At 65.4% G+C, this 57,671-nt stretch carries 47 protein-coding genes (2 of these 47 only partly in view); 31 read left to right on the top strand and 16 right to left on the bottom strand.

Annotation, left to right across the window (positions count from 1 at the left end; genetic code table 11):
* A protein-coding gene (locus HK108_RS04245; RefSeq protein ID WP_181270590.1) for a L,D-transpeptidase family protein crosses the window boundary here: on the bottom strand, positions 1 to 477 show its 5' portion. The gene continues 366 nt to the left of window position 1, outside the view; only the first 477 of its 843 coding nucleotides appear in the window; the start codon lies at positions 475 to 477; the stop codon falls past the left edge of the window.
* Between the two features lie 60 nt (positions 478 to 537).
* Between HK108_RS04245 and HK108_RS18635 the strand changes: the two genes are divergently transcribed.
* From HK108_RS18635 to HK108_RS04225, 4 genes are all read left to right on the top strand, one after another.
* Entirely contained in the window at positions 538 to 1,833 is a 1,296-nt protein-coding gene (locus HK108_RS18635) for a DUF6636 domain-containing protein (RefSeq protein ID WP_219922136.1), read from the top strand.
* A gap of 193 nt (positions 1,834 to 2,026) precedes the next feature.
* Positions 2,027 to 3,790, top strand: coding sequence for a 2-isopropylmalate synthase (gene leuA / locus HK108_RS04235; RefSeq protein ID WP_181270589.1), 1,764 nt, complete (start codon positions 2,027 to 2,029; stop codon positions 3,788 to 3,790).
* A 78-nt stretch (positions 3,791 to 3,868) separates the two neighbouring features.
* Positions 3,869 to 4,597 (top strand): DNA repair protein RecO, encoded by a 729-nt coding sequence (recO, locus tag HK108_RS04230; protein ID WP_139469816.1) that lies wholly within the window; start codon positions 3,869 to 3,871, stop codon positions 4,595 to 4,597.
* Positions 4,594 to 5,370 carry an isoprenyl transferase gene (locus tag HK108_RS04225; RefSeq protein WP_181270588.1) on the top strand — a complete coding sequence of 259 codons (777 nt, stop codon included), beginning with the start codon at positions 4,594 to 4,596 and terminating at the stop codon, positions 5,368 to 5,370. The genes recO and HK108_RS04225 overlap by 4 nt, the downstream gene beginning before the upstream one ends.
* Positions 5,371 to 5,552: 182 nt before the next feature.
* Here the strand turns inward: HK108_RS04225 and HK108_RS04220 are convergent, their stop codons facing one another.
* Positions 5,553 to 7,355 (bottom strand): DEAD/DEAH box helicase, encoded by a 1,803-nt coding sequence (locus HK108_RS04220; protein ID WP_181270587.1) that lies wholly within the window; start codon positions 7,353 to 7,355, stop codon positions 5,553 to 5,555.
* 383 nt (positions 7,356 to 7,738) lie between these two features.
* On the opposite strand from HK108_RS04220, the gene HK108_RS04215 reads away from it, so the two are divergent.
* On the top strand, positions 7,739 to 9,121 hold the full coding sequence (locus tag HK108_RS04215) for a glycine--tRNA ligase (RefSeq protein WP_181270586.1): 1,383 nt from the start codon (positions 7,739 to 7,741) through the stop codon (positions 9,119 to 9,121).
* A 164-nt stretch (positions 9,122 to 9,285) separates the two neighbouring features.
* Positions 9,286 to 10,599, top strand: a complete 1,314-nt coding sequence (locus tag HK108_RS04210; protein WP_180345675.1) for a YibE/F family protein — start codon at positions 9,286 to 9,288, stop codon at positions 10,597 to 10,599.
* A 79-nt stretch (positions 10,600 to 10,678) separates the two neighbouring features.
* Here HK108_RS04210 and HK108_RS04205 read toward each other — a convergent pair whose 3' ends face one another.
* Positions 10,679 to 12,070 carry an aspartate aminotransferase family protein gene (locus tag HK108_RS04205; RefSeq protein ID WP_169252425.1) on the bottom strand — a complete coding sequence of 464 codons (1,392 nt, stop codon included), beginning with the start codon at positions 12,068 to 12,070 and terminating at the stop codon, positions 10,679 to 10,681.
* A complete protein-coding gene (locus tag HK108_RS04200; protein WP_101547408.1) occupies positions 12,067 to 12,552 on the bottom strand; it encodes an Lrp/AsnC family transcriptional regulator in 486 nt (161 codons plus the stop codon). The genes HK108_RS04205 and HK108_RS04200 overlap by 4 nt, the downstream gene beginning before the upstream one ends.
* A 141-nt stretch (positions 12,553 to 12,693) precedes the next feature.
* On the opposite strand from HK108_RS04200, the gene HK108_RS04195 reads away from it, so the two are divergent.
* The gene (locus HK108_RS04195; RefSeq protein WP_181270585.1) at positions 12,694 to 12,969 is read left to right on the top strand and encodes a hypothetical protein; all 276 of its coding nucleotides are present in this window, start codon (positions 12,694 to 12,696) and stop codon (positions 12,967 to 12,969) included.
* A gap of 32 nt (positions 12,970 to 13,001) precedes the next feature.
* Positions 13,002 to 14,330, top strand: coding sequence for a M24 family metallopeptidase (locus tag HK108_RS04190; RefSeq protein ID WP_181270584.1), 1,329 nt, complete (start codon positions 13,002 to 13,004; stop codon positions 14,328 to 14,330).
* An 85-nt stretch (positions 14,331 to 14,415) separates the two neighbouring features.
* Here the strand turns inward: HK108_RS04190 and HK108_RS04185 are convergent, their stop codons facing one another.
* Entirely contained in the window at positions 14,416 to 15,804 is a 1,389-nt protein-coding gene (locus HK108_RS04185; protein ID WP_181270583.1) for an L-lactate permease, read from the bottom strand.
* Positions 15,805 to 15,865: 61 nt separating this feature from the next.
* Between HK108_RS04185 and HK108_RS04180 the strand changes: the two genes are divergently transcribed.
* The 9 genes from HK108_RS04180 to HK108_RS04140 all read left to right on the top strand — a co-directional run bounded on the left by HK108_RS04180 (position 15,866) and on the right by HK108_RS04140 (position 27,012).
* Positions 15,866 to 16,414: a helix-turn-helix domain-containing protein gene (locus HK108_RS04180; RefSeq protein WP_172169819.1), complete on the top strand. Its 549-nt coding sequence runs from the start codon at positions 15,866 to 15,868 to the stop codon at positions 16,412 to 16,414.
* A gap of 234 nt (positions 16,415 to 16,648) precedes the next feature.
* The gene (locus HK108_RS04175) at positions 16,649 to 18,325 is read left to right on the top strand and encodes an ATP-binding cassette domain-containing protein (RefSeq protein WP_181270582.1); all 1,677 of its coding nucleotides are present in this window, start codon (positions 16,649 to 16,651) and stop codon (positions 18,323 to 18,325) included.
* A 91-nt stretch (positions 18,326 to 18,416) separates the two neighbouring features.
* Complete coding sequence (gene dusB, locus HK108_RS04170; RefSeq protein WP_181270581.1) at positions 18,417 to 19,604, top strand: tRNA dihydrouridine synthase DusB; 1,188 nt, start codon at positions 18,417 to 18,419, stop codon at positions 19,602 to 19,604.
* A 2-nt stretch (positions 19,605 to 19,606) separates the two neighbouring features.
* The gene (locus HK108_RS04165) at positions 19,607 to 20,914 is read left to right on the top strand and encodes a deoxyguanosinetriphosphate triphosphohydrolase (RefSeq protein ID WP_181270580.1); all 1,308 of its coding nucleotides are present in this window, start codon (positions 19,607 to 19,609) and stop codon (positions 20,912 to 20,914) included.
* A 3-nt stretch (positions 20,915 to 20,917) separates the two neighbouring features.
* Entirely contained in the window at positions 20,918 to 22,990 is a 2,073-nt protein-coding gene (dnaG, locus tag HK108_RS04160) for a DNA primase (protein ID WP_181270579.1), read from the top strand.
* A 78-nt stretch (positions 22,991 to 23,068) separates the two neighbouring features.
* On the top strand, positions 23,069 to 23,713 hold the full coding sequence (locus tag HK108_RS04155) for a TetR/AcrR family transcriptional regulator (RefSeq protein WP_139467391.1): 645 nt from the start codon (positions 23,069 to 23,071) through the stop codon (positions 23,711 to 23,713).
* Between the two features lie 11 nt (positions 23,714 to 23,724).
* A complete protein-coding gene (locus tag HK108_RS04150; protein WP_181270578.1) occupies positions 23,725 to 25,521 on the top strand; it encodes an MDR family MFS transporter in 1,797 nt (598 codons plus the stop codon).
* On the top strand, positions 25,463 to 26,428 hold the full coding sequence (locus tag HK108_RS04145) for a D-2-hydroxyacid dehydrogenase (protein WP_181270577.1): 966 nt from the start codon (positions 25,463 to 25,465) through the stop codon (positions 26,426 to 26,428). The genes HK108_RS04150 and HK108_RS04145 overlap by 59 nt, the downstream gene beginning before the upstream one ends.
* Positions 26,425 to 27,012 carry a hypothetical protein gene (locus tag HK108_RS04140; RefSeq protein WP_181270576.1) on the top strand — a complete coding sequence of 196 codons (588 nt, stop codon included), beginning with the start codon at positions 26,425 to 26,427 and terminating at the stop codon, positions 27,010 to 27,012. The genes HK108_RS04145 and HK108_RS04140 overlap by 4 nt, the downstream gene beginning before the upstream one ends.
* A gap of 259 nt (positions 27,013 to 27,271) precedes the next feature.
* On the opposite strand, the gene HK108_RS04135 is transcribed toward HK108_RS04140, so the two are convergent.
* Together HK108_RS04135 and HK108_RS04130 are read right to left on the bottom strand one after the other, a co-directional pair.
* Positions 27,272 to 28,699, bottom strand: coding sequence for a glyceraldehyde-3-phosphate dehydrogenase (locus tag HK108_RS04135; protein ID WP_181270575.1), 1,428 nt, complete (start codon positions 28,697 to 28,699; stop codon positions 27,272 to 27,274).
* Positions 28,700 to 28,754: 55 nt separating this feature from the next.
* On the bottom strand, positions 28,755 to 29,792 hold the full coding sequence (locus tag HK108_RS04130) for a YhjD/YihY/BrkB family envelope integrity protein (protein ID WP_139467386.1): 1,038 nt from the start codon (positions 29,790 to 29,792) through the stop codon (positions 28,755 to 28,757).
* Between the two features lie 288 nt (positions 29,793 to 30,080).
* On the opposite strand from HK108_RS04130, the gene HK108_RS04125 reads away from it, so the two are divergent.
* Complete coding sequence (locus HK108_RS04125; protein WP_181270653.1) at positions 30,081 to 30,716, top strand: DedA family protein; 636 nt, start codon at positions 30,081 to 30,083, stop codon at positions 30,714 to 30,716.
* Between the two features lie 14 nt (positions 30,717 to 30,730).
* Here the strand turns inward: HK108_RS04125 and HK108_RS04120 are convergent, their stop codons facing one another.
* On the bottom strand, positions 30,731 to 31,774 hold the full coding sequence (locus tag HK108_RS04120; RefSeq protein ID WP_181270574.1) for a glutathione S-transferase C-terminal domain-containing protein: 1,044 nt from the start codon (positions 31,772 to 31,774) through the stop codon (positions 30,731 to 30,733).
* 239 nt (positions 31,775 to 32,013) lie between these two features.
* Positions 32,014 to 33,822, bottom strand: a complete 1,809-nt coding sequence (locus tag HK108_RS04115; RefSeq protein WP_181270573.1) for an AMP-dependent synthetase/ligase — start codon at positions 33,820 to 33,822, stop codon at positions 32,014 to 32,016.
* A gap of 189 nt (positions 33,823 to 34,011) precedes the next feature.
* Between HK108_RS04115 and leuS the strand changes: the two genes are divergently transcribed.
* On the top strand, positions 34,012 to 36,927 hold the full coding sequence (gene leuS, locus HK108_RS04110; protein WP_181270572.1) for a leucine--tRNA ligase: 2,916 nt from the start codon (positions 34,012 to 34,014) through the stop codon (positions 36,925 to 36,927).
* A 99-nt stretch (positions 36,928 to 37,026) separates the two neighbouring features.
* Positions 37,027 to 37,860: an NAD(+) synthase gene (gene nadE / locus HK108_RS04105; RefSeq protein WP_181270571.1), complete on the top strand. Its 834-nt coding sequence runs from the start codon at positions 37,027 to 37,029 to the stop codon at positions 37,858 to 37,860.
* Between the two features lie 88 nt (positions 37,861 to 37,948).
* Here nadE and HK108_RS04100 read toward each other — a convergent pair whose 3' ends face one another.
* Positions 37,949 to 38,665, bottom strand: coding sequence for a hypothetical protein (locus tag HK108_RS04100; RefSeq protein ID WP_172169790.1), 717 nt, complete (start codon positions 38,663 to 38,665; stop codon positions 37,949 to 37,951).
* A gap of 95 nt (positions 38,666 to 38,760) precedes the next feature.
* Between HK108_RS04100 and HK108_RS04095 the strand changes: the two genes are divergently transcribed.
* The 5 genes from HK108_RS04095 to holA all read left to right on the top strand — a co-directional run bounded on the left by HK108_RS04095 (position 38,761) and on the right by holA (position 45,385).
* Entirely contained in the window at positions 38,761 to 40,068 is a 1,308-nt protein-coding gene (locus HK108_RS04095) for a UDP-glucose dehydrogenase family protein (protein ID WP_181270570.1), read from the top strand.
* Positions 40,065 to 40,940: a DegV family protein gene (locus tag HK108_RS04090; protein ID WP_139467379.1), complete on the top strand. Its 876-nt coding sequence runs from the start codon at positions 40,065 to 40,067 to the stop codon at positions 40,938 to 40,940. The genes HK108_RS04095 and HK108_RS04090 overlap by 4 nt, the downstream gene beginning before the upstream one ends.
* Before the next feature lie 127 nt (positions 40,941 to 41,067).
* Positions 41,068 to 42,018 (top strand): ComEA family DNA-binding protein, encoded by a 951-nt coding sequence (locus HK108_RS19065; RefSeq protein ID WP_181270569.1) that lies wholly within the window; start codon positions 41,068 to 41,070, stop codon positions 42,016 to 42,018.
* Positions 42,002 to 44,341 carry a ComEC/Rec2 family competence protein gene (locus HK108_RS04080; protein ID WP_229663940.1) on the top strand — a complete coding sequence of 780 codons (2,340 nt, stop codon included), beginning with the start codon at positions 42,002 to 42,004 and terminating at the stop codon, positions 44,339 to 44,341. Before HK108_RS19065 ends, HK108_RS04080 begins: the two co-directional genes overlap by 17 nt.
* Positions 44,342 to 44,401: 60 nt before the next feature.
* Positions 44,402 to 45,385, top strand: a complete 984-nt coding sequence (gene holA, locus HK108_RS04075; protein ID WP_181270568.1) for a DNA polymerase III subunit delta — start codon at positions 44,402 to 44,404, stop codon at positions 45,383 to 45,385.
* A gap of 130 nt (positions 45,386 to 45,515) precedes the next feature.
* Here the strand turns inward: holA and rpsT are convergent, their stop codons facing one another.
* The 3 genes from rpsT to HK108_RS04060 all read right to left on the bottom strand — a co-directional run bounded on the left by rpsT (position 45,516) and on the right by HK108_RS04060 (position 47,481).
* Positions 45,516 to 45,776 carry a 30S ribosomal protein S20 gene (gene rpsT, locus HK108_RS04070; protein ID WP_139467376.1) on the bottom strand — a complete coding sequence of 87 codons (261 nt, stop codon included), beginning with the start codon at positions 45,774 to 45,776 and terminating at the stop codon, positions 45,516 to 45,518.
* Positions 45,777 to 46,021: 245 nt separating this feature from the next.
* Entirely contained in the window at positions 46,022 to 46,636 is a 615-nt protein-coding gene (locus HK108_RS04065) for a type II toxin-antitoxin system PemK/MazF family toxin (RefSeq protein ID WP_181270567.1), read from the bottom strand.
* Between the two features lie 80 nt (positions 46,637 to 46,716).
* Complete coding sequence (locus HK108_RS04060) at positions 46,717 to 47,481, bottom strand: endonuclease/exonuclease/phosphatase family protein (protein WP_181270566.1); 765 nt, start codon at positions 47,479 to 47,481, stop codon at positions 46,717 to 46,719.
* Positions 47,482 to 47,643: 162 nt separating this feature from the next.
* On the opposite strand from HK108_RS04060, the gene lepA reads away from it, so the two are divergent.
* Together lepA and hemW are read left to right on the top strand one after the other, a co-directional pair.
* On the top strand, positions 47,644 to 49,512 hold the full coding sequence (gene lepA / locus HK108_RS04055) for a translation elongation factor 4 (RefSeq protein WP_101547210.1): 1,869 nt from the start codon (positions 47,644 to 47,646) through the stop codon (positions 49,510 to 49,512).
* Positions 49,513 to 50,742, top strand: a complete 1,230-nt coding sequence (hemW, locus tag HK108_RS04050; protein ID WP_181270565.1) for a radical SAM family heme chaperone HemW — start codon at positions 49,513 to 49,515, stop codon at positions 50,740 to 50,742.
* 87 nt (positions 50,743 to 50,829) lie between these two features.
* Here hemW and HK108_RS04045 read toward each other — a convergent pair whose 3' ends face one another.
* The 3 genes from HK108_RS04045 to HK108_RS04035 form a co-directional block, all read right to left on the bottom strand.
* Positions 50,830 to 51,687 carry a DUF4870 domain-containing protein gene (locus HK108_RS04045; protein ID WP_181270564.1) on the bottom strand — a complete coding sequence of 286 codons (858 nt, stop codon included), beginning with the start codon at positions 51,685 to 51,687 and terminating at the stop codon, positions 50,830 to 50,832.
* 85 nt (positions 51,688 to 51,772) lie between these two features.
* Positions 51,773 to 52,447 (bottom strand): DUF4870 domain-containing protein, encoded by a 675-nt coding sequence (locus HK108_RS04040; RefSeq protein WP_181270563.1) that lies wholly within the window; start codon positions 52,445 to 52,447, stop codon positions 51,773 to 51,775.
* Between the two features lie 151 nt (positions 52,448 to 52,598).
* Entirely contained in the window at positions 52,599 to 53,462 is an 864-nt protein-coding gene (locus HK108_RS04035; protein ID WP_139908139.1) for a DUF3097 family protein, read from the bottom strand.
* A 160-nt stretch (positions 53,463 to 53,622) separates the two neighbouring features.
* On the opposite strand from HK108_RS04035, the gene hrcA reads away from it, so the two are divergent.
* From hrcA to HK108_RS04015, 4 genes are all read left to right on the top strand, one after another.
* The gene (hrcA, locus tag HK108_RS04030) at positions 53,623 to 54,663 is read left to right on the top strand and encodes a heat-inducible transcriptional repressor HrcA (RefSeq protein WP_181270562.1); all 1,041 of its coding nucleotides are present in this window, start codon (positions 53,623 to 53,625) and stop codon (positions 54,661 to 54,663) included.
* 122 nt (positions 54,664 to 54,785) lie between these two features.
* Positions 54,786 to 55,901, top strand: coding sequence for a molecular chaperone DnaJ (gene dnaJ, locus HK108_RS04025; protein ID WP_181270561.1), 1,116 nt, complete (start codon positions 54,786 to 54,788; stop codon positions 55,899 to 55,901).
* The gene (locus tag HK108_RS04020) at positions 55,898 to 56,659 is read left to right on the top strand and encodes a 16S rRNA (uracil(1498)-N(3))-methyltransferase (protein ID WP_181270560.1); all 762 of its coding nucleotides are present in this window, start codon (positions 55,898 to 55,900) and stop codon (positions 56,657 to 56,659) included. The genes dnaJ and HK108_RS04020 overlap by 4 nt, the downstream gene beginning before the upstream one ends.
* Before the next feature lie 100 nt (positions 56,660 to 56,759).
* Positions 56,760 to 57,671, top strand: partial view of a PhoH family protein gene (locus HK108_RS04015; protein WP_181270559.1) — the 5' portion only. The gene runs 114 nt beyond the window's last position; only the first 912 of its 1,026 coding nucleotides appear in the window; its start codon is at positions 56,760 to 56,762; its stop codon lies beyond the right edge, outside the window.

Raw genomic sequence — 57,671 nt, 5'->3', positions numbered from 1 at the left:
CGGGGTGGTCTTATCGCCCTCGCGGCGATCCTTCAGCCATCCTTTGGAGCCGTTGTGGGTGTCGAAGGTCTTGAGCTTCTTCCATTTCCTGTCCGTGAACTCATAGAAGCTCAGGCTCGACTTCTCCGAAGCGGCTGTCGGCGAGGTCGCGACGAGGACCTGCGAGGTCTCTGCCGGGATCTGGTCGGTGAACTCCTTCGCCAGACCGGGGACAGGGACGGGGTGGACCGGTCCGGTCGCCTCGGTGGCGGGCTGATCGGATGCAGTCGAATCCGAGTCGGCGCCGGTGGGGGAGTCCTGGGCCGGGGCTGCGAAATCACCGAAGCTCGTCTGCTGTGCCGGAGCGGCGAAACCGGCGGACTCGACCGCCGAGGGATCGTCCGGGCCGTCGTCGGCATCGGCCCCGCAGGCGGTCACCAGCAGAGCGCAGGCGAGAAGCGCGGGTACTCCCGCGCGCCGGAGGACTCCATCGGACATGAGGTCATCATCTCACGAAGCATGAGAACTCGCCGGTAGCGACTATGCGAAAATGACACCATGAGCATTCCACCTGTGCCGAACCATCCTCCGCGCCCCGGGCGTCGGAAGCCGGCCGAGGAGTCTCCGGAGTCGATCACAACCCAGTTGTTCATCGGCGAGGATGAGTCCGCGGCCGCTGATGGCTCCACCCAAGCACTCACTCCCGCAGAACTGCAGAGGCTGCGGTCGATGGTCGAATCCGACGGCACCGATGCCACCGAGGTGCTCAGCCTCGAAGAGCTGCGCGGACTGGCCGCCGCCGATGGATATCAGACGGGAGGGCTGCCGGCCGCGCCGCGCAAGGTGAACTCCGACGATATCGCCGCTGCGGAGGCTCCCTCGGCTCCGAAGCAGTGGAACCCGCTGCCCGGCTCGCAGCCGGCGCCTGCGGACGCGCACCGGGCCGAGCCGCATTCGCAGCAGCCCGAATCACACCCGCATCAGGGAGATCCTCAGCCGCACCAGGGGCAGTGGGGCGGAGAGTTCGGTGCTTCCGGTCATGCCGCAGCATCTCAGCCGCAGGCTGCCGGGCCGGTGCAGTCGCCGGCGGGACCCGATCACGCTCAGCCCGGCACCGGTCGCCCCGCGGGGCCCGGATACGGGCAGGCGGGCCACGCTCCCGCCTACAGCGGTGCCTATGCCGCCGGCTATGCGCCGGGCGGACCTGCCGGTCCCGGAGGACCCGGAGGACCCGGCGGACCAGGAGGACCGGGAGGACCCGGCGGACCGGGGAATCCCGGCGGCCCGCACGACCCCTATGGTCGGCGAAATGATACGAAGAAGGTCCCCGCGTGGCTGTGGGTGCTCGCTGCCATCGCGCTCATCCTTGCCCTCGGCATCGTCGGCTATATCGTCTGGGACTCCACCCAGGGTGACGACACCACCACAGTCGGACCCACGGACGAACCGTCGATCGGTCAGACCGATGATCCCGAGCCGTCCGATTCGGGCAGCTCGAAGGCTCCCGTCGCCGAAGAGACCTTCACATCCCCGTCGGGGAATATCGCCTGCACCATCGACTCCGAACGAGTGCGCTGCGTGATCAAGGACTACGAGTACTCACCACCGGAGAAGCCCGACGACTGCAAGCTCGACGACTGGGGCTCCATCGTCGTGGCGAACAAGGAAGGCTCAGGCTTCTCCTGCGTCGAGGCTCCCGAGAGCAACGGCCCGGCACGTGTCCTCGGCTACGGGGATTCGATCTCCGCGGCGGGGATGACCTGCACCTCCAGCGAAGAGGGCATGACCTGCAAATCCGACGACACCGGAGTCGGATTCAACGTCCGCCGCGCCTCGGTCGACTTCCTCAAGTAGGAGCCGGGAGCCGCCTCGGCGATCTTAGGATGTGGACGGGATTCGGACGGATCGCGGAAGGGGGACTACGGTGATCGTGTGGCTCATAGGTTCCTCCTCCTTCCTTGCCGCGACGAGTCCTGAACGGACAGCACGCTCGTCGCGGAGTCCTCGTATGCTGGTCAAGCGCTGAGAAACTTAAGTTAGAGGAACAATGAAACTGCAGAAGCCTTCTCCCATGCCGTTCGGCAAGTATAAGTCGTTCCAGGACCGCATCGCGCTGGATATGCGCGATCGCACCTGGCCCGACCAGATCATCAGCAAGGCGCCTCGCTGGCTGAGCACCGACCTGCGCGACGGCAACCAAGCGCTCATCGATCCGATGACCCCGGACCGCAAACGCAAGATGTTCGATCTGCTTGTCAAGCTCGGCTTCAAGGAGATCGAGGTCGGATTCCCGGCCGCCAGCCAGGTCGACTTTGACTTCGTCCGCGAGATCATCGAACAGGACGCGATTCCCGATGACGTCCGGATCTCCGTGCTCACGCAGGCTCGTGAGGACCTCATCGAACGCACTGTCGAATCCCTCGTCGGCGCGAAGATGCCCACCGTGCACCTCTACAACGCAACCGCGCCGGTCTTCCGCAAGGTCGTCTTCGGCTTCGACGGAGACGGCTTCGACCAGACTCGCGATATCGCATTGCAGGGCACCCAGGCCGTGATGAAGCACGCCGAGACTCTGCTGTCCGACGCGGACTTCGGCTACCAGTATTCGCCGGAGATCTTCGTCGACACCGAACCCGAGTTCGCCCTCGACATCGTCGGCAGCGTCCTCGACATGTGGCAGCCGGCAGCCGGCCGCGAGACCGTCGTCAACCTGCCGGCCACGGTCGAACGCGGCACACCGAACACCTACGCGGACCAGATCGAATGGTTCTGCCGCAATATGCCCTACCGCGACGAAGTGGCCGTGTCCCTGCACCCGCACAACGACCGGGGCACCGGCGTGGCCGCTGCGGAGATGGGAATGATGGCCGGCGCCGACCGCATCGAAGGCTGCCTGTTCGGCAACGGTGAGCGCACCGGCAATCTCGATCTCGTCACCGTCGCTCTCAACCTGTACACGCAGGGCATCGACCCGGAGCTCGACTTCTCCGATATCGACGAGGTCATCCACACCGTCACCGAGTGCAACCAGATCGGTGTCCACGAACGTCACCCCTACGGCGGCGACCTCGTCTTCACCTCGTTCTCGGGCTCGCACCAGGACGCGATCAACAAGGCCTTCGCCGACCGTGAGAAGAAGGCGAACGCCCAGGGCACCCCCGTCGACCTCATGGAATGGGACATGCCCTACCTGCCGGTCGACCCGAAGGACCTCGGCCGCAGCTACGAGGCGATCATCCGCGTGAACTCGCAGTCCGGCAAGGGCGGAGTGACCTACCTGCTCAAGAGCGAGTACGGACTCGACCTGCCGCGTCGGATGCAGGTCGAATTCTCCCGCGCCGTGCAGCAGCACACCGAAGCCGGCGGCGAGGTCACCGCCGAGGAGATCCGCCGCATCTTCAACTACGAATACCTGCCCGCCGACGACCCAGAGAAAGCATGGGGCCGCTTCCAGATCGTCGGTCTGCGCACGGAATCGGGCAATGTCGACGGTGGCGGCTCATCGGCGGAGCGCATCGAGGTCGACCTCATCGTCGACGGTCAGGAACGCACCTACGAAGGGCGCGGCAACGGACCGATCGACGCGCTGGTGAAGATCCTCATCGACCAGTTCGACGTCGACGTGCGACTCCAGGACTACTCCGAGCACGCCATCGGCTCCGGCGCTGACACCAACGCCGCAGCCTATGTCGAACTCGCCGTCGAAGACCGCGTCGTCTGGGGCGCCGGTCTGCACCCGAACATCACGAAGGCCTCGCTCAAGGCCGTCGTCTCGGCCGTCAACCGTGCGGCTCGCGACCGCCAGAGCTGAGGCTGCGCGGTCGATCTCACAGCAGTCGCTTAAGCGCGGCGGGGTGATTCCCCGCCGCGCTTCAGCGATAATGGGCGGGTGCACAACTATCGTGATGAAGGCATCGTGCTCCAGGGGCACAAGCTCGGCGAAGCCGACCGCATCGTCACCGTGCTCACTCGCAGCCACGGCCTCGTCCGCGCCGTCGCGAAGGGGGTACGCCGGACGAAATCGCGGTTCGGCTCCCGCCTCGAACCCTTTATGCTCGTCGACCTGCAATGCCATGTCGGGCGCAGCCTCGACATCGTCACCCAGGTCGAACTCGTCGAACCCTTCGCCCGCGGAATCGCCACGGACTTCGATGTCTATTCGGCCGCCTCGGTGATGGCCGAAACGGCGCGCAGCATCACCGAAGCCGAACCCCAGTCCCGCACGCATTTCCTCCTCCTCGTCTCTGCCATCCGCTCGCTGTGCAACCGCGAACACCCGCCGAGGCTGTCCCTCGATGCGTACCTGCTGCGCGCGATGTCCGTGGCCGGGTGGGCACCGAGCCTGCTGGACTGCGCCCAGTGCGGGAACCCCGGACCCCACCGCGCGTTCTCCGCAGCCTTGGGCGGGGCCGTGTGCACGAACTGTCGCCCCTCCGGTGCGGCACTGCCCGACACCGATGCGCTCGAGCATATGGCCGCGCTCCTGTCCGGCGACTGGGAGCGTGCCGAGGCCTCCGACCTGCACGATCAGATCGACGGGTCGAAGCTGGTCTCGGACTGGGTGTCCTGGCACCTCGAGCGCAATATCCGATCACTGAGAATTCTGGAGAGCACATGAGCTACCCCGCACCACCGGCCCACCCCAGCGGAGCGAGACCTCCGCGCATCGACGCGAAGTTCGTGCCCCGGCACGTCGCGATCGTCATGGACGGCAACGGTCGGTGGGCGAATCAGCGGGGGCTGCCGCGCACGGAAGGGCACAGAGCCGGGGAAGCTTCGCTGCTCGACGTCATCCACGGCGCGATCGAGGTCGGCGTGGACTATCTGTCGGCGTATGCGTTCTCGACGGAGAACTGGAAGCGCTCACCCGAAGAGGTGCGCTTCCTCATGGGGTTCAACCGTGACGTCATCCGCCGCCGTCGCGATGAGCTCAACGCCATGGGCGTGCGGATCGTGTGGTCCGGCCGGCGCGGACGGCTGTGGCGTTCGGTCATCGACGAACTCGAGAGCGCCGCGGAGATGACGAAGAACAACACCGGTCTCGTGCTCCAGTTCTGCGTGAACTACGGTGGACGCTCCGAGATCGTCGACGCGATCAATGAGATCACCGCCGAGGTGGCCGCCGGGAAGCTCAAACCCGGCAAGGTCTCGGAGAAGACCGTCCGCTCCCGCCTCTACGCACCCATCGTGCCCGACGTCGACCTGTTCATGCGGTCGTCGGGGGAGCAGCGGACCTCGAACTTCCTGCTCTGGCAGTCAGCCTATGCCGAGATGGTCTTCCAGGATGTGCTGTGGCCCGACGTCGACAGGCGCACCCTGTGGGCGGCGATCGAAGAGTACGCCCGCCGCGACCGTCGCTTCGGCGGAGCCGTGGACACGCCCTCTGCCTGACGCGAAGGCTGAGGACTGAGTCACAGCTTCCACGGCTTCTGAGGCTCGGCCGGCCCGTTCCACTCTGCTGACGACGAGGGCCCCGCAGCATCTTGCTGCGGGGCCCTCGTCATGGTTTCGGCCGGATCGGCGCTTCACCGTTCTCACGACTCCGGGGGAGTCACGGTCATGACGCGATCGGTTCAGTAGTGGTCGCGGGAGCGGTCGCCGCGTCCGCCGAACTTCTTGCCGCCTCGGCGATCACCGCGGAAGTTGCGGCCGTCACCGGGCTGCTTGTCGAAGTTGCGCTTCTTGAACGGGCGTCCCGGGCGACCGGAATCCGGACGGATGTCGATGGGACGGCCCTGGATCTCGGTGTGGGAGAGCTTGCGCAGCACCGACGGGTCGAGGTCCTTGGGCAGGTCGACGAGTGTGTGGTTCGAACGGATGTCGATATGGCCGATCTGCTTCGAGGTGATTCCACCTTCGTTCGCGATCGCACCGACCACGGCGCCCGGCTGCAGGCGCTCGTTTCGTCCGAGGGCCAGACGGTAGGTCGTCATGTTCTCATCACGGGCACGTCCGCCACGGCCCGGACGGCCGCCGTCACGACCGCCGTCGCGGTCACGGTCTCGTCCCTGACGACGTGCCGGTTCGGGCATCGGCTCGGCCTTGAGCGTATTCGACTCGAGGACGAGGGACGCCAGCGCGGCGGCGATGTTCGAGGCCGGCACATCACGGGAGAGCGAGTACGCCTCGATGACGTCGGTGAGTTCGGACAGTTCGGTCTGCGCGAGCACATCGTCGATGCGCTTCGTGAACTTGTCGACGCGAGTGTTCGTCAGCTCTTCGACGCTGGGCAGGGTCAGCGGTTCGACCTTCTGCTTCGTGGCGCGCTCGATGGAGCCGAGCATGCGCTGCTCGCGCGGAGTGACGAAGAGGATCGCCTCACCGGAGCGTCCGGCACGACCGGTGCGTCCGATGCGGTGGACGTAGGATTCGGTGTCGTGCGGGATGTCGTAGTTGACGACGAGCGTGATGCGCTCGACGTCGAGACCGCGGGCGGCCACATCGGTGGCGACGAGGATGTCGATCTTCGCCTCACGCAGCATGTCGATCGTGCGCTCACGAGCCTGCTGCGGGATGTCGCCGTTGATCGCGGCGGTCTTGAACCCGCGGGCACGCAGCTTCTCGGCCAGCTCCTCGGTGGCCTGCTTCGTGCGCACGAACATGATGATGCCCTCGTACTCCTCGACCTCGAGGATCCGGGTCAGCGCATCGAGCTTGTGCGAGTGCTGAACCATGAAGTAGCGCTGGCGGATGTTCGCACCGGTCTGCGACTTCGCAGCGATCCGGACTTCCTTCGGGTCGTCCAGGTACTTGCCGGTGATCCGGTGGATCGAGGACGGCATGGTCGCAGAGAACAATGCCACCTGACGGTCGGGACCGACCTGGCTGAAGATCTCTTCGATGTCTTCGGCGAAGCCCATCTTGAGCATCTCGTCGGCCTCATCGAGGATGAGGTGCTTGAGGCTGCCGAGCTTGAGCGAACCCTTCTTGAGGTGGTCGATGACACGACCGGGGGTGCCGACGACGACCTGCGCACCACGGCGCAGACCCGCCAGCTGCGGGCCGTAGGCCTGACCGCCGTAGATCGGGAGCACGGAGAATTCGGACAGTTCCGTGGCGTAGGAGGTGAACGCCTCGGCGACCTGGATCGCGAGTTCGCGGGTGGGGGTGAGTACGAGAGCGAACGGGCCGTCGTCGGCGCGCCCCGCCTCGGCGAGGTCGGACAGGGCCGGCAGGGCGAAAGCCGCGGTCTTGCCGGTTCCGGTCTGGGCGAGACCGATGACGTCACGGCCCGACAGGAGGGTCGGGATCGTCTCGGCCTGGATGGGGGTGGGGATCTCGTAGCCCTGCGCCTCTACGGCCTTGAGCACGAGCGGGTGAAGTCCCAGTTCGGAGAATCTCGGAGTGGTTTCGTCGTTTGCGGACACATCGGTCATGAGTGATCTCTCTCACGTCGGCACACACTTGATCGCAGATGACTGTAGTGGCGATCTACCCTGCGGCCGCTTGTGCAATCATCGTGAGCAATCCGGGCCGAAACCGTAGAGATCCAAGAACTCGCTTGGACAGACGTGAAGACGTCGGTACGGAGAAAGGTTTGGGTGTACCCCAAGTCTACATGCCACACCCTCGCCGAGGCGGTCCCGGAGTGGGAATCCGAGTGTGAGATCAGTCGCCTCCGGTGGTCTCCTGCCGTCGCCGAGGTCGGGCGTCAGGGAGGGCCGGGTCGGCGTTGAGGAAGCGAAGGCGTGACCAGTTAGGCTGGTACCTGCGAGCCACGGCAGCCGGCCGTCGGCGAACTGAAACAAGGAGAGAACTAGTGGCACAGTCCAAGTTGGATGCCGTCATCGCCCTGGCCAAGCGCAGAGGATTCGTCTTCCAAGCAGGAGAGATCTACGGCGGTTCCCGCTCGGCATGGGACTACGGGCCCTTGGGCGTGGAGCTCAAGGACAATATCAAGGCCCAGTGGTGGCAGCAGTTCGTGCGCGGTCGCGAAGACGTCGTCGGCCTCGACTCCTCGATCATCCTGCCCAAGCGCGTCTGGGAAGCCTCCGGCCACGTCGCCACCTTCGTCGATCCTCTCGTCGAGTGCCTCAACTGCCACAAGCGCCACCGCGAGGACCACCTCGTCGAGGCGTATGAGGCGAAGAACAAGAAGGCTCCGGAGAACGGCATGGCCGATATCGTCTGCCCCGACTGCGGAACCCGCGGTCAGTGGACCGAGCCGCAGGAGTTCTCCGGTCTGGTCAAGACCTTCCTCGGACCCGTCGACTCCGAAGCCGGACTCCACTACCTGCGTCCGGAGACCGCGCAGGGCATCTTCGTGAACTTCAACAATGTGCTCACCGCTGCCCGGAAGAAGCCGCCGTTCGGCATCGGCCAGATCGGCAAGGCCTTCCGCAACGAGATCACCCCCGGCAACTTCATCTTCCGCACCCGTGAGTTCGAGCAGATGGAGATCGAGTACTTCGTCCACCCGGACGAGGCCGATGACTACTACAAGCAGTGGGTCGAAGACTGCTGGTCCTGGTTCCTCGATCTCGGCATCTCCGAAGACAACGTCCGCCGCCTCGACGTTCCCGCCGAGGACCGTGCGCACTATTCGGCGGGCACCATCGACATCGAATACCGCTTCGGCTTCCAGGGGTCTGAGTGGGGCGAGCTGATGGGTGTGGCCAACCGCACCGACTACGACCTCGGCACTCACACGGAGGTCTCGGGGGCGAAGCTGCAGTACTTCGACCAGGCCAGCGGAGACCGCTACACCCCATATGTCATCGAACCCTCCTTCGGCCTGACCCGGTCGATGATGGCCTTCCTCGTCGAGGCCTACAGAGAGGACGAGGCGCCGAACACGAAGGGCGGCGTCGACAAGCGCGTCGTGCTGGGTCTCGACCCGCGCCTGGCCCCGGTCAAGGCCGCGGTGCTGCCGCTGAGCCGCAACGAGAAGCTGACACCTGCGGCGAAGGATCTCGCTGCGACGCTGCGTCGACGCTGGAACATCGACTTCGACGATGCCGGCGCCATCGGCCGTCGCTACCGTCGCCAGGACGAGATCGGAACGCCGCTGTGCATCACCGTCGACTTCGACACCCTCGATGATCAGGCAGTGACGATCCGCCAGCGTGATGATATGAGCCAGGAGCGCGTGAGCATCGATCAGGTGGAGAAGTACCTGGCCGACCACCTCGCCGGAGCCTGACCCCAATTACTACCTGACGGCGGCCCAGCAACCTGGCGCCAGGTTGCTGGGCCGCCGTCAGGTAGTTCTGGGCTGGCTGCCTCGGTGAGCACCAGCCGCCATTCCGCCCTGGTCGACCGCCCCGCATCTGTCCGGTCAGCCGTCCCTGAAGGATCGCCATGCATATGACGTCCACACACGAACCGAAGGCCTCGCCGAAGGTTCGTCTGATCATGCTCGCCTGCCTCATCCCGCTCATTGTCGTCACGATCGCCGGACTCTTCGTACTGTGGCCGTCGGGACCCGACAAGGATCTGCCCGGTGGCGGGCCGACGACGAACACGGCCGAGGGGACCACCGACACGAAGGTCACCGTCACCGCCGTCGACGCTTCGGACTGCGACCCGGGGGAGACGGACCCGATGGTCCGCGCCGACTGCACGACATACACCGTGGAGGCGGACGGGCAGGAAGGCAGCCTCTACGTCACCCCCGACGCGGTCAAGGCCGGCGTCGATGTCGGAGACACGATCAAGGTCCTCGACTTCACGAAGTCACCGGACCGGGCGGAGATGGGCACCGACTACGTGTTCATCGATTTCGACCGGAACGTGCCGATGCTCGCCCTGGCGATCATCTACGGGATCGTCGTCCTCCTCGTCGCCGGTCTGCGGGGACTGCGCGCACTCATCGGACTCGGCTTCGCCGGTGCCGTGCTGTTCGTCTTCATGCTTCCGGCGATGCTCGACGGCAAACCGCCGGTGCTGGTGGCGATGGTCTCGGCGAGCCTGATCATGGTCATCGCGCTCTACCTGGCACACGGAATCTCGACGCGGACGTCGACGGCGCTGTTCGGAACGGTGCTCGGCATCGTCATCACGGGCATCCTCGGTGCGTGGATGACGTCCTGGGCGAATCTGGGCATCGCCTATTCGGAGGACGGGTATCTGCTGGTCGATACGACCGATCTGGGGATGACAGACATCATCGTGTGCGCGATCCTCATCACCGGACTCGGAGTGCTCAACGACGTCACGATCACACAGGCTTCGGCGGTGTGGGAGCTGGCAGCCGCGGCCCCGGAGATGAAGCCCGGTCAGCTGTTCTCCCGGGCGATGCGCATCGGGCGTGACCATATCGCCTCGACCGTCTATACGATCACGTTCGCGTATGTGGGCTCGGCGCTGATGACGCTCATCATCGTCTCCGCGCACGATCAGCCGCTGTTCGACACGTTCACACTCGGAGACATGTCGGTCGAGGTGGTGAGCATCCTCGTGTGCTCCATCGGTCTGGTCATCGCGATCCCGCTGACGACCGGACTCGGTGTCCTCGTGGTGAAATCGGGAGTGCGACCGCCGAGGCGGACCACCGGATCCGCTGCTGCGCCCGGCACGATCACGGCTGCGGACCCAGGCACGATCACGGCGGCGGACCCCGCCGAGGAGCGGCCGCCGATGACCCGTCGCGAGGCCCGTGAACGCGACCAGAACCGCTGAACTTAGCCCCGGAACTACCTGACGGCGGCCCAGCAACCTCGCGCGAGGTTGCTGGGCCGCCGTCAGGTAGCAACTGGGGTCAGAACATTGTCCAGGCTTCCTGCAGGACGCCGCGGATGATCTGCTCCATCTCGTCGAACTCGTTCTGACCGACGGTCAGCGGAGGCGAGAGTTGGATGACCGGGTCGCCGCGGTCGTCGGCGCGGCAGTACAGACCGCTGTCGTACATCTTCGCCGACACGAAGTTCTTGAGGATCCGCTCGGACTCCTCTTCGGTGAACGATTCCTTCGTGTCCTTGTCCTTGACGAGTTCGATTCCGTAGAAGAATCCCTCACCGCGGACGTCGCCGACGATCGGCAGGTCCTTGAGCTTCTCGAGCGTGAACTTGAACGCCGCAGCATTCTCGTGCACGTGGTCGTTGAGCTTCTCCTCTTCGAAGACGTCGAAGTTCGCCATCGCCGCGGCACAGGCGACGGGGTGACCGCCGAAGGTGTAGCCGTGGTAGAAGGTCTCGTCTCCGCCGGGGCCGAAGGGCTCGAAGAGCCGATCGGAGGCGATCATCGCACCCAGCGGTGCATAGCCGGAGGTGATGCCCTTGGCCGAGGTGATGATGTCGGGAACATAGCCGAAGTCGTTGCAGGCGAACATGTCGCCGATGCGGCCGTAGGCGCAGATCGTTTCGTCCGAGACCAGCAGCACATCGTACTCGTCGCAGATCTCGCGGACCCGCTCGAAGTATCCGGGAGGCGGCGGGAAGCAGCCGCCGGAGTTCTGCACGGGCTCGAGGAAGACGGCGGCCACGGAGTCGGCACCTTCGAACTCGATGGCCTCACCGATGCGATCGGCGGCCCAGCGGCCGAAGGCCTTCTCATCGTGGGCGAGGTGCTCAGGTGCCCGGTAGAAGTTCGTGTTCGGCACCTTGTGCGCACCGGGGACCAGCGGAGCGAACTGCTCCCGCAGACCCGGCAGCGAGGTCACCGACAGCGCACCGTGCGGCGTGCCGTGGTAGGCGGTCGCCCGCGAGATGATCTTGTGCTTGCCGGGTTTGCCGACGAGTTTGAAGTAGTTCTTCGCCAGCTTCATCGCCGACTCGACCGAGTCGCCGCCGCCGGATGTGAGGAAGACCCGGTTGAGATCGCCCGGCGCATAGCTGGCCAGACGTTCCGAGACCTCGATCGCCTGCGGGTGGGCGTACGACCACAGCGGCATGAACGGCAGCTTGAGCGTCTGGTCATACATCGCCTTCGCGATCTGCTCACGACCGTGCCCCACCTGAACGGTGAACAGGCCGGCGAGGCCGTCGAGGTACTTCTTGCCCTTGTCGTCGAAGATGTGGTGGCCCTCGCCGCGTACGATGACCGGCGCCTCACCACCGTTGAACAGTGCTTGGTGTGGTGACATGTGCATCCACACGTTGTTGCGGATGGCATCCTGATAAGGAGTGCCGGCCCTGGTGACATTGTCTGTCATCGCGTCCCCCAGTTGTATTTCTGCTTTTCGAGTGAGAGGTACATGAAGAGCTCCGTATCCACGACGGCATCGATCGAGCGGAGCTCCTCATTGACGAACTCGATCAGATGCCGATCCGATTCACACACGATCTCGACCAGGAGGTCGAACGAACCGGCGGTGACGACGAGGTAGTCGATCTCGTCGTAGTCGTGCAGCTTCTCGGCGACCGCGGAGATGTCCCCGCGGACCTTGAGCCCCACCATCGCCTGCCGCGCGAATCCCAGACTCAGCGGGTCGGTCACGGCGACGATCTCCATGACACCCGAATCGATGAGCCGCGACACCCGCTGGCGCACGGCGGCCTCGGACAGGCCGACGGACTTGCCGATGGCCGAATAGGATTTCCTTCCGTCGTGTTGCAGCTCGACGATGATCGCCTTAGATTTCTCGTCGAGATTCCCCAGTCGGGAACCGCTGCCGTTCGGCAGAAGCGGGTCCATTCTTCACCTCCGTGATGTGCGTCTCAGAACAATCTATCACCGAATCTGCTGAAATGCGCTGTTGTGTATGCGAATTCAGTCGAAACTGAAAATGTTTGGTTCTGGATTCGTCAATATCGCCGAGGTGGCCGACGGGTATCCATGCCGAGCACCGTTGCCGCGACGCCCGGATACGCCGCCGTCGTCCACCTGTACCCGCAGTTTGCCGACCGTGTGATACTGCAACTCGCCGACCACCCGAATCGGTCGTTCGCCGACCGCCCGAAATCGTCGTTCGCGGATCACTGGGGCGGCCGCTCGGCGGTCGCCCGGATCCCTGTTGTGAAGGACTGTGAACCGCCGTTGCGAAGGCCCGCCGATCCCCGCGGGTGCGCGGATCGGCAGACCGTCGACAACACGCGCATCGACAGTGATTGACAGTATGTGAGCGAGATCACCACACTGGGATTATGAATGAGGGTGAGCTGTTCTACGGCGGCGATGACAATCGCCCGGATGTGCACGGGATGCGTCCCGGAGCCGAGCAGGGGCAGGCCGGCAAAGAGGTCAAGGCGCGCCCGCAGCCGGTTCCCGGCGAAGTCGATACGATCGGCGCGAACGAACTGTCGTTCAGCGCCGAGGAGTACCTCGGGCGGATCGCCTCGGTGCGCAACCGCATGCTCGACCAGGGCCTGGCCGCGCTCATCGTCACCGACCCGGCCAACATCTACTACCTCACCGGCTACAACGCGTGGTCCTTCTACACCCCGCAGCTGCTCTTCGTGCCGTCGTCGGGACCGATGACGCTGTTCATGCGCGATATGGACGCACGGGGAGCCTCGCATACCTCCTGGCTGCCGCCCGAGGACATCGTCGGCTATCCCGAACGCTATGTGCAGCGTCCGCATATCCACCCCTTCGACTGGGTCGCCTTCGCCCTGCGCCAGCGGTGGGAGGTCGCCCGTGCCTCGACTTCTCCGGTCGGCGTCGAGATGGATTCGCATTTCTTCTCCCCGCGAGCCTTCCGGGCCCTGGTCAACGGCGTGCCCGAATGGCGCCTCGTCGACTCCTTCGAACTCGTCAACTGGATCCGCGCGGTCAAGTCTCCGGCGGAGATCGCGCTCATGCGCAAGGCCGCAAAGGTGACCACCGCCGCCATGGACGCGGCACTGGGCACGATCGGCGTCGGCGTCGGCCAGAACGAAGTGGCGGCCGCGATCTCTGAAGCCCAGACCCGAGGAGGCGACGGAGTCTGGGGCGACTATCCCTCGATCGTCCCGCTCATGCCCACCGGAGAAAGCGCGGACACCCCGCATCTGAGCTGGACCGATCGGAAGTTCGAACGCGACGAATCGGTGAGCATCGAACTCGCCGGAGTCCACCGCCGCTACCATGTTCCGCTGGCCCGCACCGCGGTGACCGGGCGACCGAAGCAGGAGCTCGTCCGTCTCGAAGGCGTGGTCGCCGAGGCGCTGTCCGCGGTCCTCGACGTCGCCGCCCCCGAGGTGCCCACCGCGGAACTCGCCCGCACCTGGAATCGCGTGCTCGCCCTGTCGGGACTGGAGAAACCCAGTCGTCTGGGGTACTCGATCGGGATCGGCTACCCGCCCGACTGGGGCGAGCGGACGATCTCGATCCGCACCGAGGACGACCAGATCCTCGAGGCGGGAATGACCTTCCACCTCATCGGCGGAATGTGGATGAACGGCTACGGAATCGAGCTCTCGGAACCGGTGCTCATCACCGACACCGGCTGCGAACCGTTCACCCATTTCCCGCGTGAGATCATCCGCGTCTGAGGCGTTCCGCGGCCGCCCCTCGGGCACAGCCCGCCCGCCTCAGCAGTCTCCGTCCGCATCCCCGAGCCGAACTCGCCGGCGACGATCAGACGAAGAACTGGATCCACAGGCCGAGGGCAAGGGCGTTGATCCCCGCCACCGCGAGTGCTCGGCCCTGCACCCAGGAGATGTCCTTCGCCGAGACGGCCACCGATGAATCGGCGATCTGCACAGCCATCGCCACCCGTGGGGGAGCGGCGAGAGCGGCCAGCGATCCTGCCGCGTTTCCGGCCGCGACGACCGGCAGGGCCGAAACATGCGATGATGCGGCGGCCGCGGTCAGAGTGCCGGTGAACATCGAGTTCGCTCCAGTGTTCGACCCGGTGAGCACCGCTCCGATGGAATTCAGCCAGGGAGTCAGCAGAATGAGCCCGGCCGGCAGCAGGGAACCGATCGCCTCGCTCATCCCCGTCGTCGTCATGATCCAACCCATGAGCATGAATGCGGCGGTGCCGACGCCGATGGGAACCCAGGAACGCACGGCCGCAACCGTGACATCGCGTCTGCCGGCGACGGTGATGGCAGCGATGAGACAGGCGGCGGCCAGCCAGAACGGGGGAGAGGCGATGATCTGCGTGAAGGTCGACGGCAGCGCGGCATGAAGAGCTCGCGCCAACAGCAGGCCCACCGTGAGCACCCCGTAGGGAAGAACGGCCACGCCGAGGCGGCGCGTCAGCCCGGTGGCTCTCTTGCGGATCATGAACAGCGCACCGACGAGGAGGATGACGATCAGCGATCCGATGATTCCCGACGGGGCCATGCCGATGACGGAGCTGGAGGCGAGGATCCCCGCCCACAGGAGTGCGCCGGCGCCGATGATCCCCAGCGCCGAGGCGGCGGACGGGCGCATGATCGCGACCACCGCGATCGCGACGATGATGACCGGTATCGCATTGATCCATGCCGTGGCCAGACCGAGTTCGTCGACGTCCAGGCCCGCCAGCGCCGCTGCGACGGTGGTGCCCGGTCCCAGGGCGCCCCACGGGACGGCGATGAGACCGAGGAGGCCGAGGATCGCGGACTGCCGCAGGGTGCAGCCGAGGTGACGGAGGATCGGCACCCCGACGGTGACTCCGATGCCGAAGCCGGTGACCGATTCCGCGAAGGGCACGATGCCGAACACGACGAGCGCGACCCCGAGTGGGCGACCCGGTGACAGCGACTCGACCCAGGACGAGATCTGCGACATCGACCCTGCGGACTCGAGCAGGCGGGCGAGCAGCATGCCGAAGAGCAGGATGAGCGCGACCTCGAGGATGAGCGGAAAGTAGTCGATCCCCGATTCCACCAACACCGAGGCGGGGGTGGGGAAGACGAAGGCGACGAGACCGGCCGCGAGTACGGCGCCGGCGAGAGCGGCGACCCAGGAACTCTGCTTGAGCAGGAGCAGGACGATGGCAATGAGGATCGGAGTGAGAGCCAGCACTGCCGCCATAGGGTGAAGTTTCCTTTGTGAGATGTGATTCTATGATCCAAGAATAGAATATGATGCTCCAATGGCGAAAGAAGAGGATCTCGGCGCACGTGTCTTCGGCGCCCGCATCAGAGCCCGGCGCAAGTACAACAACCTTACCCTCAACGAGCTCGCGGTGAGGGCGGGGCTGTCCCGCGCCGCTCTGTCGAAGATCGAACGAGGCGAGCAGGACACATCGGTATCGAACGCCATGGGTCTCTCCCGCGCCCTCGGCGTCGACGTCGGCGAGCTGCTGGCCGCTCCGGAAGTCACGATCACCCGCAGTGAGGCGATCCCCACGACCTCGACCTTCGGCAAGGGGGTCTGGCGGCGGGATCTGCCTTCGGCGATCGAGAACATGGATGTCGTGCACTACCGCCTCGACCCGCGCAGCGAGACCTCGGCCTTCGCCGCCCACCGCAGCGGATCGCGTGAGAGCTTCTTCGTCCTCAAAGGCAGCATCGAGGTCGTCACCATCGACCGTCGTACGACCCTGCACGCCGGTGACTGCGCCCAGGCTCCCGGTGACGTTCCACACCAATTGGCCAACCCCCACGACGAGCCCGCCGAACTCATGCTCATCATCATCTGAACCTGCCGGACCCCTTCTTACTACCTGACGGCGGCCCAGCAACCTGGCGCGAGGTTGCTGGGCCGCCGTCAGGTAGTAAGAAGGGGTGGTGTTGACCGGGCGAGCTGCCTCGGCGATCATTGTTATGTTCCATTTCCGTTCAAGGACGTCTCTGCTGTGAAGTGAATCCTCATACCGTGACTTGCGGGTGCCACGGGCCCGCAGCGCTTCTGCGTACACGAAATGAGGACCCTCATGCCTGCAGCAATCACTGTGTCCGAACTGGACTACCGCCTCGGCGACGATACCGAGATCTTCTCCCGACTCACCGCCACCATCCCGGCCGGCCTCGTCGGACTCGTCGGCGACAACGGAATCGGCAAATCCACCTTCGCCCGCATCCTCGCCGGTCGGCTGAGTGCCTCGTCAGGAACCGTCACAGGTGCCGATGGCGCCGTCTACATCGACCAGCTGCTGCCGCATTCGACGCAGCGGGTCGATGCCGCGCTGGACATCGCCCCCGTCCGACAAGCGCTGGGCCGCGCCCTGGCCGGAGAGGCGACGGGGGCCGACTTCGACCTCATCGGCGACGATTGGGATATCGAAGAGCGAGCCCTGGCGGCGCTGTCCGAACTCGGTCTGCAGCTGAGTGTCAGCGATCTCGATCGGAGTCTGAGCAGCTTCTCCGGTGGACAGGCCACACGCATCGGACTGGCCCGAGCGGCACTGGTCGGTGACACCTGGCTGATCCTCGACGAGCCGAGCAACAACCTCGACGAGGACGGACGGACTATGCTGACGACGCTGCTCACCGACCGACGCGGACCGACCCTGGTCATCTCCCACGACCGCACGCTGCTGTCGCATATGACCTCGATCATCGAGATGACCGACCGGCTGCGGGTCTACGGAGGGAACTTCGACGACTACGAAGCCATGGTCGCCGCGGAGGAGGAGGCGAAGCAGCAGAAGGTCACGGATGCGAAGAAGTCCCACCAGGTCGAGAAGCGCCAACGGATCGAACTGGAGACGAAACTCGCTCGAGCCGACCGGAAGGCCAAGAAGGACAAAGAGAACAAACGTCGACCGAAGATCGTGATGAACGGGCTGACGAACTTCGCCGAGAAGTCCGCGGCCAAACGCCGCGGCGACAAAGCCGCCGACGAAGCGGCTGCCTGGGACGAGCTCACCAACGCCAAGGATGCGCTGCGCCGGTCCTCGAGCGTCCGCCTCGACCTGCCGGACACCCAGGTCCACGCGAGCAAACGGGTCCTCGAGATCTCCACGACCGCCTCGGCGAGGTCCGAACGTCCGCAGACGATCTTCGGTCCCGAGCGGATCCGGCTGACCGGACCGAACGGGGCGGGCAAGTCGACCCTGCTGGCAGCGATCCTGGCGGCTGCCAACGGCCAGGACAGACAGGGCGGTGGCACGGGCGACACGGTCGAGGGACACGTGGGGGCCGAAACCGGTCCGCCGGTCGCTGAACTCTTCGGCGACCTCGCCATCACCGTCTCCGCACCGACGGCTCACCTCGACCAGCAGTACCGACTGCCGGGGGAGCTCACGGTGATGGAGGCAGTGCGCGCGGGCAACCCGCAGCTCGACCCGCACCGCGTCCACGAGGTGCTCGCGGCCATGGGACTGCGCGCCGGACGCACCGATCAGATCTGTCAGACCCTGTCCGGAGGGGAGCGCTTCCGCGTCGCCCTGGCCTCAGGGCTCCTCCATGACCCGGCTCCGCAGCTGCTCATCCTCGACGAACCGGGCAACAATCTCGACCTGTCATCCCTCGAGGCGCTGGTGACCGCGCTCGAAGGATTCGGCGGGGCCATGGTGATCGTCACCCACGACGACCGGCTCGCCGCCGAACTCTCCGTCGACACCGAATGGGACGTGCGGGAATTTCTGCGCACCGAAGCCGTTGATTGAGTTGAGACGAATAGGACGAGCCGAGGCGGCGAAGCAGGCAGGAGAGGCAGACGAGAATGTGCGATTTTGACTTGACTGGGATAATGGTTGCGTGAGTGTCATCAGCCCTGCCCCAGAAGCCGCATCCCCGAAGCCCGAAACTGCCCTGCGCATCGGGCCCATCGAGCTGTCCTCGCCCGTCGTGCTCGCGCCCATGGCCGGAATCACGAACACCGCCTTCCGCCGTCTGTGCCGCGAATACGGCGCCGGCCTGTACGTGACCGAAATGGTCACCACCCGGGCCCTGGTCGAGCGCAATCCGAAGACGATGCGCATCATCCACCACGAGCCCTATGAGACCCCACGCTCCGTCCAGCTCTACGGAGTCGACCCGGTGACCATGGGTCAGGCCGTGCGGATGCTCGTCGAAGAGGACCGCGCCGATCACATCGACCTCAACTTCGGCTGCCCCGTCCCCAAGGTCACCCGCAAGGGCGGCGGCTCCGCGCTGCCGTGGAAGCAGGACCTGTTCAAATCCATCGTCACCACGGCCGTCACCGAGGCGGCCCGCCGGGACGTGCCCGTGACCGTGAAGATGCGCAAAGGCATCGATGCCGACCACACGACCTTCCTCGACGCCGCCGAGACCGCGCGCAACGCCGGCGTCGCCGCCGTCGCACTGCACGGCCGCACCGCGGCCGATCTCTACTCGGGGACCGCGGACTGGGACGCGATCGCCCGGCTCAAGGACCACCTCGGCGACACCGTTCCGGTGCTCGGCAACGGTGATATCTTCGCCGCCGAGGATGCCCTGGACATGATGGCCAAGACCGGCTGCGACGGCGTCGTCATCGGGCGTGGCTGTCAAGGCCGGCCGTGGCTGTTCGGCGACCTCGCGAACGCGCTGAACGGCAGCGACGAACGCCACCGTCCCGGACTCGCCGAGGTGGCTCGTGCCGTGTACAAACACGGCGAATACCTCGTCGATCACTTCGAGGACGAATTCCTCGGCGTCCGTGACCTGCGCAAACACATCGCCTGGTACTTCAAGGGCTACCCCGTCGGGGGAGAGCTGCGCAGCCAGCTGGCCATGGTCTCCTCTCTCGAAGAACTCGCCGGACTGCTCGACCAGCTCGACAAGACCGCGCCCTACCCGGGAGAAGCCGCCGAAGGGTCCCGCGGCCGCACCACCAGGCCGAAGAAGCCGCACCTGCCCGAGGGGTGGTTGGACTCCCGCATCTTCGATCCCAGCGGGAAGTCGCTGCTGTCGGAGGCCGAACTCGACATCTCAGGAGGATGAGAATGCCCTTCGACACTCACCCGCACACCTCGGTGGGGACGGGGACCGTGGCGGTCTACTCGCCGTGGGACGAGGAGCGGTGGGTGAGCGAACCGGCGAAGAATCCGCGGCGCTCGGCTTTCCAGCGCGACCGTGCCCGCGTCCTCCACTCCTCGGGTCTGCGACGCCTCGGCGCGAAGACCCAGGTCGTGTCCCCGGGTACGGACGATTTCGTCCGCACCCGTCTCACTCACTCCCTCGAGGTCGCCCAGGTCGGCCGCGAACTCGCCCGCTACCTCGGCTGCGATCCCGATATCGTCGACACCGCATGTCTGTCCCACGACCTCGGACACCCTCCTTTCGGCCACCATGGTGAGACGATCCTCGATGCCCTGTGCGCAGACATCGGCGGCTTCGAGGGCAATGCCCAGACCCTGCGTCTGGTCACCCGGATCGAACCGAAGGTCATCGCCGATGACGGCCGCCCGGCCGGCCTCAACCTCTCCCGCGCGAGCCTCGATGCACTGACGAAGTACCCATGGCCGCGAGCCGAAGCCACGGCCGGTCGCCGCGACTCCGGGGTGCGCAAATTCGGTGTCTACGATGACGACCGGGCTGTCTTCGACTTCTACCGCGACGGCATCGACAACGGCCAGAAATGCATCGAAGCCCAGGTCATGGACTTGGCCGACGACATCTCCTATTCCGTCCACGATGTCGAGGACGCCATCGTCGCAGGCCATCTGGACCTTGCCGACTTCGCCGCCGATGAGCGGCGGGCCGAGCTCTTCGACATCACCCGTCAGTGGTACCTGCCGGAGACCACCGATGCGGAGATGGACAAGGCACTCGGCCGACTGCAGGCCGCCGCCTACTGGCCCAAGGAGGCCTTCGACGGATCCCGACGTGCTCAGGCCGGCCTCAAACACATGACCAGTCAGCTCATCGGGCGCTTCGTCGGTGCCGCGGAATCCGCGACCCGTGAGGAATTCGGCTGGGAGCCCCTCGCCCGATACTCGGCCTCACTCGTCGTCCCCGAGGCGACCACCGTGGAGATCGCCGTGCTCAAAGGCATGGCCACGCTGACGGTGATGGTCGCCGAGGATCGACTGCGACTGCATGACATCCAGGCGGCGGTCATCAACGAACTCGCCGAATGGTACTCGCAGTCACCGGACAAGCTCGATCCGATGTTCCGGGCAGACCACGCCGAGGCCGCCGACGACTCCGCACGACTGCGTGTCATCGTCGACCAGATCGCCTCCCTGACCGACCATTCCGCCTGGGCCCTGTACCACCACCTCAACGCCGGAGCGGAGGATCGGCTCTAGACCATGGCCGGACTCATCAAACGCGAGGACATCGACGAACTGCGCAGCCGCACCCGCATCGACGAGGTGATCGGGGAATTCGTCACCCTCAAGACCGCGGGCATCGGATCCCTCAAAGGACTGTGCCCGTTCCACGACGAGAAGACTCCGTCGTTCACGGTGCGTCCGCAGGTCGGGATGTACCACTGCTTCGGCTGCGGTGAGTCCGGAGACGTGTTCACCTTCCTGCAGAAGGTCGAACAGCTCAGCTTCGTCGAAGCCGTCGAGACGCTGGCCGGCAAGGCCGGAATGCACCTGCGCTACGAGGACGGGAAGGGCCCGGACCGGGAACAGGCCAGCCGCAGGCAGCGGCTGCTGGAGATGCACGAGGTCGCGGGGCGCTTCTTCGCCCAGGCCCTCGAGTCCGAGGCCGGGCAGATCGGCCGGGAGTTCCTGTCCGGCCGCGGTTTTCCCGCCGAGTCGAGCCGGGAATTCGGCATCGGGTTCGCCCCGAAATCCTGGGATGCCCTGACGAGCCATCTGCGCAAGGCCGGCTTCACCGATGAGGAGATCCTCGCCGGCGGCCTGGCCAGCGAGGGCGGTCGGGGAATCTACGACCGATTCCGTGGTCGGGTGATCTGGCCGATCAAGGACATGACCGCCCGGACCATCGGCTTCGGCGCCCGCCGACTCTATGACGATGACAAGGGACCGAAGTACCTCAACACTCCCGAGACCGCTCTCTATCACAAGAATCAGGTTCTCTACGGACTCGACCTGGCGAAGAAGTCCATCGCGAAGACCAAACGCGTCGTCGTCGTCGAGGGCTACACCGACGTCATGGCCGCCCACCTCGCCGGAGTCGACCAGGCCGTGGCCACCTGCGGCACGGCCTTCGGTGCCGAACACGTGAAGATCATCCGCCGCCTCCTCGGCGACGACTCGACCGGACAGGTGATCTTCACCTTCGACGGCGACGCCGCCGGTCAGAAGGCTGCGCTCAAAGCCTTCGAATTCGAGAACCTGTTCACCGCCCAAACCTTCGTCGCCGTCGAACCCGATGGCCTCGATCCCTGTGACCTGCGCATGCAGAAGGGCGACGCGGCCCTGCGCGAACTCATCGACGGTTGCAAGCCGCTCTTCGAGTTCGTCATCACCACCGCGATCTCCCGCTTCGACCTCGACACCGTCGAAGGACGGATCTCCGCGGTCCGCGCCGCCGCCGAGGTGCTCACCGACATCCGCGACCGCAACAGCCTCTCCCACTACTACCGGTTCGTCGCCGGTCGCATCGGCGTCGATATCGACGAGGTGGAGGCCGCAGTCCGCACCGCCGCCCGCCAACCGAAGCAGAACCGCCAGCCCGCCGAGGCGCCCGCCCGCCAGTCGTCCTACCGCGACGGCCCACCGCCGGCACCGAGCGCACCCGCACCCTCGTCGCCGGCCACATCCGGACCCGGGCACGGGTCAGGTTCGGGACAGGGGACCGGTCCCGGAACCGAGCCGGGAATCGCCCCGTCCGGAGGCGCACGCGGGCCCGGTCCCGCCTCGGCGGGGGAGGTCTCCGATGAACGCAGCATCGAATACGTCTACGACGAACGCCCCGACGTCTCGAACCTCTCGGCCCCGATCAGCCCCGCCCGGCTGAAGACGGAGAAGGGGGCTCTCATGGTCGCCCTCCAACATCCGGAGGTGGTCAATGCGAAGCTCTTCGACTCGCTGTCCGCGAAGGCCTTCGAGCACCCCGGCTACCGGCGGATCCAGGACGCCATCAAACAGGCCGGGGGACTGGGTGCAGCCGGCACGGCTCAGTCGAAATGGGCCGAACGCGTGCTCGACGCCGCAGCTGAGGACCTCAAGCCCTATGTGGCCCAGCTGCTCGTGACCCCGCTGCCTGTCATCGAGGGAGACGGGATCGATCGGTTCGCCCGCGGGATCGTCGCTCGCCTCTTCGACTACGACCTCGAACGCATCGCCAAGGAACTCCACTCCCGCCTGCAGCGCCAGGACACCGCCGACGGAGCAGGTCAGGCAGCACTGCTCGGTCAGCTGCAGACCCTCGAGCAGCACCGGGCACGGCTGAAGATGCTCATGTGAAAGACTGCGCACAGTGAAATAGTGCACAATTGCAGATTTGCAGTTGGTGAAAGTTTGCATGTGGTGCAAAATGTACCTATGCCCGCTGAAGAATCCCTGCGCTCGAAAAAGGCGCGCCTGACTCGCAACGCCCTCCATGAAGCGGCGATCACTCGCGTGCTCGAAGACGGCTTGGCCTGCGCCACCGTGGCGACGATCGCCGCCGACGCAGGAGTGTCCACACGCACCTTCTTCAACTACTTCGAGACGAAGGAGGACGCGATCGTCGGCCTCGGAGCCGAGGTCGGCGTCGATGAGAGCCTCGCCTTCGACTATGTCCACAGCCCCGCCGGGCTCGACACGCTGGCCGAGGACACGGCGCGCTTCGTCCGCGAAGCGCTGCTCGTCGGCTCCGTCGATCCGAAACTTCCGGCGCGGCGACGCCGCCTCTTCGCGCTGTATCCGGAACTCGTGAGCAAGAGCTTCGACCGGGCAGAAGAACTCGAAGAGATCGTCACCGGTCACGTGCTCGACCGACTGCGACACCTCGGCCAGGAGTTCTCCTCAGAGGACTCCGCCTGGCGCAGCGCGCGCATGCTCACCCAACTCTGCCGGGTCCCGCTCAACCATGCGGGACAGGTGATCAAGGCCGATCCTGAGGCGGTCGAGGACAAAGGCGGCACCCAAGCGATCTTCGAAGACTCCCTGAACCTGTTCCGCAAGGTCCTGGACCGACTGCCATGACGAAAGCTGTGATGAGAAGCAACCACGAACCCGATGAGAAGACGATGACGGCAACCACCTCGAAGAACTCCGCCCCCGCGGGACCCGACGCACAGACAGAGCCGATGGCCACCTCGGCGATCATTCTGCTCTTCGTGGGTCTGATGATCGCGATGTTCATGTTCTCGCTCAACCAGACGGTGCTGGCGACCGCGCTGCCGACCATCGTCGGCGAGCTCGACGGCGTCGACCAGATGCTGTGGGTCTCCACCGCATTCATGCTCGCTTCGACGATCATGATGCCCGTCTACGGCAAGGTCGGCGACCTGTTCGGACGTAAGCCGCTGTTCATGTTCGCCATCTGCTGCTTCCTGCTCGGCTCGGTCTTCGCCCTCATCGCGAATGAGATGTCGACGCTGATCTTCGGTCGAGTGCTCCAGGGCATCGGCGGCGGCGGAATGATGATCCTCTCACAGTCGATCATCGCCTCCGTCGTCCCCGCCCGCGAACGCGGCAAATACATGGGCATCATGGGCTCCGCCTTCGCCGTGTCGTCCGTGGCCGGACCGCTGATCGGCGGCTGGCTGACCGAAGGACCCGGCTGGCGCTGGGCCTTCGCCATCAACTTCCCGTTGGGCATCATCGCCCTCATCGCCGCCGCCGTGTTCCTCAAAGTGCCCAAGCACACCAAGGGTGCCGGCCCTCGCCCGAAGATCGATGTCATCGGCATGGCGCTCATCTCGATCGTCACCTCCTGCATCGTGCTCACCTCCGCCTGGGGCGGACACGACTACGAATGGGGCTCCTGGCAGATCAACGGACTCATCGTCACCGGAATCATCGCCGCAGTCGCCTTCGTCTTCGTCGAGCTCAAGGTCAGCGAACCGGTCATCCCGATGCACCTGTTCACCAACCGCGACTTCCTGCTGTGCACCATCGCCGGCCTCTTCGTCGGCATCGGCATGTTCGGTGTGCTCTCCTATATGCCGACCTACCTGCAGATGGTCCACGGAATCGACGCCACCGTCGCCGGGCTGATGATGGTGCCGATGATGGGCACCATGCTCGTGTCCTCGACTCTCGTCGGGTTCATCGTCTCCCGCACCGGCAAGTACAAGAAGTACCCGCTGACCGGAATCCTCATCATGGCCGCCTCGCTCGTCCTGCTCTCCCAGCTGAAGGCCGAGAGCTCGGCTTGGGAGACCATCGGCTGCCTGGCGCTGCTCGGACTCGGTCTGGGCCTGAGCATGCAGACACTCGTCCTCGTCGTCCAGAACGCCTTCCCGGTGTCCATGGTCGGCACCGCGACCGCGTCGAACAACTACTTCCGCCAGGTCGGCGCCACACTCGGAATGGCCTTCATCGGATCCGTGTTCACCCAGCGGCTCATGGACAACATCAAGTCCGGAATCACGGAGATCGCGAAGGCGGCCCCACACGGCCAGATGCCCAAGATCTCCTCGACGGGGCTGACCCCGGAGATCGTGTCGAAGCTGCCGGAGCCGATGCACTCACTCATCATCACCTCCTACAACGACGCTCTCGTGCCCCTGTTCCTGTGGGTGGCTCCGCTGGCCGTCCTTGGTTTCGTCTTCCTCTGCTTCCTGCCGAACACTCCGCTGGCGCAGACCCTGAAGAACGAACCGGCGAAGCGCGAGAGCCTCGATGTCGAAGCCGAGCATGCGGGTGCCGTGACCGCGCCGGTTTCCACCCCGGCAGAGACTTCATCGGTTAGTGTGGCAGAAAGCCCACTGTCCAAGGAGCCGAGGAATGACGGTACTGACCATACTCAACTCACCCGTGACCGAGATCCCCGCACTGATCACTGATCTGGGGGAGCGGGACGGGATCGAACTGCGCATCGCCGAGGCGTCGACCCTGGCCCAGGCGCTGCCCGGCACCGATGTGCTGCTGATGTGGGATTTCTTCTCCACCGCACTCAAGGACGCCTATGGCAGCGCCGACAGACTCGAGTGGGTCCATGCCGCGGCAGCGGGCGTGGACTCGCTCCTCTTCGACGAGTTGGTCGATTCGCCGGTGACCGTGACCAACGCCCGGGGAATCTTCGACCGCCCGATCGCCGAATTCGTCCTCAGCTACATCCTCATGCACGCGAAGAGCTCGATCGGCTCGCTCGACGACCAAGCGGAGGGCAGGTGGAACCGCCGGTCGACCCGCGATATCGCCGGAACCAAGGCACTCATCGTCGGCACCGGAGCCATCGGTCGAGGCATCGCACGCCTGCTGAAGGCCGTAGACATCGACGTCACCGGAGCCGGATCGCGCGCCCGCAGCGGCGACGCCGACTTCGGTGAGGTCATCGACTCCGCCACTCTGCCCGAGCACGTGGCCGGATTCGACTGGGTCATCGACATCGCGCCGCTGACGGAGAAGACCGAGAGGCTCATCGGCGCCGAGGCGTTCGCCGCCATGGACGACACCGCCGTGTTCATCAATGTCGGACGCGGAGACACAGTCGACACCGACGCACTCGTGACCGCGCTGCGCGAGGGACAGATCGGCGGGGCCGGACTCGACGTCTTCGACGAAGAGCCGCTGCCCGCCGACCATCCTCTGTGGTCGCTGGACAATGTCATCATCACCCCGCATATGAGCGGTGATACCGACGGGTGGAGAATGCGACTGGCGGAGCAGTTCCACGCCCTGTTCGAACAGTATCTGGCCGGTGAGCAGTTCCCGCACACCGTGGACAAGCAGCTCGGGTACGTGCGGTGAGCCAGGCCGACGACCCCGCGGCGGAGCGGGTGTTCCTGGCCAGGGTGATCGCCGAACTCATCGCCGTGCGCCGTGCCCGTCTGCTCAGCATGCTGGTGCTCGCCCTGGCCATGCTCGTCGCCGGACTCGGGGCCGCCCTCCAAGCCCAAGGAGATCACATCGATGCGGTGCTGCTGTTCTCGGCATTCAGCCTCATCATGATCGGCATCGTCTGCGCGCTGGGCGCGATCATCGCCTGGACGCGGATCAACCGGGACGTGCTCGACTCGATCGCTGCGTCGCGACCGGCTCGTGCCAAGGCGCCGCGGACGCGGAATGCGGGACTCGCCGTGGCGGTCGGCTTCGCCATCGTCGGGATCCTGTTCGGCATGATGCTGTGGGCTGAGACTCCGATCCTGGCCGGCGCCGTCGTCATCGCCTGCCTGCTGCTGGCCTGCCTGGGTCCCATCTGGGCGAATGAGCTGTCGAATGCCGACGACCGACTCGCCGTCATCCTCGACAGCGACGATGATCTGGCGGAGCGATTCGCCACCTTCACCCCGATCTGGCTGCATGAGGCCATGGAGTCCGACGCCGCGAAGTGAGCAGAACACCTCGTTGCCGGCAGAACCTCTCGTTCCTGCGGGCGCTTTTGTCATTCCCGAGAGGTTTCGGCGGGAGGTGTAGGGCGTGGCAGTACCGGTGAGAGATGGTGCGGCCCGAAGTACAGAGCTTGCGGCCAAGGGTGCGGGATGGCGACGGAGGTGAATGACGAAGGCGCCCGGAGTCGTGAGACTCCGGGCGCCTGTCCCAGCCGGTCACCGAGCGCTCATCCGAGCGTTTCGATGGGCCGCCTCGGCGATATCAGGGAAATGCCGGGACGTCGACGTCGGCCATCTTGGCCACGCAGCGTACGACCTGGCAGGAGTAGCCGAATTCGTTGTCGTACCAGACGTAGACGACGACGCGGTCCTCATCGACGATCGTGGCCAGACCGTCGACGACACCGGCCCGCTTGGAGCCGACGAGGTCGGTGGACACGAGCTCGGGAGAGGTGACGTAGTCGACCTGGTTGCGAAGCGGCGAATGCATCGACACTTCGCGGAGGAAGGTGTTGAGCTCGTCGACGGTGGTGGCGTTGTCCAGGTTGAGGTTGAGGATCGCCATGGACACGTTCGGGGTGGGTACGCGGATCGCATTGCCCGAGAGCTTCCCGGCCAGCTCCGGAAGAGCCTTGGCGACAGCCTTGGCGGCACCGGTCTCGGTGAGGACCATGTTGAGGCCGGCCGCACGTCCCCGGCGGGAGCCCTTGTGGAAGTTGTCGATGAGGTTCTGGTCGTTCGTGAACGAGTGGACCGTCTCGACGTGGCCGTTGCGGACGCCGAACTTGTCGTTGATGGCCTTGAGCACCGGGGTGATCGCGTTCGTCGTGCACGAAGCTGCCGAGACGATGGTGTCCGTGTCGAGGATCGCGTCGTCGTTGACTCCGAAGACGATGTTCTTCACATCGCCCTTGCCGGGAGCTGTGAGCAGGACCTTCGACGCACCGGGGCAGGCGAGGTGCTTGGACAGGCCCTCTTCGTCGCGCCACTTTCCGGTGTTGTCGACGATGATGGCGTCGTTGATTCCGTAGGCGGTGTAGTCGACCTCCGAGGGATCATTCGAGTAGATGACCTGGATGAGGGTGCCGTTGGCCTGGATGGTGCTGTTCTCTTCGTCGACGACGATGCTGCCGTCGAAGGCTCCGTGCACCGAGTCACGGCGCAGCAGGGAGGCGCGCTTGACGATGTCGTTCTCCCCATTGCGGCGCACGACGATCGCACGCAGACGCATACCGGTTCCGCCGGCGCGATCGATGAGGATGCGGGCGAGCAGACGACCGATGCGACCGAAGCCGTAGAGGACGACGTCGCGGACCTCGCCCTTGCCGGACTGCGACTGGACGACCTCGGCAAGCTCGGCGGCGAGGAAGGCGTCGACGTCCGCGTTCGGATCATCGAGCTTCTCGATGAGACGGCCCAGATCGATGCGAGCCGGAGCCAGGTTGAGCCCGGACAGCGCCTTGACGATGCGGTGGGTGATCTGGATGTCGAGCTCTTCGCCGAGGAAGTGGCGAGCATAGCGGTGCGCCTTGATCATGCCGGTCACCGACTTGTTCAGCAGCGACCGCCCGAACAGGGTCAGCAGCACGTCGTTCTCACGGTACAGGCGTCCGACTAGCGGAATGAGTTCTTCGGCGGCGGTCTGCTTCTTCGCCCAATCGTCCAGGCGAGCAGTCGTAGCGTCAGTCAAAGGTCGTGTCCCCTCGGTCAGTTATAACGGATGCGCCAACAGTCTACCGTCTCGCCTATTCGCGATCGGACCGGCGTTCCTCGAACCGTTTGAAGCCCAGCAGGGTCAGCGCCACGATTCCCGCACCGGTGATGAGTGCGCCGAGGCTCTGCGCCTGCACCTTCGGTTCGACGAACCGGTATTCCGGCTCCTCTTCGCGCGGCCGCGGTGGTTTCGCCGTGCCGATCCACGCGGCGATGAACAGGATGATGCGGGCGAAGACGTTGAGCGTGAGCATGATCGCGATGATCGACCCGAACACACCGGCGGCCTTGTTCCCGGAGAAGAGATTGACGAGCACCGTGGAGAAGTTGATGAGGATGAGGAACGCGGTCGCGCCGATGAGCGAACCGCGGTTCTTCGCCTGCTTGTCGACCGGCTTCTCCGGCAGCATCGTGAACAGGAACCAGAAGATCAGCCAGGCTGCGCCGAAGGTGAGGATGACCGGAACGATGAACAGCAGACTGCCGGCGAATCCGCCGAGCCCGAGGAAGTCGGCGATCATCGAGCGCAGGCCGGTGCCGACGACGGTGAGCGCCACGGCCAGGAGCAGGCCGATGATGAGGCCGATGAGAGTGATCACGTTGTTGATGACCTTGCTGACGAAGGACTTCTCCGGCACGGCATCGTCGAAGTCGTCGTGCAGCTGGGCTCGCACCGCGGCACCGAGGTTGCCGATGAATCCCTGACCTGTGTAGAGGCCGGTGAGAATACCGATGATTCCCACTCCCTGCCAGTCGAGGAGGAAGCTCTCGAGCTGCTCGGTCAGCGAGGAGTTGCCGGCGGTGAAGGTCTCGATCTGCTTCGTGACCTCGGGAAGGAGCTCGGGGCGTGCGACGTCGAGGACGAATCCGATGCTCGCGAGGCTGACCATGGCGATGGGCATGACCGCGAGAACGAGGAAGTAGGTGATCGCGGCACCGAACTGATTGCCCAGACGCTGTCCGAAACGCTGGACTGCGCGCATGAGGTGGGCGGGTCCGGGTCGGTTGACGGCATTGTGGCCGACCTCAGCGACGGTGTTGCGCGAGGCCAGTACTTTGGCAGGTGCCACGTGTGTGCTCCTTCGATGCGTATCCGCAAGGTGCGTTCGTATTCCGGTCTGAGGTGTTCGTTTCCACACTAGCCGCTGTGAGCGTACTGTGAGCGGCAGGCCGCGCCCTTATCTAGACTTTTGACCATGCCGATCACTGATTCGTTCGCTCCGACTGCCGATTTCGCACCCGTTGCCACCGACAGCCTTGCCGGCCTGCCTGCCGGCGGAGTTCCTGCCGATGTCCTCGCCGCCGGCGGCAGCGCTGCTGACAATCTCAGCGGGTTCTCGGCCTGGACCGTGACGATCATGGAGACCTTGGGGCCGGTCGGTGTCGGGTTCATGGTCTTCCTCGACAACATCTTCCCGCCCATCCCCAGTGAGCTCGTCCTGCCTCTGGCCGGATTCACCTCCAGCCAAGGCCAGATGAACATTGTGGCCGCGATCGTCTTCGCGACGATCGGTTCGGTCGTCGGCGCGGTTCTGCTGTGGGCGCTGGGCAAGTGGATCGGCATCGAACGCATCGCCCGTATCGCGGTGAAGATGCCGTTGGTCGACGTCGATGATGTGCATAAGACCGTCGACTGGTTCGACAAGCACGGGGACAAGGCCGTGTTCTTCGGGCGGATGATCCCGATCTTCCGGTCGCTCATCTCCATCCCCGCCGGAATGCGGGACATGCGACTGACCAAGTTCCTGCTGCTGACCACGGCCGGCAGCGCGATCTGGAACACGATCCTCATCGTCGCAGGTTTCACCCTGGGTGAGAACTGGTCGGTCGTCGAGACCTACGCCGGCTACTTCCAGAACGTCGTCATCGTCGCCGTCGTCGTCTTCGTCATCGTGTGGATCGTGTTCAAGATCCGCAAACAGCGACGGAAGAAAGCCGCCGGGCTCGACACGACCGAAGACGATCATATCGAGCCCGGAGAATTCGAGGCTTGAGGTGATTCCTCGGCTCAGCTCACCCAGGCCGCTGCCGTATGCGCTGGTGCGACCTCTTCGCCGGGCTTGACGGGTCCGGGAGCGGTTCCCTCGCCGAAGGGGGATCCGCCGAACTTCCGGTCGCGACCGTGATCGCTGAGCCAACCGGAGAGGTCGGGGCCCTTGGGCACGATCTGCGTCGGGTTCACATCCTGGTGGACGATGTAGTAGTGCTGTTTGATCTGCTCGAAGTCCACCGTGTCGCCGAAGCCCGGCGTCTGGTACAGGTCGCGGGCGTAGCCCCACAGGTTCTCGAACGCCGTGAGCGGCTGCCGGTTGCACTTGAAGTGACCGAAATAGACGGGATCGAAGCGCACGAGCGTCGTGAACAGTCGCACATCCGCCTCGGTGATGGTCTCACCCATGAGGAACCGTGACCGGCTGAGCCGGTCCTCGACGATATCGAGCGCGTTGAATAGGCGGTCGAAGGCCGCCTCGTAGGCGTCCTGGGAGCCGGCGAAACCGCAGCGGTAGACCCCGTTGTTGATCTCCGTGTAGATATGGCGCATCACCTTCTCCATCTCCTCCCGCGATTCCTCGGGCCAGAGATTCGGGGCACCCTCTCGGTGGTACTCGGTCCACTGGGTGGAGAAGTCCTCCGTGATCTGCGGGAAGTCGTTGGTCACGACGACGCCGGTGGGCACGTCGACGACGGCCGGCACGGTGATTCCGCGCGGATAGTCCGGGTAACGGGCGAAGAACGCCTGCTGCAGCCGTTCGATGCCGAGCACCGGATCCACCCCGCCCGGGTCGAGGTCGAAGGTCCACGACCGGGCATCGTGGGTGGGGCCGGGCATGCCGAGGGAGATGACGTCCTCGAGCCCGAGGAGGCGACGGACGATGATCGTCCGGTTCGCCCACGGACAAGCACGGGCGGCGACGAGGCGGTACCGGCCCGGTTCGACGGGCCACTGAGCGTTGGGATCGTTGAGGATGCGATCGTCGATGTAGTTCGTATCCCGGTTGAATTCCGCCCCTTCGGTCACGTAGCTGGGTGTGTGATCGGTGGTCTCGGACATGACGCTGCCTCCAATGAGATCGATGAGTTCGACTTCTGTCCTCAGCTTACGACGCTGAGGCAAGCCCTCGCCGAGGCGGGACGACGTCACCGTTGCCGTGCCGACCCGATTGGGAAGAGTCCGCCCACCGCCACCGAGATGGGACGACGACGGCCTGGGACGGACCGTTCGAGTCCGTGCCCGGGCGTACCCCGCAGGCTGAGTTCAACGACTGAGCGTCAGCCGGCAGCGACTGTGCGTCAGCCGGCGTAGAGCGCGTCGATCTCGGCGGCGAAGTCCTTATTGATGAGGTGGCGCTTTACCGACTGCTTGGCAGAGAGGTAGCCGTTCTCCTCGCTGAGCTCGATCGGCAGGATTGTGAACTTCTTGACCCCTTCGGCCCGCGAGACGGTCTTGTTCATCTGTTCGACGGCCTTGGCCACTTCGGCCTGGACCGCATCGTCCTCGGAGGCTTCGCGCAGACTCATCTGCGGCAGGTCGTGGTTCTTCAGCCAGCCCGGCAGCATCTCCGAATCGAGGAAGATTAGCGCCGAGACGAACTTGCGGTTCTCGCCGACGAGCACCGGCTGGCCGATGATCGGGTGCCGACGGAGCACGTCTTCGAGCGGAGCCGGGGCGACGTTCTTGCCGCTGGAGGTCACGATGATCTCCTTCTTGCGGCCGTTGATCGTGAGGTAGCCGTCGTCATCGAGCGAGCCGAGGTCACCGGTGCCGAACCAGCCGTCGTGGAACTCCTTGGCCGTGGCCTCGGGGTTGTTCCAGTACTCGCGGAAGACCGGCACGCCCTTGGCCAGGATCTCACCGTCGGGAGCGATCGCCACCGAGACGCCCGGCAGCGGCACGCCGACGGTTCCGATCTTCGACTTCTCCGGAATATTGACGGTGATCGGTGCCGTGGTCTCAGTGAGTCCGTAGCCTTCGAGGACGATGATGCCCAGTCCGCGGAAGAAGTGGCCGAGATGCGAGCCGAGCGCACCGCCGCCGGAGACCGCATGCGTGACGTTGTCGCCCATGACCGCGCGCAGCTTCGAATAGACCAGCTTGTCGAACAGGGCGTGCTGGAGCTTGAGGCCGGTCGGCACCTTGCCGGTGTCGAGTGCCTTCGAATAGGCGACGGCGACCTGTTCGGCACGGCGGAAGATCTTCTCCTTGCCGCCTGCCTGAGCGGTCGCCAGCGCGGAATTGAAGACCTTCTCGAAGACCCGGGGCACGCCGAGGATGAACGACGGACGGAAGCTGCCCATGGCGTCGGTGAGCTTCGTCAGATCCGACTGGTGCGCCAGCAGAGCACCGTTGCTGATGGCCAGGACCTCGATGAACCGCGCGAAGACGTGGGCCTGCGGCAGGAACAGCAGGCAGCGCATCTTCGTGTCGAGAACGCTGGGGATCTGGTGGCGCGCGGCTTGGGACGTCTGCACGAAGTTCGCGTGGGTGAGCACACAGCCCTTGGGCTTTCCGGTGGTGCCGGAGGTGTAGATGATCGTCGCCACGGATTCGGAGCCGACCTGCGAACGGGCGGCTTCGAGCTCCTCATCGGTGACGGCCTTGCCGGCCTCGGCGAGATCGGCGAATGCGCCTTCCTCCCAGACCCGCAGGGCCGGTTCTTCGCGTCCGGCGGCCGTGGCCGCCGCCCGCACCCGATCGGCATGCTCGCCGGTGGCGACGAGCCCGCGTGTGACATCGGCGTCGGTGAGCATCCAGTTGAGCTGGCTCTCCGAGGACGTGTCGTAGAACGGCACGGAGATTCCGCCGGCGTACCAGATGGCGTAGTCGCTGAGCGTCCACTCGTAGGAGGTGGGCCCGAAGATAGCGATCCGGTCACCGACTCCCACGCCCAAGGCGATGAGCCCCTTCGCGGCTGCCTTGACCTCAGCGAGGAATTCGGCCGCGGTCAGTTCGTTCCAACCGTCCCCGTCGGGCTTGGCGACCAGAGGGCGGCTGGGGTTCTCAGCGACTGTGCTGAGGAAGATATCGGTGGTCGACGAGGCGGTATCGACCTCGAAACCGACGACGGGTGTTGACGACTGCGGCATGGTCGTTGAGCTCATGAGTCTCCTTCGAGGACGTAAGTTACTGCTCGGTTATCTTACAGTTCGGCCGGGTCTCAGTGAAATCGATCACGTTTGCCGAGATAACCGGCGTCCGCTGACCTGTGAGCAGTCTAACCAAGTCGAATCAGGGGGCGTTCAGAGTACGATGGTCAGAACCCGCTCACGTCTGTTCTGCGAAGGAAGGTAATGACGACGAACCCTGAGGAGACCGGTTTCCGCTATGATGCGGCGCTGGCCGAAAAGATCGAGAAGTCTTGGCAGCGCACTTGGGAGGAATCGGGCACGTTCCACACCCCGAACCCCACCGGAGACCTCGGCGAGCTCGACTCCAAGGATGCTTCGTCGCCCTTTGGTCCGCCGGCCGACCTCAGCGAGCGCGAGTCCCTGTACATCATGGACATGTTCCCGTACCCCTCCGGTGTGGGACTGCACGTCGGCCACCCGCTGGGCTACCTCGGCACCGACGTCTACGGCCGCTACCAGCGGATGCGCGGACACAACGTCATGCACGCCCTGTCCTACGACGCCTTCGGACTGCCCGCCGATCTCTACGCGGTGCAGACCGGTCAGCACCCGCGCATCACCACCGATGCCAATATCGCAAACATGACCGAGCAGCTGCGTCGCCTGGGGCTGGCCCACGATGTGCGCCGTCGCTTCGCCACGACCGACGACGAATTCGTCAAATGGACGCAGTGGATCTTCCTGCAGATCTTCAACTCCTGGTACGACACCGAAGCGACCACCCCCGATGGTGAGGCCAAAGGCGCGGCTCGTCCGATCGACACGCTCATCGAGCAGTTCGCCTCCGGTGCCCGCCCCACACCCGACGGTCGCGCCTGGTCGGAGCTGAGCTCGGCGGAGCGCGAGAACGTCCTGCAGGGCTACCGCCTCGCCTACGTCTCCGAATCCCCGGTCAACTGGTGCCCAGGGCTGGGCACTGTGCTGGCCAATGAAGAGGTCACCGCCGAGGGTCTGTCCGAGCGTGGAAACTACCCGGTCTTCACCCGCCGTCTGCGCCAGTGGAACATGCGCATCACGGCGTACGCCGACCGCCTCATCGACGACCTCGACGTGCTGGACTGGCCGCATGCGATCCACGCCATGCAGGTCAATTGGATCGGCCGGTCGAAGGGCGCCCTGCTGCGCCTGCCCATCGCCGGTGACGATGCGTCCGACATCGAGGTCTACACCACACGCCCGGACACCCTGTTCGGCGCCACGTACCTCGTCCTCAGCCCCGAACACCCGCAGGTCGCCGACCTGACCGCTGAGGTCTGGGATGAGTCCACCCCCGAGTCCTGGCGCGGGGGAGAGGCCACCCCCGCCGAGGCGATCGCTAGCTATCAGCGCGCCGCTGCGGCCAAGACCGACGCCGACCGGCAGCAGAGCCGGGAGAAGACCGGCATCTTCACCGGCTCCTATGCGCTCAACCCGGCCACCGGGGCACAGGTTCCGATTTTCATCGCCGACTATGTGCTCATGGGATACGGCACCGGAGCGATCATGGCCGTGCCGGCCGAAGACGCCCGTGACTGGGACTTCGCAAAGGCGTTCGGACTGCCCTATATCCGCACCGTGCAGCCTCCGGCCGACCACGACGAGGACGCGCCGTTCACCGGCACCGGCGTGATGATCAACTCCGCCAATGCCGAGATCGACATCAACGGCCTCGAGATCGACGCGGCGAAGGCCCGGGTCACCGAATGGCTGGCGGTAAAGGGGCTGGCCACCGAGTCCACCCAGTACCGTCTGCGCGATTGGCTGTTCTCTCGCCAGCGCTATTGGGGCGAACCGTTCCCAATCGTCTACGACGAGAACGGCACCCCGATCGCTCTGCCCGACGAGATGCTGCCCGTCCAGCTGCCCGAAGTCGACGATTTCGCACCGCGGACCTACGCGCCCGACGATGCCGACAGCCGTCCCGAACCGGCGCTGAGCCGGAATCAGGAATGGACGAGCATCGAACTCGACCTCGGCGACGGTCCGAAGACCTACCAGCGTGAGACGAACACGATGCCCAACTGGGCCGGATCCTCGTGGTACCAGCTGCGCTACGCGGACCCACACAACGACGAACGCCTCGTCGACCCCGCCAACGAGAAGTACTGGCTGGGACCGCGGGCGTCGAAACCGCGCGGCGGCGCCGACCTCTACGTCGGCGGACAGGAGCACGCTGTGCTCCACCTGCTCTATGCCCGCTTCTGGCACAAGATCCTCTTCGACCTCGGGCACATCTCCTCGTCCGAGCCGTTCCACCGTCTGGTCAACCAGGGATACATCCAGGCCTATGCCTACACCGATTCCCGCGGCGTCTACGTCCCCGCCGCCGAGGTGGAGGAGAGGACCGAATCGAACGGTGAGCTGACGTTCTGGTACCACGGCGAACAGGTCAATCGGGAGTACGGAAAGATCGGCAAATCGCTGAAGAACTCCGTCATGCCCGACGAGATGTACGACGCCTTCGGTGCCGACACCTTCCGCGTCTATGAGATGTCGATGGGCCCGCTGGAGCAGGACCGCCCCTGGGACACCCGCGCCGTCGTCGGCGCACAGCGATTCCTGCAGCGCGTGTGGCGACTCTTCGTCGACGAGACCACCGGCGAGTCCGTGGTCGCAGACGGTGAGGCCGACGCCGAATCGCTCAAGGTCCTCCACCAGGTCATCGACGGTGTGCGCGAGGACATGGACCATCTGCGGTTCAACACCGCGATCTCCAAGCTCATCGTGCTCACCAACCATGCCACCAAACAGGGCGGTGCGACCCGGGACGTCCTCGAACCTCTGACGATCATGCTCGCACCCTTCGCACCGCACCTGGCCGAAGAGCTGTGGTCGCGTCTCGGACACGAGTCGACGGTCACCTATGCGGCCTTCCCCGAGGCGGACCCGAACCACCTCGTCGCCGAAACCGTGACCTGCGTGGTCCAGGTCAAGGGCAAGGTGCGCGCACGGCTCGAGGTGGCCCCGGACATCTCCGCAGAGGAGCTCGAGAAGCTGGCTCTCGAATCGCCGAACGCCGTCAAGGCCCTCGGCGGCGCCGGAGTGCGCAAGGTGATCGTGCGAGCCCCCAAGCTCGTCAACATCGTCCCCGACGCCTGAGACCCGGCCGATACTTCGCCGTAACACGGCATCTGGGAGACTGCATGAGTGCGGGCGCCGAACGGCGGCGCTTCGCCCCCGACTACGACTGGTGTGAGCATGACGAACGACAGAGTCCAAGACGAGATTCGGCACGCCCTCGGCGTGCGACCGCAGATCGACCCGGCGACGGAGATTGCCCGGCGTGTCGAGTTCCTCGTCGACTATGTGCTCACCACCGGAGTCAGAGGTCTCGTGCTCGGCATCAGCGGCGGACAGGACTCCACACTGGCCGGCAGGCTCTGCCAGCTGGCGGTGGAGGACCTGCGCCGCCGTGGGGCCGATGCCGAATTCTGGGCCGTGCGCCTGCCTCACCATGTGCAGACCGATGAGGCCGATGCCCAGGACGCTCTGTCGTTCATCGCCGCCGATCACGAACTCGCGATCAACATCGGCGCCGCCACGGATGCGGCCGCCGAGGAGTACGAGAAGGCCACCGGAGAGCCGATAACCGATTTCGGCAAGGGCAACGTCAAGGCCCGGATGCGGATGATCGCGCAGTTCGAGCTGGCAGGGGAGAAGAAGGCGCTCGTCGTCGGCACGGACCACGCCGCAGAGGCGGTCACCGGGTTCTTCACGAAGTTCGGCGACGGCGCGGCCGACGTCATCCCCCTGGCAGGTCTGAACAAACGGCAGGGACGGGAACTGCTGCGCCACCTCGGCGCTCCCGAACATCTCATCGTCAAGGTCCCCACCGCGGATCTGCTCGATGACGAACCCGGGCAGACGGACGAATCGTCGCTGGGTCTGAGCTATGACCAGATCGATGACTTCCTCGAGGGGAAGGAGATCGAGCCTGCGGCCGCCTCGGCGCTCATCGAGAAGTACCGCCGCTCAGAGCACAAACGCCGCACCCCCGTGGCTCCGGTCGATTCCTGGTGGATCCGGCACTGAGCCGAGCACGTGAACACTGGCAGCAATTGAGGCCCTCACAATGTGAGGGCCTCAATTTTTTTTACCGAACGTCGTCTGTCGAACGTTGTCAGTCGTTGAACGGCGGGGTGCCTGAGACGAGTCCGAGTTCGAGTGCTGTCTGGTTGAACTCCCATCGGGAGGAGACGAAGTCGTCGCTGAGGCGTTCGCCCCGGCTCTGAGCCTCGGTGTAACCGCGCCAGCCGTCCTTGCGGGCATCGCCGGGACGGATCTCACGGGTGCCGGCATCATCGGGAGAGACTTGGGTCTCCTCCTTCACCCAGATCGACAGCCCCTCGGCTGCCCGATAGAGGTTCATGAACGCGGTGTGCGAACGGGGGTTGTCGAAGCTGGCCTTCTTGAACTCGGCACAGAAGGTGGTGAGCGGCTCGAGTTCGTCGACGGCGACGGTGGCGAAGGTCGCATCGAGTCGCAGGGACTGGACGAGGCCCGACGAATCCGGGATGAGCTCGAGGATGCGACGGGCGCGACGCTCATCGGGCAGCAGCTCGACCTTGTCCTCCACCGGGGTCAGTCCGAGAGTGTCCATCCGACCACGCTCGACGCTGAGCTGCTGGCGCAGTGCGTCGATCTGCTGTTGGGCACGTCGCCATTCGCCGTGGAACATCAGCAGCGCGGCGATCACGCCGAGGCACAGCACGAGTCCGATGATCCAGGCTGCAGAGTGCAGCCCGGGGATGGCGAAGGCGATGATGCCGAGCACGGTGAGCACCGCAAACGTCACGGCGGCCGGTGAGTTGGTGAGGAAATCAAGGAAACGCTTCACAATTCCAAGCCTACTGTTTCAACCTCCACATATCGTGCAACCGGGTGGCATATAGTGTGGTCGAAAACGCATGCCAATACCCAGGAGAGCTCGGTTTGAAGATTTCAGTCATCGGTTGCGGATATCTGGGCGCGGTCCATGCGGCGGCCATGGCGTCTCTGGGCCATGAGGTCACGGGAGTCGATGTCGACACGGAGAAGGTCGAGGCCCTGACCTCCGGTCGTCCGCCCTTCTACGAACCGGGACTGAGTGAACTCCTCGTGAAGGCTCAGGAGCGCGGAAAACTCGAATTCACCACCGATATCTCCCGCGCCGCCGACGCCACCGTGCACTTCGTATGTGTAGGCACTCCGCAGAAGCCCGGTGAGTTCGCCGCCGATGTCACCTATGTCGATGCGGCCGTGGAATCCCTGCACCCGCACCTGACTGCGACGTCGGTGGTTGTGGGAAAGTCGACCGTTCCCGTGGGCACCGCCGAGCGTCTGGCCGGAATCATCGCCGACACCGGCGCCGCCATGATGTGGAACCCGGAATTCCTGCGCGAGGGCCATGCCGTCGAGGACACCCTCCACCCGAATCGTCTCGTGTACGGAGTCGCCGACGGTGAGCCGGGGCAGGCCGCGGCCGCAACTCTCGACGAGGTCTACGCCTCGATCCTCGCCGAAGACACGCCCCGGATGATCACCGACTTCGCGACCGCCGAGCTGGTCAAGACCGCGGCGAACTCGTTCCTCGCCACCAAGATCTCATTCATCAACGCCATGGCCGAACTCTGCGAAGCATCGGGAGCCGATGTCACCCAGCTCGCCGATGCGATCGGCATGGATGACCGGATCGGCCGCAAGTTCCTCAACGCCGGGCTCGGATTCGGCGGCGGATGCCTGCCCAAGGACATCCGCGCCTTCATGGCCAGGGCCGGGGAGCTCGGCGCCGATCAGGCGGTGGCGTTCCTCAAGGAGATCGACTCGATCAACATGCGCCGTCGTGTGCGGATGGTCGACATCGCCCGCGACGCCCTGGGCGGGTCGTTCATCGGCAAGAAGATCACCATCCTCGGCGCCGCGTTCAAGCCCGACAGCGATGACGTCCGCGACTCGCCGGCCCTGGCCGTGGCCAGGCTCATCGCCACCCAGGGCGGGCTGGTCACCGTCACCGATCCGCAGGCGATCGGGAATGCGCAGAAGTCATTCCCCGAACTCGACTACGTCGCCGACACCGCCGAGGCGATCACCGGGGCGCAAGCCGTGCTGCTGCTGACGGAATGGCGCGAATACCGCGACCTCGACCCGGCGGCGACCGCCGAGCTCGTCAGTGGGAAAGTGCTCGTCGACGGCCGCAATGTGCTCACTCCCGAACTGTGGCGGGCAGCGGGCTGGACCTACCGAGCCCTGGGCCGTCCATGAGAATCGGGCTGGTCACCGACTCCACGGCGCAGCTCTCCGCGGACGAACGCGAAGCGCTGAGCGAGGCCACCGGCGGTCTCTTCGCCGTGGTGCCGCTGACCGTGCTCATCGGCGGAGTCGCCTTCGCCGACGGTGAGGTCGATGCCGGGCATCTGTGCGCGAAGATGACCGACGGAGTCGAGGTCACCACGTCCATGGCCACCCCGGCCCAGTTCTCCGACGCCTATGCACGGTTGCACGAGGACGGCGCGGAAGCCATCATCGTCGTGACCATGTCCGCGGAGCTCTCGGGCACCCGCGATTCCGCGGTCAAGGCCGCCGAAGCCGAGGACATCCTCGTCGATGTCGTCGACTCGAGGACCACCTCGGCGGGACTGGCCGGGGCACTGTCTGTGGCCGTGGCCGGGATCCGGCAGGGACTCGACGTCGAATCGATCGCCGGAACCATCGCCGACTGGTGCGCGGCCGAGACCCGTTCCGTGTTCGCCCCCGGCAGCCTCGAACACCTGCGCCGAGGCGGCCGGATCGGCGCCGCGTCCTCCTTGCTCGGCCGGGCCCTGCAGATCGTCCCCGTGCTCGGTCTCAGCGCTGGAGTCGTCGTTCCGCTGGCCCGGGTGCGCACTCGCACCAAAGCCCTGGAGAAGATCGTCGCCTTGGCCGCGCAGGCCGCTGCGGAGGTGGCCGATCCCGAGGACACCGTGCACGTCGAGGTCCAGAACGCCGAAGGGGAGATGGACACAGCGGATGCCGAGCTGTTGAGCTCACGGCTGCGCGAGCTCGGATTCGACTCGTCGTTCAGGACGCTGTCGACGATCATCACCGCGCATGTCGGCCCCGGTACGGTCGGTGTGACCGTGCAGACCACACCCTGACTCACACATTTCTGCCTGGGGATGCTCGGGTGACTTGATCACCTCTGCCCTGTGGACGCAGATGCTCTGTCCACAGGCGACGATTCTGCCCTGGCCGCTGCGTACCGGCGCTTCCTAACCTCGGACCATGGCTGTGTCTCCGGATGATCGTTTCGCCGGCCTCCTGGGCGCCAGTGCCGAGCGCGGCGGTTGGGTGCCGGGCGACGTCTATACCGCCGACACCGCCGGTGAGGAAGAACCCGTCGAGCCCCGTCGCGTGCGTCTGCCCGTGCTGGCAGCTCTCGGCATCGCCACGGTCGGAGTCCTCGTTCTCGCCTTCTTCCTCTTCCGTCCCGCTGCACAGCATTCGCCCGTGGGCGGCGGTGACGATCCCGGCCAAGGCGCAGGCGCCGGTCAGTCGCCTGCCGCGACCGGCGAGGGAGGTGAAACAGGAGAAGCCGGTGAGGGATCGGCGGGATCAGCCGCAGGACAGGAAGGAGCCGCCTCGGCGAAGTCGGCGAATGCGAACGGCGAGGTGACCGTCCATATCACCGGGGCGGTCAACGACCCCTCCGTGGTCACGCTGAAGGCAGGTGCGCGGGTCCAAGACGCCGTCGAAGCCGCTGGAGGACTGAGCGCCGGAGCCGACGGTGAAGCGGTGAATCTGGCGCGCGTGCTCGCCGACGGTGAGCAGATCCACATCCCGACAGAAGGCGAAGAACCGGCAGCCGGAGTCGATGGTGCCGATGCGAACGGGGCCGGGGCGAACGGGACCGGTCAGGGCGGAACCGGTCAGGACGGAACCGGTTCGTCTGGAAGTGGGGGAGGGGGCGCGGGAGGAGGCGGCGGATCGCCGGGCACCGCGGATTCATCTGCAACCGCGAGCGGCGGGGCACCCGGTCAGGCGGGGAAGGTCGACCTCAACACCGCCGATGCCACCACCTTAGAGACGCTGCCCGGGGTCGGACCCGTCACAGCCGAGGCGATCATCAGCCACCGCACCCAGCAGCCGTTCGCGAGCGTCGATGATCTGCTGCTCGTCAAAGGCATCGGGCCGAAGACCTTCGAAAGCCTCAAAGACCTTGTCACCGTCGGCTGACCCGGGCCCCGCAGCCGCGCACACACGGCTGCGAACGAGGCGATCCTGGCAGCAGGCGTGGGAGCGCAGACTGGTTGCCCTGCGACATGTGTGCGCGGCTGCGGTTGCCTGGGTGCGGGAGCGGGCCGCGCTGTGGCCGGGCTCCGTCCGCCTCCTCTGCTGTGCAGCCGGCCTCTGGGCCAGCGCACTCCTGTCACCGGAGCCATGGGTGCTCTTCGGCGTTCCCGTGCTCGGACTCCTCGGGATCGTGATCCTGCGACGGCACCACCACCTCGGTGTCGGTGCTCTCGTCTTCACCTGTCTGCTGACGATCCAGATCACCGCCCTGGCCGCCGCCCACGGACCGGATGATGAGGCCGAGACCACGGGGCTCGTCGTCGGCCACAGCGAACCCGGAGCGTCCGGCTGGACGCGACTGACGCTGCTCACCACCACCGGATTCACTCACGTGCTCAGTCCCGAAATCGCTGCCGACGGAGCGACCGTGCGAATGCGCACTCAGCGCCTCGACGGTATCCGCTCGACTGATACGGAACCACAGGTGCTCGAAGCACCGAACCGACTGTGGCAGTGGCGTGAGCGGCTGCGCACCGAACTCCGCGTCGATTCTCTCGCCGCCGGCAACGACGGAGGACGGCTGCTGCCCGGACTCGTCGTCGGTGACACCTCGCCCCAGGACGACCGGATGATCGACGATATGCGGGTCGTCTCCCTCACCCACGTCTCGGCCGTGTCGGGCAGCAACGTCACGATCGTCAGCCTCGGTGCCGGACTGCTCGCCGGCGCCTGCCGAGCCGGTCCACGGCTGCGCGTGAGCATCGGAGTGCTCACCTGCCTCGGCTACGTCTTCATCGTCGGATTCGAACCCAGCGCCATCCGGGCCGCCGGAATGGCGATTGCGGCGGCACTCGTGTTTCTGCGCGGCGGTGGGATCTCCCCGGTCGCGGTCATGTGCTCGACCGCGAGCCTGCTGCTCGCCTTCGTGCCGGTGTTGGCCACCTCGGTGGGGTTCGTCCTGTCCGTGGTCTCCACCGCCGCGATCATGTTCGTCGTCCCGATCCTGCTGCGCCGTCTCGCCGTGCACCTGCCGCTGCTGCCCACGGTGCTCGTGACCGCGCTCATCGTGCCCTTCGTCGCCCAGCTCGCGTGCACCCCGGTGCTGGTGGCGATCGACCCGCGCATCGGACTGTGGTCGGTCGCTGCCAACGCCGCGGCCGCACCGGCGGTCATGCCGGCGACGGTGGCGGGCTTCCTCAGCCTCGTGGCCACCGGCATCGCGACGACAGGGCCGCCCGGAGCCGACTTCGCCTCTGCCCTGCTGGCGTGGATCGGGTCCTTCCCGGCCTGGTGGATCGTCCTCGCCGCCCGAGTCTGCGCCGCACTGCCGGGAGCGGCACTGGATTGGCCGGTGCCGCCGCTCGGAACGCTGCTGGCGCTCGGGCTGCTCGGCCTCGCCGTGGCCGGTACGTGGATGCTCGTACGTCGTCGCCTCTGGGGTCTCCCCGTCCTCGTCCTGTGCTGCCTGCTCACGGCCTCCGTCATCGTCACTGTGAGGGCGAAGCCGCCTGCAGCGGATTGGCTGGTGCTCGTCTGCGATGTCGGTCAGGGTTCGGCTGCCATCATCAACCTCGGTGATGGTCGGGGTCTCGTCGTCGACACGGGGCGTGAGCCGAAACCCATCGACACCTGCCTCGACGAATCCGGGATCGAGGAATTCGATCTGCTCATCTCCCACTTCGACGCCGACCATTTCGCCGGCTATGCGGGCACGACGTGGGGGCGCACGGTCGATCGGCTGTTCGTCTCCGCGAACGTCGCGACCTCGCCCGAAGCCAGGCACGTGATCGCTGACACCGATGCCGAGCTGGTTCCCACCCACCGCGGCCGGACGCTGAGCTTCGAGACGGCGAGTCTGCAGGTGCTGTGGCCGCCCCTGCGCTCGGTTCCTGCGGCAGAGGACGAGGAGCTGCGCAACGAAGACTCCCTGGTGGTGCGGGTCGAACAGGAGGGTCTGAGCACTCTCCTGCCCGGCGACGTCGGAGCCGAGGAGCAGTATGTGCTCGCCCAGCAGGTGCGGCCGGTGGATGTGCTCGTCGCACCGCACCATGGTTCCTCCGATCTGGCTCCCGAGTTCTTCGCGGCCGCGGCTCCCGGCCTCGGCGTCGTCTCGGTGGGGGAGAACAGCTACGGGCATCCGAGTGAGAAGTCACTGCGCTCCTTCGGCCCCGTGCCTGTGCTGCGCACCGATCACTGCGGTTCGGTTGCGCTCTACGCCCAGAGTCGATTCAGCACCGGCCACAGCTGTTCCGAGGACAAGGGGTGAGACGGCGGGTGTCGGTCCGACTTGCCGGTCATGTCGGGCAGCCGCGATAGGCTGGGGTCCATGGCAGTGAAGAAGACCCTGATCCCGTGGAGCTCGGCGAAACCGGCACCTGTCGTCATGATCTCCGGTGGCGAATCGGTGCTCGTGCGTGTGGCCAAGGACCGCATCGTATCGGCCGCACGGAAACAGGATCCCGAAGAGATCGAATTCGACGCAGCGGGATACCAGGCCGGCGAGTTGGCGATGGCGGCTTCACCGTCTCTGTTCTCGTCCTCGAAGCTCATCGTCGTCGATGCCGTCGAGAAGTGCTCGGAGGACTTCCTGGGTGACGCTTTGGCCTATTTGGACGCTCCGAACGATGACGCCGTCGTGGTGCTGCTGCACGCCGGCGGCAACCGGGGAGCGAAGCTCATCAAGAAACTCGACTCCGCCGGCTTCCCGCGCATCGACGCGGCGGTGCTGAAGAACGAAAGCGATCGGGCGAAGTTCGCCCAGACCCGGTTCAAGACCGCGAAGCGGCGCATCGACGAGGCGGGAATGGCCGCGCTCATGTCGGCGCTGGGCTCTGATCTCGCCGAACTCAATGCCGGGGTCGACCAGCTCATCGAAGACACCGAAGGCACGATCACCGCCGAGGTTGTCGACCAGTACTACGGCGGCCGGGTCGAAGCCACCGGCTTCAAGGTCGCCGATGCGGCAGTGGCCGGAGACGCGAAGAACGCACTCAGCCTGCTCAGGCATGCCCTGTCGACCGGGTCCGATCCGGTCCCGCTGGTGGCGGCAGTTGCGATGAAGCTGCGCGGTATGGCGAAGGTGCAGGGGTTCTCCGGCACCAGCGGCGAGCTGGCCTCCGAGCTGAAGATGGCTCCGTGGCAGGTCGACCGGGCCCGCCGGGAGGTGAGGCGGTGGAACGAGGTGGCGCTCGGCCAGTCGCTCATCGCCGCAGCCGAGGCCGATGCGGCAGTCAAGGGCGGTGGACGTGACCCCGTCTACGCCGTCGAATGGTTCGTCTCAGAAGTCGCCCGCCTAGCCCGCCTCCGCTAATTACTACCTGACGGCGGCCCAGCAACCTCGCGCGAGGTTGCTGGGCCGCCGTCAGGTAGCAATAGGGGAAGAGAACGGGGTCCGAACCGTGTGGTTCGGACCCCGTGAAGCTATAGCCTCAGTCGTGCGCTCAGAGAGCGTTGATCTGCGTGGCCAGGCGCGACTTGCGGTTCGCAGCGTTGTTCTTGTGCAGAACACCCTTCGAAACAGCCTTGTCGAGCTTGCGGGCAGCCACAGCATAAGCCTGCTGTGCCTCTTCCTTGTTGCCGGCAGCAATGTTCTCGCGAACGACGCGGACGTACGACCGAACCTCGGACCGGACAGCCTTGTTGCGCTGACGAGCCTTCTCGTTGGTCTTGATCCGCTTGATCTGGGACTTGATATTAGCCAATTTCAACACTCTTTCGTGTTAGTGGTACATGGTCGTGAGGGCGCATCGAACCGACATGATCATCTCCGCGGGGAAACACATCGACGACATCGAATCCGACGGCGTCTTCACCCGACCTCGGCGAGACACACGCCTTGATGAAGACACAATCACCTATGATACAGGCTCTCGTCCCGGGCTGGAAATCCCTGCGCGCCCAGCAGCGCAGGGAAGATGCAGGCTTCGCTCGGTCGGTCTGCCGGGACTTAGCCGGAGATGTGCCCGGCCACCCGGTCGAAGACGTCGCGGGGCATGATCGCGCCTTCCCTGCGGATCGAATCGGGATCGAGCCGGATGATGCGATCGAGGCGGAGCTCCGAGGGCCGACCCTGCGAATCCCAATCCCCGGTGCCGATGTTCATCCACTTCGCGTGCCGGTCCTGCCGGACCTCGCCGACGCCGCCGGGGATGTGATCCTTGCTGGTGAGCATGAGCGCGAGCACCCATCGGCCGTCACGTCCGACGACGAGGGACGGTCGATCCTTGCCTTGCGAGTGGTCCTCCTCGAAGGGGACCCACCCCCAGACGACTTCGCCCGGATCGGCGTCGCCGTCGAGGTCGGGGGAGTAGCTGACCGTGATCGTGCCCGTGTAATCGCCGGGATATGCACCGGATCCGCCCTGGCCGTCCGAGTCGGAACGATCGGCAGAACCCGCCGAGGCGGCACCTCCACCGCCGGACCGTGCCGGATTCGGCCGGCGGGCCTCCGTTGGCTGCGATGCGCCTCCGGAGTTCTTCTTCGACTGCGATTGGCGCAGGTAGCGCAGCCCTTCGCGGACACCGATTCTCGCGGCTCGATTGACCAGTGATCTCCAATTCATATGTCCAGCCTAAACGAGCAGGCTGGCACAGGCTGCAAAGAACTGTGGGCCGATCCGGACGGGCGAACGAGCCGTCACGGTCACGAGAATTCGAGGACCGCCTCGACGGGGAAATGGTCGGAAGGGTACTTCCCGTCGACCTCGAACGTGTCGATGCGCGTGGACAGTGTGCGCAGGCCCGGTGTTGTGAGGATCCAGTCGATGCGCGGCTCGCCTGCCTTCGGACCCTTGTAGCGGTGGAAGGTGCCGATGTCCTCACCGGGAACCTCGGCCGCGGTGTCGGTGAGGCCGAGCTCAGTACAGAAGAAGTCGTAGACCGGGGAGCCGGTGGCGACGTTGAAGTCGCCGGTGACCACGCAGGGATGGGCCGCCTCGGCGATGGTCTCAGCCATGATCCGACCGGACTCGAGACGGGCGCGCTCGGACTTGTGATCGAGGTGGGTGTTGAGCACACGCAGACGCCGGTCGGATTCGAAGTCGCGGACATCGACCGTCGTCAGGGTGCGCGCATGCGAGACTCCCCACGATTCCGAGGCCACGGTGTCGGGCTGTTCGGACAGCCAGCTGATGTCCACGGCTTCCACATCGAAGCGCTTCGAATCGAGGATCACGGCTGTGAACTCGCCGGAGTTGCCGCCGGAGTGGCCCTCTCCGAGCCAGATGTACTCCTCGGGCAGCAGGCTGATGAGCGTCTCGAGCTGGTCGAGTTCGCCCTCCTGGGTGCCGATGAGGTGCGGACGTGCACGCCGGATGAGATCGGCGGCGATGGGCAGCCGCTCGGCCACCGGATGACCGTCCATCGCGGGATAGCGGAGGTTGAAGCTCATGACCCGGAATTCGCTCATGAGACCATCTTCCCCGATCGGCACCGTTCGGCGGGGGCGAATCGCGAAAGATCCGGACGATCACGACGTGCACGCCCGTGGATTCCAGGTCCGCGCGCAAGTCATGAAACAATGGGGGATCCGGTCTGTCTGGGGACCTGGTCTGTCAAAGAAAGGGCGTTCATGTCACCTCAGGTGAATAAGGAAGCTGCAAAGCGGATCTCACCGTCTGCCACCTCACCCGAGTTGATTCGCAATTTCTGCATCATCGCTCATATCGACCATGGCAAATCGACCCTGGCCGACCGCATGCTCCAGATGACCGGCGTCGTCGAGAACCGCGATATGCGTGCCCAGTACCTCGACCGGATGGACATCGAACGCGAACGCGGAATCACCATCAAATCCCAGGCTGTCCGCATGCCGTGGGAGCACGAGGACACCCCGTACGCGCTCAACATGATCGACACTCCCGGGCACGTCGACTTCAGCTACGAGGTCTCGCGGTCCCTGGCCGCCTGCGAGGGCGCCCTGCTGCTCGTCGACTCCGCTCAGGGCATCGAAGCCCAGACGTTGGCCAACCTGTACCTGGCCATGGAGAACGATCTGACGATCATCCCCGTGCTCAACAAGATCGACCTGCCGGCTGCACAGCCGGAGAAGTACGCGGAAGAGCTCGCCAACCTCATCGGCTGCGAACCCGAGGACTGCCTGCTCGTGTCCGGCAAGACGGGCGAAGGCGTCGAGGAGGTCCTCGACCGCATCATCACCGATATCCCAGCGCCCGTCGGCGATGCCGATGCCCCGGCCCGCGCGATGATCTTCGACTCCGTCTACGACACCTACCGCGGTGTGGTCACCTATGTCCGCGTCATCGACGGCTCTCTGTCCCCACGCGAGAAGATCGAGATGATGTCGACCGGAACCACCCATGAGCTGCTGGAGATCGGCGCTTCCATGCCTGAGCCCAAGGCGACGAAGGGACTGGGAGTCGGCGAGGTCGGCTACCTCATCACCGGTGTCAAGGATGTGCGCCTGTCGAAGGTCGGTGACACCGTCACCGCCGCTGCGGGGCCCGCGACAGAGGCCCTCGGCGGCTACCGCGAACCCAAACCGATGGTGTTCTCCGGACTCTTCCCGATCGACGGGTCTGACTACCCGGTGCTGCGCGACGCGCTGGACAAGCTCAAACTCAACGACGCCTCTCTCGCCTACGAACCCGAGACCTCGACGGCTCTGGGCTTCGGCTTCCGCTGCGGATTCCTCGGTCTCCTCCACCTCGAAGTCCTGCGCGACCGCCTGGAACGGGAGTTCGATCTCGACCTCATCTCAACCGCCCCGTCCGTGATCTACGACGTGACCATGGAAGACGGTTCGGAGACCGTGGTGACGAACCCGAGCGAGTACCCGACGGGCAAGATCAAGGAAGTCCGCGAACCGATGGTGCAAGCGACCATCCTCACCCCCAGCGACTACATCGGGGCAGTCATGGAACTGTGCCAGGACCGCCGCGGCAAACTCCAGGGCATGGATTACCTGTCCTCGGATCGCGTGGAGATCCGCTATCGCCTGCCGCTGGCGGAGATCGTCTTCGACTTCTTCGACCAGCTGAAGTCCCGGACCAAGGGCTACGCCTCCCTCGACTACTCCGATGACGGTCAGGACGCCTCCGACCTCGTCAAGGTCGACATCCTGCTGCACGGCGACCAGGTCGATGCGTTCTCCGCGATCGTCCACCGCGACAACGCCTACTCCTACGGTGTGGCGATGGCCGGGAAGCTGCGCAAGCTCATCCCGCGTCAGCAGTTCGAGGTGCCCATCCAGGCGGCCATCGGCTCACGCATCATCGCCCGCGAGACCATCCGCGCCATCCGCAAGGACGTCCTTTCGAAGTGCTACGGCGGCGATATCAGCCGTAAGCGCAAGCTGCTCGAGAAGCAGAAGGAAGGCAAGAAGCGGATGAAGATGGTCGGCACCGTCGAGGTTCCTCAGGAGGCGTTCATCGCGGCCCTGTCCTCCGACGAGCCGGAGACGAAGGACAGCAAGAAGTAAGTGCCCGCACAACCGACCGGTGAGGTCCCTCCGCGCGACGGTTCGCTGCCGACATCGGTGGGGATCGGGGCTGCCGAGCGGCGGCTGAGCCTCTACATCCACGTCCCGTACTGCCGGGTCCGCTGCGGCTACTGCGACTTCAACACCTATACCGCCGACGATCTCGGCCCGGGCGCGTCCCGCGAGGACTACCGCAGCAATCTCGCCCGTGAGCTCGATCTGTCCGTGTCCACCCTCGCCGAGGCGGGGGCCGGCGACCGTGAGGTCTCGACGATCTTCTTCGGCGGGGGCACCCCGACCTTGCTCGCAGCGGATGTGCTCGCCGGGGTGATGGACGATGTCCGTGCCCGCTTCCGCCTGGCCGGGAATGTCGAAGTCACCACCGAAGCCAACCCCGACACCTTGGACCCCGCCTGCATCGCGACCCTGGCCGGAGCCGGTTTCAACCGCATCTCCATGGGCATGCAGTCGGCCGTGCCGCACGTGCTCGCGACCTTGGACCGCACCCACGATCCGGAGAAGATCCCCGAGGTGGCCCGCTGGGTCAAGGACGCCGACCTCGAGCTCAGCCTCGACCTCATCTACGGCACCCCGGGGGAGTCGATCGACGATTGGCGGCGCTCTCTCGACGTGGCCCTGTCCAACGATGTCGATCACATCTCGGCGTATTCCCTCATCGTCGAACCGGGAACGAAGATGGGCGCGATGGTTCGCCGTGGCGAACTGCCGATGCCTGATGAGGATGACCTGGCCGACAAGTACGAGATCGCCGACGCAGCGATCTCCGCTGCTGGTCTGCACTGGTACGAAGTGAGCAATTGGTCGACCGGTCTCGAGACCCGCTGTGAGCACAATATGGCCTATTGGCGCAATGCCGACTGGTGGGGCTTCGGGCCCGGCGCCCACTCACACGTCGGAGGCGTGCGGTTCTGGAATGCCAAACACCCCCGTGCCTGGGCCGATCGGCTGTTGGCGGGGGAGTCCCCGGCGATCGGTCGTGAGGTCCTCGACGTTCAGACTCGGGAGATCGAACGGATCATGCTGGCGGCCAGGATCGACCGCGAGCTGCGTCTCGATTCTCTGGCCCCGGGCAGCGAGCAGGCGATCAGGACATTCGTCAGGCAGGGACTGCTCGACGCCGATGGTGCCGCGACCGGCTGGTTCCAGCCGACTCTGCAGGGACGACTCATGGCCGACTATATGGTGCGCATCCTCACCGAATACGTGTGAATGAGTCTCGCCCCGCCATTCGGGAACGAGTGGCGGGGCGAGCTGTTCAGCGAATCTGCCGGGGTGAGGCTCTCACTGGACGTCAGATCACTTGATCCAGTTCGGCGTCATCGGAATGCGGTAGCCTTCACCGCGGTTGGCTGCCATGCCGGCGATGATCTCGATGACGATCATGTAGATCGAGAGCACCGGCAGGAGCAGGAGGATGAGGAAGCCGATGCCGACGATCGTGAGGATTCCGCCGATCAGCCCGATGCCGAACGCCGCGATGACGCCGATGATCAGCAGATTCAGCGACTGTGCGCCATGATGGCGGAGGAACGGCGACTTGTCCTTGTTGATGATGAAGAGGATGAGCGTGACGATCCAGCCGACACCGACGACGTAGGTGGCGGCGTGAGCGAGGTGCGACCACAGTGCGGTCGTCCGTTCACTCTGATCCGCGTTCCAGAAGCCGAGCGAAGTCGGGCCGTAGGCCGCATCCGGCAGTTCGGCCCCCATGGGCACTCCGGCGGCAGCCGACTGCGCCGAGGATGCTCCCTGGAATCCGTAACCGGGCTGAGAGTGTCCCTGCGGAGCGCTGTACGCCTGCTGAGATCCGTACGGCTGCTGGGCGCCGTCCGCCTGATGTGAACCGTAGCCCGGCTGCGAACCATACGACTGCTGAGGATTCTGCTGCTGAGATCCGGAGGCCGGATTCTGCTGCTGGGAGCCGTAGCCGGCTTGCGGCTGCGAGCCGTAGCCCGGCTGCGATCCCTGCTGAGGGGTCTGCGGCTGCGAGCCGTACTGGGCCTGACCATCCTGCTGGGCCTGACCGCTCTGCTGCGGCTGCGAACCCTGCTGTGGCTGCTGGGTGTACGGCTGCTGCGAGCCCGACTGCGGGGAATAGTTCGGAGGCATCGGCTGTGACTGTCCGTTGTTCGGCTGCTGCGGGTTGTCCGACATGAGAGTCCCTTCAGAGTGTGCGATCACTCCACACTAACCCAGAGAGTCCGGGCAGCCCCAGAGAATCCGGGGTGAGCGGGAATGGTCACTTCACGAAATTGATGGTGAGCGGGAACTTATACCCCTCACCCTTGTTCGCTGCGACGGCCGCGATGATGTAGAAGACGCAGTAGACGAGCGGAACGATGAGCGCCGCATACATGACGATGATGCCGATCCCGAAGGTCACCAGTGCCAGGATGAAACCGACGAAGCCGAAGACGAAGAGCGCACCGAAGGTGACGATCGTGTTCGTGATCATCGCGTTGAGACCCTGACGTGAGTGCTCGCGGACGAACGGCGATCCGTCCTTCTTCACAAGGAACATGATGAGCGGCATGAAGCCGAAGATGAGCGAGCCGAGGTGGGTCCACAATGCCGTGGTCCGGTCGGGTTCGTGGGCCATCCAGAACCGCTCGGAGCCGGGTCCGTAGGCCTGCTCAGGCAGCGAGCGGGAGTCGAACATCGCCGGGTTGTGCATCTGCGGCATACCGTATCCCGGCTGTGCGCCGTATCCCGGCTGGCGCCCGTAGTTCGGCTGAGCGCCGTACGCCTGCTGCGAACCATACCCCGACTGCCCACCGTAGCCCGGCTGACCGCTGTGCGTCTGCGGCTGCGAATACTGCTGGCCCTGCGGCGCGTAGGGCTGCTGCGAACCGGAGGCCTGGGAGTAGTTCGGCGGCATCGGTCGGCTGCCCGGCTGCTCGGGGTGGTACGACATGGGGATCCTTTCGAAGAGTGCTTGCCATTCACCCTAGCCGAGCCAGGTGTCCCGAGGATGTCGGGAAAGCCTCACTCCTGTGACAGATTCGGCACACGCCGACAGCTCCGCGTGACCATGACGCTCCACCGCGCCGCACCACCGACGACTCTCACCCGACGGTGACGAAGTCGATGAGCTCCTCGACGCGACCCGACAGCGTCGGTTCGACGTCGGCGATGGTGCTCACCTTCCCGAGGATGCGCACCCACCCGCGGGCAACATCCCGATGGTCGGCGTGCGGCCATCCGATGCGACGCAGTATTCCCGTCTTCCAATCCTCACCGCGGGGGACGACCGGCCATTCGCGGATGCCGACGACATGGGGTTTCACCGCCTGCCAGATATCGACGTACGGGTGACCGATGATGTGGACGACATCGCGGTAGCGCGGATCGGCACGGACCGCCTCGGCGATCTTCGATTCCTTCGTCCCACTCACCAGATGGTCGGCGAGGACACCGACTCGATGGTCCCGATCCGGACCGAAGGCCTCGAGCTTGTCGGCGACATCATCGAGACCGCCCAGGGGTTCGACGACGACGCCTTCGATGCGCAGATCATCGCCCCAGATCTTCTCGACGAGTTCGGCGTCGTGCTTGCCCTCGACCCAGATCCGCGACCCACGAGCCACCCGAGCCTTCGCTCCGACCACGGCGCGAGACCCCGAGGCCGTCCGTCCGGGCTGCTGCGCCTTCTTCTTCGGCAGCTGCACATCGACGGGCTGGCCCTCGAGGAGGAAGCCCGGCCCCAGGGGAAAGGCACGTACCTTGCCGACGCGATCTTCGAGCTTGACGACGACACCGGCCGTGGTCTTCTCAGCGCCGACGACAGCGCCGACATAGCCGCTCATCGCATCCTCGAGAACCATGCCCAGGCCGAGCTCGACCTGGCGGGACTTCTTCGGGCGGTGCGACGACGGGGAGGAACCGGAGAGCACATCGGGACCATATCGATCAAAAGCATTCACGGGCACCCACCATAATCAAGGACGGTCCCGCAGGCGTGCAGACCCGCAGGCCACCCCTGAAATGAATTCCGGGAACGAGAGGCGTAGAATTGGCACTCAGACTCACAGAGTGCCAAGCGCAGGCACTGGACCGCGATGGATCGGCGAGACGGAGAGGAGATCCGCGATGAACGACAGCAGACGTGCACAGGTGCTGCGCGCCATCATCGAGGACTTCGTCGCCACCAACGAACCCGTGGGATCGAAGGCGATCGTCCAGCGCCACACCCTCGGCGTCTCTCCCGCCACGATCCGCAACGATATGGCCGCGCTCGAACAAGAGGGCTATATCGCCCAGCCCCACACCTCTGCCGGACGGATCCCCACCGACCTCGGCTACCGGATGTTCGTCGACCGGATCGACGAGTTCAAACCGCTGACCACCGCCGAGCGGCGCGCGATCTTCCAGCTCATCGACGGCGACGTCGATCTCGACGAGATGCTCGACCGCACCGTCCGCGTCCTCTCCGGCCTCACCCGACAGGTCGCGCTCATCCAATACCCGACGGTGTCGCGGGCGCGCATCAAGCACATCGAGATCGTCGGTCTCGGGCCCGGCCGAATCCTCGTCGTCCTCATCACCGATGCCGGCCAGGTCGAGCAGAAGACCGTGATCACCCCGAGCCCGCTCGACGAAGACGCCGTCCGCGGACTGCGCGATCAGATCAACGCCGAATTCGCCGGACGCACACTCGCGCAGGTCTTCGGATCGGCCCCCGCCGCCGAGGCGACCGCCACCGAATCGAGTGAGCCGACCGCTCGTGACGACTCCGGGCTCAAACAGGTCAGAGCCGCCGTCGTCGACCTCGTGGCCGCGACGCGTGAAGAGCGCATCATCATGGCCGGCACCGCGAACCTCGCCCGCTCCGGAAGCGAATTCGGAGAGAAGATGGCCCCGATCCTCGAAGCCTTCGAAGAACAGGTCGTCCTGCTCAGGCTGCTCACCTCGATGGCAGAAGACCACGAGGAGATCAGCGTGCGCATCGGGCGTGAGAATACTCACGAATCATTCAGCTCGACTTCCGTCGTCGCCGCCGAATATGGTCATGACGCGGGTTCCTCGGCCAGACTGGCAGTGCTCGGCCCGACCCGAATGGACTATCCGACGACGATCTCGGCAGTCCGTGCCGTCGCCAAATACGTGTCCTCGATCCTCGATCGAGGGTAGGTCCCTTGACATCGACCAGGGGCACCCGCAGGCGGGCAGCGCATCACCGGTGAGCACCGCGCAAGGACGCAGCCACCACCACGAACAGAGAAGACCACTACGTCAGGGAGAGAGAAGTTTCTGTGGCCGATCACTATGAAACACTCGGAGTGTCCAAAGATGCTTCCGCGGCTGAGATCAAGTCGTCGTACCGGAAGCTGGCACGCAAGTACCACCCGGACGTCAATCCCGGTCACGAGGACGAATTCAAGGCCATCTCACTGGCCTACGATGTGCTCTCCGACCCGGAGAAGCGCCGCAACTACGATATGGGCGGCGGCGAGAACGGTCAGGGCTTCCCGGCCGGCGGCGGATTCGGCGGATTCGGCGACATCTTCGAGACCTTCTTCGGCGGCGGCGGCGGTCAGGCCGGGGGTCCGATCCCGCGCACCCAGCGCGGCAAGGATGCCCTCGTCGGAGTCAATATCGACCTGAAGACCGCGGCCTTCGGCGGCACCGTCGACCTCGATGTCACCACTGCAGTCGTCTGCGACACCTGTTCGGGCGCCGGCACGCAGGAAGGCACGAAGATCGAGACCTGCTCGCTGTGCCACGGAGCCGGCAGCGTCCAGCGCATGACCCGGACCCTGCTGGGTCAGATGGTCACGAACCAGACCTGCAACTCCTGCCACGGCTTCGGCACCGTCATCCCGAACCCCTGCCTCAACTGCCAGGGCGACGGACGAGTGCGCAAACAGCGGACCATGAAGATCCGGATCCCCGCCGGGGTCTCCGACGGCACCCGCATCCAGCTGAGCAGCCAGGGTGAAGTCGGCCCCGGAGGCGGACCCGCCGGTGACCTCTTCGTCGAGGTCATGGTCACCCGCCACGAGGTCTTCCAGCGCGACGGCGACAACCTCCGGGCCGCCGTCTCCGTGCCGATGACCGCAGCGACCCTGGGTGCGACCATCCCGTTCGAGACCTTCGACGGCACTCAGGACCTCACCATCGCCGCCGGCACCCAGTCCGGCACCATCGTCAAACTTCCCGGGCTCGGAGCCGCCCGCCTGCGTTCGGAGACCCGCGGCGACATGCTCATCACCGTCGACGTCCTCACCCCGGACAAACTCGACGACGAACAGCGTGAACTGCTCGAGAAACTCGCCGAACTGCGCGGCGAAGAGACACCGCGTGCCCAGATCTCGACCGAGAACCGCGGAATGTTCTCCCGCATGCGTGAGAGGTTCGCCGGTCGGTGAGTCTTCCCGTCTTCCGCTCCGCCACCGCCGCCGAGGCGGTCGTCGGGTCCGCCCTCACCTTCGGTGAGGACGTGGCCGGGCACGCGGTGCGGGTGCGTCGGATCGGTCCCGGCGAGGAAATCGACATCGTCGACGGGGAAGGCACACGTGCGCGCGGAACCGTCACGGCCGCCTCGGCGAATGAGCTGACGATCGATGTCACCGAGGTGACGGTCGAGGAGCGCACGGGCCCGCGCCTCGTCCTCGTCCAAGCCCTGGCCAAGGGCGACCGGGACCTGCAGGCCATCGAAACAGCCACGGAGATCGGCGTCGACGACGTCATTCCCTGGGCCGCTGAACGCTCGATCGCCGACTGGCCGGCCAAGAAGCGGGAGAAGATGGCCGCGAAATGGGAGAACCTCCTCGGAGCGGCCTCCCTGCAGGCCAGACGAGCACGATTTCCCATCCTCCACGGCCTCGCCCGCGGAGCCGCCCTGGCCAAGACCCTCGACGACGCCGATGCGGTCTTCGTCCTCCACGAGACCGCTCAGCGCAGGCTCTCCGAAGCGCTGAATAGCCTGATCGCGAACGACTCGGCGCAGCCGCCGGAGCGCATCGTCTTCGTCGTCGGCCCCGAGGGCGGCATCAGCAACGGCGAACTCGATGCACTGACCGGCTGTGGAGCAATCCCGGTGCTGCTGGGACCGACGATCCTGCGCTCGTCATCGGCGGGACCCGCCGGTCTCGTCCTGGCCCAGAATTCATTGGGCCGTTGGTGAGGCATCGGACTAGGATGGAAGCACACTCAGGCGCTGCCGGTGACGGTGCGCTCACTTGCAAAGGAACATTCTGGACATCACCCCACCGAACCCGAACTCCATGAACCCCACCGACTCGGACACCGGCGACGGTGCCGCACGCGATGATGCCGTGACGGACACCCAAGGTGCCGATCGTGACACCGTGCGATTGGTCATCCCCGACTCCATCGACCTCGTCGCCTTCTTCGGTCCCGGGGAATCGAACCTGCGCGCCCTGGAGAAGACCTTCGCCGACCTCGACATCCACGTCCGGGCCAATCAGGTCCAGGTCACCGGCAACCCGAAACGCGTCGAAGCTTTCGTCAGCGTCATCGGGGAACTCAAGAAACTCCACGCGGCCGGCCATCGCATCAACGAAGAGACGATCGAGAGGGTCACGACGTTCTCCTCCGAGGGAGCGGCCGCCTCGGCGGTGCTGGGCACGAACATCCTCTCCACCAGGGGAAAGTCGATCCGTCCGAAGACGATGGGCCAGCACGACTACGTCAGGGCCATCCGCAACCACACGATCACCTTCGGCATCGGTCCGGCTGGAACCGGCAAGACGTACCTGGCGATGGCCATGGCCGTCAACGCCCTCCAGCACAAAGAGGTCTCACGGATCATCCTCACCCGGCCGGCCGTCGAAGCCGGGGAGTCCCTGGGCTACCTGCCGGGCACGCTCAACGACAAGATCGACCCGTATGTGCGTCCGCTCTATGACGCCCTGCACGACATGGTCGACCCGGAATCGATCCCGCTGCTCATCGAGACCGGAACGATCGAGGTCGCGCCCCTGGCCTATATGCGCGGGCGCACCCTCAACGACGCGTTCATCATCCTCGACGAAGCACAGAACACGACGGCCGAGCAGATGAAGATGTTCCTCACCCGCCTCGGCTTCGGGTCACGCATGGTCGTCACCGGTGACATCTCCCAGATCGACCTGCCGGGCAAGACCCGCAGCGGACTCAAGGTCGTCCGCGACATC

The sequence above is a fragment of the Brevibacterium sediminis genome, assembly GCF_013623905.1.
GTDB lineage: Bacteria > Actinomycetota > Actinomycetes > Actinomycetales > Brevibacteriaceae > Brevibacterium > Brevibacterium sediminis.
Note: the sequence above shows the minus strand (reverse complement) of the source record. Positions and strands in the feature narration are given on the sequence as shown.

Excerpts from the sequence above, each read along its gene's own strand:
- HK108_RS04115 (WP_181270573.1), bottom strand. The coding sequence starts at position 33,822 with ATGAGCTCAACGACCATGCCGCAGTCGTCAACACCCGTCGTCGGTTTC.
- HK108_RS04205 (WP_169252425.1), bottom strand. The coding sequence starts at position 12,070 with ATGACAGACAATGTCACCAGGGCCGGCACTCCTTATCAGGATGCCATC.
- leuS (WP_181270572.1), top strand. The coding sequence starts at position 34,012 with ATGACGACGAACCCTGAGGAGACCGGTTTCCGCTATGATGCGGCGCTG.
- HK108_RS04180 (WP_172169819.1), top strand. The coding sequence starts at position 15,866 with ATGGCGAAAGAAGAGGATCTCGGCGCACGTGTCTTCGGCGCCCGCATC.
- HK108_RS04190 (WP_181270584.1), top strand. The coding sequence starts at position 13,002 with ATGAATGAGGGTGAGCTGTTCTACGGCGGCGATGACAATCGCCCGGAT.
- HK108_RS04125 (WP_181270653.1), top strand. The coding sequence starts at position 30,081 with ATGGAGACCTTGGGGCCGGTCGGTGTCGGGTTCATGGTCTTCCTCGAC.
- dnaG (WP_181270579.1), top strand. The coding sequence starts at position 20,918 with ATGGCCGGACTCATCAAACGCGAGGACATCGACGAACTGCGCAGCCGC.
- HK108_RS04185 (WP_181270583.1), bottom strand. The coding sequence starts at position 15,804 with ATGGCGGCAGTGCTGGCTCTCACTCCGATCCTCATTGCCATCGTCCTG.
- HK108_RS04045 (WP_181270564.1), bottom strand. The coding sequence starts at position 51,687 with ATGTCGGACAACCCGCAGCAGCCGAACAACGGACAGTCACAGCCGATG.
- HK108_RS04040 (WP_181270563.1), bottom strand. The coding sequence starts at position 52,447 with ATGTCGTACCACCCCGAGCAGCCGGGCAGCCGACCGATGCCGCCGAAC.
- HK108_RS04175 (WP_181270582.1), top strand. The coding sequence starts at position 16,649 with ATGCCTGCAGCAATCACTGTGTCCGAACTGGACTACCGCCTCGGCGAC.
- holA (WP_181270568.1), top strand. The coding sequence starts at position 44,402 with ATGGCAGTGAAGAAGACCCTGATCCCGTGGAGCTCGGCGAAACCGGCA.
- HK108_RS04220 (WP_181270587.1), bottom strand. The coding sequence starts at position 7,355 with ATGACCGATGTGTCCGCAAACGACGAAACCACTCCGAGATTCTCCGAA.
- hrcA (WP_181270562.1), top strand. The coding sequence starts at position 53,623 with ATGAACGACAGCAGACGTGCACAGGTGCTGCGCGCCATCATCGAGGAC.
- HK108_RS04225 (WP_181270588.1), top strand. The coding sequence starts at position 4,594 with ATGAGCTACCCCGCACCACCGGCCCACCCCAGCGGAGCGAGACCTCCG.
- HK108_RS04060 (WP_181270566.1), bottom strand. The coding sequence starts at position 47,481 with ATGAGCGAATTCCGGGTCATGAGCTTCAACCTCCGCTATCCCGCGATG.
- HK108_RS04210 (WP_180345675.1), top strand. The coding sequence starts at position 9,286 with ATGACGTCCACACACGAACCGAAGGCCTCGCCGAAGGTTCGTCTGATC.
- HK108_RS04155 (WP_139467391.1), top strand. The coding sequence starts at position 23,069 with ATGCCCGCTGAAGAATCCCTGCGCTCGAAAAAGGCGCGCCTGACTCGC.
- HK108_RS18635 (WP_219922136.1), top strand. The coding sequence starts at position 538 with ATGAGCATTCCACCTGTGCCGAACCATCCTCCGCGCCCCGGGCGTCGG.
- HK108_RS04145 (WP_181270577.1), top strand. The coding sequence starts at position 25,463 with ATGACGGTACTGACCATACTCAACTCACCCGTGACCGAGATCCCCGCA.
- nadE (WP_181270571.1), top strand. The coding sequence starts at position 37,027 with ATGACGAACGACAGAGTCCAAGACGAGATTCGGCACGCCCTCGGCGTG.
- HK108_RS04200 (WP_101547408.1), bottom strand. The coding sequence starts at position 12,552 with ATGGACCCGCTTCTGCCGAACGGCAGCGGTTCCCGACTGGGGAATCTC.
- HK108_RS04195 (WP_181270585.1), top strand. The coding sequence starts at position 12,694 with ATGCCGAGCACCGTTGCCGCGACGCCCGGATACGCCGCCGTCGTCCAC.
- HK108_RS04150 (WP_181270578.1), top strand. The coding sequence starts at position 23,725 with ATGAGAAGCAACCACGAACCCGATGAGAAGACGATGACGGCAACCACC.
- HK108_RS04090 (WP_139467379.1), top strand. The coding sequence starts at position 40,065 with ATGAGAATCGGGCTGGTCACCGACTCCACGGCGCAGCTCTCCGCGGAC.
- HK108_RS04120 (WP_181270574.1), bottom strand. The coding sequence starts at position 31,774 with ATGTCCGAGACCACCGATCACACACCCAGCTACGTGACCGAAGGGGCG.
- lepA (WP_101547210.1), top strand. The coding sequence starts at position 47,644 with ATGTCACCTCAGGTGAATAAGGAAGCTGCAAAGCGGATCTCACCGTCT.
- HK108_RS04165 (WP_181270580.1), top strand. The coding sequence starts at position 19,607 with ATGCCCTTCGACACTCACCCGCACACCTCGGTGGGGACGGGGACCGTG.
- HK108_RS04065 (WP_181270567.1), bottom strand. The coding sequence starts at position 46,636 with ATGAATTGGAGATCACTGGTCAATCGAGCCGCGAGAATCGGTGTCCGC.
- leuA (WP_181270589.1), top strand. The coding sequence starts at position 2,027 with ATGAAACTGCAGAAGCCTTCTCCCATGCCGTTCGGCAAGTATAAGTCG.
- HK108_RS19065 (WP_181270569.1), top strand. The coding sequence starts at position 41,068 with ATGGCTGTGTCTCCGGATGATCGTTTCGCCGGCCTCCTGGGCGCCAGT.